This window comes from Hahella ganghwensis DSM 17046 (genome assembly GCF_000376785.1).
In the GTDB taxonomy this organism is placed as follows: domain Bacteria; phylum Pseudomonadota; class Gammaproteobacteria; order Pseudomonadales; family Oleiphilaceae; genus Hahella; species Hahella ganghwensis.
This window is the reverse complement of the sequence record NZ_AQXX01000127.1, coordinates 57,672-111,592: the sequence shown is the minus strand read 5'-3', so window position 1 is coordinate 111,592 and position 53,921 is coordinate 57,672. Positions and strand designations below refer to the sequence as shown.

At 50.1% G+C, this 53,921-nt stretch carries 44 protein-coding genes (1 of these 44 only partly in view); 29 read left to right on the top strand and 15 right to left on the bottom strand.

All coding sequences use genetic code 11. The features are described 5' to 3' along the window. From F566_RS0119515 to F566_RS0119500, 3 genes are all read right to left on the bottom strand, one after another. On the bottom strand, positions 1-214 hold a 214-nt coding region (locus F566_RS0119515; protein WP_020405098.1), incomplete at its 3' end, for an IS5/IS1182 family transposase. A 56-nt stretch (positions 215-270) separates the two neighbouring features. Beyond that, positions 271-1,146: a hypothetical protein gene (locus tag F566_RS0119510; RefSeq protein WP_020408713.1), complete on the bottom strand. Its 876-nt coding sequence runs from the start codon at positions 1,144-1,146 to the stop codon at positions 271-273. A gap of 578 nt (positions 1,147-1,724) precedes the next feature. Continuing rightward, entirely contained in the window at positions 1,725-3,110 is a 1,386-nt protein-coding gene (locus tag F566_RS0119500) for a glutamine synthetase family protein (protein ID WP_020408711.1), read from the bottom strand. 287 nt (positions 3,111-3,397) lie between these two features. On the opposite strand from F566_RS0119500, the gene F566_RS0119495 reads away from it, so the two are divergent. Together F566_RS0119495 and F566_RS0119490 are read left to right on the top strand one after the other, a co-directional pair. Continuing rightward, positions 3,398-3,880: a 3'-5' exonuclease gene (locus F566_RS0119495; protein WP_020408710.1), complete on the top strand. Its 483-nt coding sequence runs from the start codon at positions 3,398-3,400 to the stop codon at positions 3,878-3,880. A gap of 135 nt (positions 3,881-4,015) precedes the next feature. Then, positions 4,016-4,888, top strand: coding sequence for an oxygenase MpaB family protein (locus F566_RS0119490; RefSeq protein ID WP_020408709.1), 873 nt, complete (start codon positions 4,016-4,018; stop codon positions 4,886-4,888). 131 nt (positions 4,889-5,019) lie between these two features. Here the strand turns inward: F566_RS0119490 and F566_RS0119485 are convergent, their stop codons facing one another. The 5 genes from F566_RS0119485 to F566_RS0119465 form a co-directional block, all read right to left on the bottom strand. Next, a complete protein-coding gene (locus tag F566_RS0119485; RefSeq protein WP_020408708.1) occupies positions 5,020-5,388 on the bottom strand; it encodes a VOC family protein in 369 nt (122 codons plus the stop codon). A gap of 100 nt (positions 5,389-5,488) precedes the next feature. Then, on the bottom strand, positions 5,489-6,130 hold the full coding sequence (locus F566_RS0119480; protein WP_020408707.1) for a histidine phosphatase family protein: 642 nt from the start codon (positions 6,128-6,130) through the stop codon (positions 5,489-5,491). A 30-nt stretch (positions 6,131-6,160) separates the two neighbouring features. After that, on the bottom strand, positions 6,161-6,580 hold the full coding sequence (locus tag F566_RS0119475) for a hypothetical protein (protein ID WP_020408706.1): 420 nt from the start codon (positions 6,578-6,580) through the stop codon (positions 6,161-6,163). Positions 6,581-6,764: 184 nt separating this feature from the next. Next, a complete protein-coding gene (locus F566_RS0119470; protein ID WP_157496917.1) occupies positions 6,765-8,510 on the bottom strand; it encodes a choice-of-anchor D domain-containing protein in 1,746 nt (581 codons plus the stop codon). A 985-nt stretch (positions 8,511-9,495) separates the two neighbouring features. Next, positions 9,496-11,151, bottom strand: a complete 1,656-nt coding sequence (locus tag F566_RS0119465; protein ID WP_020408704.1) for a hypothetical protein — start codon at positions 11,149-11,151, stop codon at positions 9,496-9,498. A gap of 461 nt (positions 11,152-11,612) precedes the next feature. Between F566_RS0119465 and zigA the strand changes: the two genes are divergently transcribed. Further along, complete coding sequence (gene zigA / locus F566_RS0119460) at positions 11,613-12,842, top strand: zinc metallochaperone GTPase ZigA (RefSeq protein WP_020408703.1); 1,230 nt, start codon at positions 11,613-11,615, stop codon at positions 12,840-12,842. Positions 12,843-13,039: 197 nt separating this feature from the next. Beyond that, on the top strand, positions 13,040-14,575 hold the full coding sequence (locus tag F566_RS0119455; protein ID WP_020408702.1) for a glutamate synthase-related protein: 1,536 nt from the start codon (positions 13,040-13,042) through the stop codon (positions 14,573-14,575). Positions 14,576-14,633: 58 nt separating this feature from the next. Here the strand turns inward: F566_RS0119455 and F566_RS0119450 are convergent, their stop codons facing one another. The 4 genes from F566_RS0119450 to F566_RS0119435 all read right to left on the bottom strand — a co-directional run bounded on the left by F566_RS0119450 (position 14,634) and on the right by F566_RS0119435 (position 17,167). After that, positions 14,634-15,254 (bottom strand): DNA-3-methyladenine glycosylase I, encoded by a 621-nt coding sequence (locus tag F566_RS0119450; protein WP_020408701.1) that lies wholly within the window; start codon positions 15,252-15,254, stop codon positions 14,634-14,636. A gap of 49 nt (positions 15,255-15,303) precedes the next feature. After that, a complete protein-coding gene (locus F566_RS34945; protein ID WP_020408700.1) occupies positions 15,304-15,492 on the bottom strand; it encodes a YciI family protein in 189 nt (62 codons plus the stop codon). A gap of 167 nt (positions 15,493-15,659) precedes the next feature. Then, entirely contained in the window at positions 15,660-16,250 is a 591-nt protein-coding gene (locus F566_RS0119440) for a TetR/AcrR family transcriptional regulator (RefSeq protein WP_020408698.1), read from the bottom strand. 176 nt (positions 16,251-16,426) lie between these two features. Then, positions 16,427-17,167 carry a tetratricopeptide repeat protein gene (locus F566_RS0119435; RefSeq protein ID WP_020408697.1) on the bottom strand — a complete coding sequence of 247 codons (741 nt, stop codon included), beginning with the start codon at positions 17,165-17,167 and terminating at the stop codon, positions 16,427-16,429. A gap of 389 nt (positions 17,168-17,556) precedes the next feature. Here F566_RS0119435 and F566_RS0119430 point away from each other — a divergent pair, with 389 nt between their 5' ends. The 8 genes from F566_RS0119430 to F566_RS33485 all read left to right on the top strand — a co-directional run bounded on the left by F566_RS0119430 (position 17,557) and on the right by F566_RS33485 (position 25,612). Next, entirely contained in the window at positions 17,557-18,204 is a 648-nt protein-coding gene (locus F566_RS0119430; protein WP_020408696.1) for a hypothetical protein, read from the top strand. After that, positions 18,198-18,932 carry an oxygen-binding di-iron domain-containing protein gene (locus F566_RS0119425; RefSeq protein WP_020408695.1) on the top strand — a complete coding sequence of 245 codons (735 nt, stop codon included), beginning with the start codon at positions 18,198-18,200 and terminating at the stop codon, positions 18,930-18,932. Before F566_RS0119430 ends, F566_RS0119425 begins: the two co-directional genes overlap by 7 nt. 145 nt (positions 18,933-19,077) lie before the next feature. Further along, a complete protein-coding gene (locus tag F566_RS0119415; RefSeq protein WP_157496915.1) occupies positions 19,078-19,740 on the top strand; it encodes a CPBP family intramembrane glutamic endopeptidase in 663 nt (220 codons plus the stop codon). 116 nt (positions 19,741-19,856) lie between these two features. Beyond that, entirely contained in the window at positions 19,857-21,098 is a 1,242-nt protein-coding gene (locus F566_RS0119410) for a GAF domain-containing sensor histidine kinase (protein ID WP_020408692.1), read from the top strand. Positions 21,099-21,200: 102 nt separating this feature from the next. After that, positions 21,201-22,922 (top strand): CotH kinase family protein, encoded by a 1,722-nt coding sequence (locus F566_RS34940; protein ID WP_020408691.1) that lies wholly within the window; start codon positions 21,201-21,203, stop codon positions 22,920-22,922. Positions 22,923-22,998: 76 nt separating this feature from the next. Further along, complete coding sequence (locus F566_RS33490; protein WP_020408690.1) at positions 22,999-23,892, top strand: polyphosphate polymerase domain-containing protein; 894 nt, start codon at positions 22,999-23,001, stop codon at positions 23,890-23,892. Next, a complete protein-coding gene (locus F566_RS0119395) occupies positions 23,853-24,431 on the top strand; it encodes a DUF4956 domain-containing protein (protein WP_020408689.1) in 579 nt (192 codons plus the stop codon). Before F566_RS33490 ends, F566_RS0119395 begins: the two co-directional genes overlap by 40 nt. After that, positions 24,428-25,612, top strand: a complete 1,185-nt coding sequence (locus F566_RS33485; RefSeq protein WP_020408688.1) for an OprO/OprP family phosphate-selective porin — start codon at positions 24,428-24,430, stop codon at positions 25,610-25,612. The genes F566_RS0119395 and F566_RS33485 overlap by 4 nt, the downstream gene beginning before the upstream one ends. Positions 25,613-25,625: 13 nt before the next feature. Here F566_RS33485 and F566_RS0119385 read toward each other — a convergent pair whose 3' ends face one another. Genes F566_RS0119385 through F566_RS0119375 form a run of 3 tightly spaced genes read right to left on the bottom strand, consistent with a single transcriptional unit; the run spans position 25,626 to position 29,156 of the window. Further along, the gene (locus F566_RS0119385; RefSeq protein ID WP_020408687.1) at positions 25,626-26,990 is read right to left on the bottom strand and encodes a sensor histidine kinase; all 1,365 of its coding nucleotides are present in this window, start codon (positions 26,988-26,990) and stop codon (positions 25,626-25,628) included. Next, entirely contained in the window at positions 26,987-27,637 is a 651-nt protein-coding gene (locus F566_RS0119380; RefSeq protein ID WP_020408686.1) for a response regulator transcription factor, read from the bottom strand. The genes F566_RS0119385 and F566_RS0119380 overlap by 4 nt, the downstream gene beginning before the upstream one ends. After that, entirely contained in the window at positions 27,627-29,156 is a 1,530-nt protein-coding gene (locus F566_RS0119375) for a response regulator (RefSeq protein WP_020408685.1), read from the bottom strand. The genes F566_RS0119380 and F566_RS0119375 overlap by 11 nt, the downstream gene beginning before the upstream one ends. Before the next feature lie 714 nt (positions 29,157-29,870). Here F566_RS0119375 and F566_RS0119370 point away from each other — a divergent pair. The 17 genes from F566_RS0119370 to F566_RS0119290 form a co-directional block, all read left to right on the top strand. Beyond that, on the top strand, positions 29,871-30,980 hold the full coding sequence (locus F566_RS0119370) for a hypothetical protein (RefSeq protein WP_020408684.1): 1,110 nt from the start codon (positions 29,871-29,873) through the stop codon (positions 30,978-30,980). A 27-nt stretch (positions 30,981-31,007) separates the two neighbouring features. After that, positions 31,008-32,090, top strand: a complete 1,083-nt coding sequence (locus F566_RS0119365) for a phage tail sheath C-terminal domain-containing protein (protein ID WP_020408683.1) — start codon at positions 31,008-31,010, stop codon at positions 32,088-32,090. A 147-nt stretch (positions 32,091-32,237) separates the two neighbouring features. Continuing rightward, a complete protein-coding gene (locus F566_RS0119360; RefSeq protein WP_020408682.1) occupies positions 32,238-32,732 on the top strand; it encodes a hypothetical protein in 495 nt (164 codons plus the stop codon). Position 32,733: 1 nt separating this feature from the next. Further along, a complete protein-coding gene (locus tag F566_RS0119355) occupies positions 32,734-33,204 on the top strand; it encodes a hypothetical protein (protein WP_020408681.1) in 471 nt (156 codons plus the stop codon). A gap of 154 nt (positions 33,205-33,358) precedes the next feature. After that, positions 33,359-34,603: a hypothetical protein gene (locus F566_RS0119350; protein WP_020408680.1), complete on the top strand. Its 1,245-nt coding sequence runs from the start codon at positions 33,359-33,361 to the stop codon at positions 34,601-34,603. After that, the gene (locus tag F566_RS0119345; protein ID WP_020408679.1) at positions 34,600-35,196 is read left to right on the top strand and encodes a hypothetical protein; all 597 of its coding nucleotides are present in this window, start codon (positions 34,600-34,602) and stop codon (positions 35,194-35,196) included. Before F566_RS0119350 ends, F566_RS0119345 begins: the two co-directional genes overlap by 4 nt. An 18-nt stretch (positions 35,197-35,214) precedes the next feature. After that, complete coding sequence (locus F566_RS0119340; protein WP_020408678.1) at positions 35,215-38,688, top strand: hypothetical protein; 3,474 nt, start codon at positions 35,215-35,217, stop codon at positions 38,686-38,688. Positions 38,689-38,698: 10 nt separating this feature from the next. Then, positions 38,699-41,470, top strand: coding sequence for a M23 family metallopeptidase (locus tag F566_RS0119335; RefSeq protein WP_020408677.1), 2,772 nt, complete (start codon positions 38,699-38,701; stop codon positions 41,468-41,470). Continuing rightward, entirely contained in the window at positions 41,470-42,591 is a 1,122-nt protein-coding gene (locus tag F566_RS0119330) for a hypothetical protein (RefSeq protein WP_020408676.1), read from the top strand. The genes F566_RS0119335 and F566_RS0119330 overlap by 1 nt, the downstream gene beginning before the upstream one ends. Continuing rightward, on the top strand, positions 42,588-43,205 hold the full coding sequence (locus F566_RS0119325) for a phage baseplate assembly protein V (RefSeq protein ID WP_020408675.1): 618 nt from the start codon (positions 42,588-42,590) through the stop codon (positions 43,203-43,205). The genes F566_RS0119330 and F566_RS0119325 overlap by 4 nt, the downstream gene beginning before the upstream one ends. A gap of 96 nt (positions 43,206-43,301) precedes the next feature. Continuing rightward, entirely contained in the window at positions 43,302-43,697 is a 396-nt protein-coding gene (locus tag F566_RS0119320; RefSeq protein WP_020408674.1) for a PAAR domain-containing protein, read from the top strand. Between the two features lie 21 nt (positions 43,698-43,718). Beyond that, the gene (locus F566_RS0119315) at positions 43,719-44,183 is read left to right on the top strand and encodes a GPW/gp25 family protein (RefSeq protein ID WP_020408673.1); all 465 of its coding nucleotides are present in this window, start codon (positions 43,719-43,721) and stop codon (positions 44,181-44,183) included. Between the two features lie 76 nt (positions 44,184-44,259). Next, positions 44,260-46,050: a baseplate J/gp47 family protein gene (locus tag F566_RS33480; protein WP_020408672.1), complete on the top strand. Its 1,791-nt coding sequence runs from the start codon at positions 44,260-44,262 to the stop codon at positions 46,048-46,050. Beyond that, positions 46,043-48,496, top strand: a complete 2,454-nt coding sequence (locus F566_RS35660) for a ligand-binding sensor domain-containing protein (RefSeq protein ID WP_020408671.1) — start codon at positions 46,043-46,045, stop codon at positions 48,494-48,496. The genes F566_RS33480 and F566_RS35660 overlap by 8 nt, the downstream gene beginning before the upstream one ends. A gap of 115 nt (positions 48,497-48,611) precedes the next feature. Further along, a complete protein-coding gene (locus tag F566_RS0119300) occupies positions 48,612-50,117 on the top strand; it encodes a hypothetical protein (protein WP_020408670.1) in 1,506 nt (501 codons plus the stop codon). A gap of 8 nt (positions 50,118-50,125) precedes the next feature. Next, entirely contained in the window at positions 50,126-52,186 is a 2,061-nt protein-coding gene (locus tag F566_RS0119295) for a methyl-accepting chemotaxis protein (protein ID WP_020408669.1), read from the top strand. Between the two features lie 2 nt (positions 52,187-52,188). Continuing rightward, a protein-coding gene (locus tag F566_RS0119290; protein WP_020408668.1) for a hypothetical protein crosses the window boundary here: on the top strand, positions 52,189-53,921 show its 5' portion. Its footprint extends 40 nt past the window's final position; the window shows 1,733 of its 1,773 coding nt (coding positions 1-1,733); it begins with the start codon at positions 52,189-52,191; the stop codon falls past the right edge of the window.

Here is a 53,921-nt window from a genome sequence, read left to right as displayed (position 1 = left end):
TGAGGTTATAAAATAGCTGCATGCAGTGGACACGAAGCATGGTGGATAACGGATACGGAGGGCGGCCGTTCTCGCCCTTGGGGTAATAGCGGGCGATCTTCTTTTCCATGCGTTTCCATGGGATCAGCTTATCCATTCGCTCCAGAAAGATTTCCCGGCGGGTCTTACGCTTCTTATTCTGGTATTCAGCTTCGGAGAAAGTCATCTGATCCATGGATAGTATTCCTGATGAGTGAAGTTGGCCGTATTATGACTGATTTGGGGAGTTATTCAGAGCCTCCCTTTGTTAACCTCAAATATAGAATGCTTATATATATACTTCTTGAGAGCGGCTAAATTCGTCTCATATGAAAGCACAGCTTCAGCAATTGAGTGGTCGTAACTAGCTTGTGACCAAATGTCCAGATAAGGTCCAATTATATCTGCTTTGTATAGACTGTATTGTTGTACGCCCCCCGCATACTCTACTTTAAATTCGTCGACTATTTCTAGTTCATCTACTGCTTTCTGATACCAGCACTGAGCTTCTACTTCCTCTTTTACATCATCCCACCTGAAATACATATCTCTATTTCGAAGGTCAAAGCAGCATAGTAACAAAGGAGGCTGTTCGCCTCTCAGTTTTGCCGCTTCATAGACAATTAGCCCCTCAACATCATAATCATAAAATGTGGCAGTCTTTAAATACCTAAGGGGGTCCGAATCTGGCTGATTCCAGTCAATTCTTTCTGCAGATATGGACTTAAGTATCGGACAACCCACGACACTTGCAGATGAAGTTACGAGATTACAAATATTACTTTGGAAAGTCGTGAAATAAGAAAAAATCGCCCAATCGAATTCGCTTAAAAGGCCCTTGACCTGATCATGGTATCCGCTACCACTGCAGTCTTCTATGTATGGACCAGCATAAGATATTTCCTCAGGGCTTACCTCTATAGAACCAGCTATAATCCAGGGCCTGGAAGTCCAATCTGGCCATGAATTGGCTATTTTACGAATTTCATCACTTCTGTTTAGACGCTGAGCTCCTGAAGGTTGCAGAAAAAACGAAGCTCTAGATATCGACAGTAGTTCGTCAACTATTCTTAACAAAGATTTTTTCGATATTGAATTAAGGTCCAGTTGAATAGCAGTACCCGGCACAATTCACTCCCAAATACTAAATTTATAGACTACCACCCCCATACTCTGAGCAGCATCTAACTGTATGAACTAAGCCGTAATCTGCCAAATATATACACCATACCCATTATCTGCCTCAAAAAAGACTTCTTTTAGAAGAGGCTCGTCATACACCTGCCATGACCGGATTACACCCCCAACTCCACTCAAGAGTTTTGGTAACCTATCATCTAGAGTTTTATTCAATATTGAATAGAGCTTTTCGCTACTGCATTCAACCAAATGTATCTCCGACTTCACTACAGCCACAAGTTCTTGTTTTGTAGCGCCTTCAATGCGCTTAAAGTGTCTTATGGCTGCGTCGACAAACACGGTTACTGGATTAAGTTTCTCTCCTTTCTTACTTTCGTAATAATAGAATTCAATGGTCTCCTCACAGCAAGGTTCCTCATACAATAAGATCTTACTTACCGGTATTCGGCGCTTATAAGGCTCATTTCTAATGGAGGAACAAATATCCTCGGTAGTCAACTTCGTATATTAGCCTGATATACCAGAAGACGATCAAATAAAGCCTGTGATACTGAAGTCACGCTCCATTACACACTCAACAACAAATGCTCACGCTCCCAGGGCGAAATTTCCCGATGGAACTGGCGTAGCTCTTCCTTCTTCACTTCCGCATATAGCTGGCAGAAATCCTCACCAAGGGCCTGATGAATTTCCTCAGCCTGATCAAAGATACGCAGAGCTTCATTGAAGGTTGTTGGAATATAGGAATGGGCGCCATGCTCATCTTCCAGTTCACCTTCGACGGGATGACCGGGCTCGATCTTGTTGACCATCCCCAAGTATCCACACACCAGGCTGGCTGCAATCGACAGATAAGGATTGGTATCGACCCCAATCACCCGGTTTTCCAATCGACGGTCCTGAGCGCCGGAATTAGGTACCCGCAGGCCGGTCGCGCGGTTGTCGTAACCCCAGGCAATATTGGTCGGGGCACTGGAATTGGTATCCGATTCAAAACGTCTGTAGGAATTTACATTCGGGGCAATAAATGGCATCACCTCAATCAAGTGCTTCTGGGTTCCACCGATAAAGTAACGGAACATTTCAGTGGCATTACCCTGATCGTCTGAGAAAATATTTTTACCAGTACTCAGATCCACCACACTCTGGTGAACATGCATCGCGCTGCCCGGCTGGTCGCGCATTGGCTTCGCCATAAAGGTGGCGAACATACCGTTGTTAAGCGCCGCTTCCTTGATGATACGTTTGAAGTAAAAGACCTGGTCTGCCAGCAACAAAGGATCTCCATGAGTCAGGTTGAACTCCACCTGACCGGCACCGTCTTCCTGGATCACCGAGTCGATGTGCAGACCTGCCGCCTCGGCGTAATCATAAATGGTGTCAATCACTGGTCCGTATTCGTCGATTGCCGACATGGAGTATGACTGTAACGCCGTACCTGAACGCCCAGTGCGCCCAACAGGAGGCTCTATTGGTTCATTAGGGTCAATATTCGGCTGAGTCAGATAGAACTCCAACTCTGGCGCAACAACGGGTTTCCAGCCTTTTTCCTGATACAGACTGATCACTCGCTTGAGTACGTTGCGCGGCGCACAGGAAATCGGCTTTCCTTCCCGGTCATTCAGGTCATGAATAATCTGCAGTGTTGCCTGCTTCGCCCAGGGAACGGCCATCGCCGTCGACATATCCGGCACCAATACCATGTCACTCTCGGCCCACTGGTTTTTAATATCCATCTCCACATCTTCACCAGTTATGGTTTGATAAAAGATAGAAATTGGCAGAAAGACCGGATTGTCGGGGGAGAATTTATTGACCGGCATCGCCTTACCGCGGGACATACCGTTCAGATCCGGAACAATACACTCCACTTCATCCAGCTTACGGCCTTTTCGGTAGGCTTCAAAGGCAGGGGGCAGTTCATTCAACCAGGAACGATCAGGCTGACTCATACAATCTCCGATAGTGACTAAAGATCTTTGCAGTGTAATCGAAATATTGGTGAGGGAGTGACTAATTATTGCAATGGCATCATACCGTCCTTGCAACCCCCCTTCTTAGTCCGAATAACCGATTGAAAGGGAGGCATTCATGGGGGTACATTTTGTATCCATGGTAAATTTTGAAAGGTGTGTTCTGAATAGATTCAGAGGCTCCCTGGGTTCATAGCGATGACTTTCTCGCAATGACTATGCTTCAATTGACTACCAGATATTCTATATAAATTAGTAACTTTCCTATGAACATCAACATTATCGACATTGAAGCCAGCGGTTTACACTTTGATTCCTATCCTATCGAAGTAGCTGTCCTTGTGAATGGTAAAACCAAATCATGGCTGATTAAGCCGGAGCCTGGCTGGGTCTATTGGTGTGATATCGCAGAGAGTATCCACGGAATCACGCGGGAAATGCTGCATAAAGAGGGTTTACCTGCCATCCAGGTCGCACGGGAATTATCAGCATTTATGAATGAGACGAAGGAACCTCTCTACAGCGACGCCGTCAGGTGGGATTCCGATTGGGTCGACACGCTTTATTTGGCAGCCAATGACGTCAGACGCTTTCATATGGCATCCATTTATAAGCTATTGCGAGGATCGCAAAAGTTTGCGTTTGATGAGCAAATAGCCATATTGGCAGAGTCTGGAAAATATCGCCGCCATCGGGCAGAAGAAGATGTGCGCATGATTCATGAAGCGTTTAACAGCCTGATACACTAGCCAGAGATTTGGCCAACTAGCGGAGAATGTCCGCTAAAAACCTCTGTGTTGAATCCCATTCTTAACTTGATTCAAAGCTTGGATGACGGAAAATAAACTCCCCCCGCTTTTTAAATGTGATTACCTGGAAGATATATGAAGTTCCTCCGCCAGCATATCGAGCAACAACTTATCGGCCTGACAGGGCTCGCCATCGGTGGCATCGACTATGAGTCACCCGCCGGTGATCCTGGCCTGTTTGGTCCCGACAGTGTGTGCTGGCGGGTACATGGGGATTTTCCGGCCATGCTGTGTGGAGGCATCAGTGCCTTGATGCTGCAGATGCTTCACCCTCTGGCATTGTCCGGTGTTCTGGATCATTCCAATTTTCGGGAAGACATGATTGGTCGACTACGACGAACCGGGCAGTTTATCGCCGGGACGACCTTTGCCGCGGAAAGTGACGCGCGGTGTCTGATTGACCGGGTTCGTAATATCCATGATCAAGTGAACGGCATCGCGCCGGACGGCCGACCTTATGCCGCGAGCGACCCGGTTCTGCTGACCTGGGTACATGTGGCAGAAGTCCGCAGTTTCCTTGCCGGATACTTACGCTACTGCAACCCAACCCTCAGCGAAGCGGAGCAGGATTGCTACTACGATGAGGTCGCCCGGGTTGCCGAAGCTCTCGGCGCAACCGAAGTTCCACGATCGCGCAGGGAAGTAGAGGATTATCTGGAGGGGAAACGCCCTGAACTGGTATTCGATGACAGAGCTGCCGAAGTTCTATCGCTGCTGATGAATGCCCAAGCTCCCAGTCGCCTGACCCAACCTCTGGGCCGTGTTATGACTCAGGCCGGGCTACAACTGCTGCCGGACTGGGCCCGTACCATGATCGGCTTAAGTAATACTCACTGGCAACGTAAAGCAGTTGAGCGCAGTGTGAATACTATCGCACCCGTTATGCGCTGGTCATTCCGTAACGGAGCATCTCACCGGGCCAAGCGGCGGATGGGGGTTGGCAGTTAGAGTGCCAGCCCGATCGCAGCCATTAAGGTTTTAGTTACGAGTCATACTCTTAAAACCCTGGTTTTCTACTTCTATACCAATGCTTTAGGTCATATCTGGGCGCAGGTAACAACCAACCAAGCTATAGAGCTCTATCTATACACACTGATTTCAATCAGATTCCGATCAGGGTCCAGAAAATACACTGACTCTATGGCTCCCATGGCACCGGATTTTTCAACAGGCCCTTCGACAATTTCAACCTGTTCTTTTTCCAAATGTAATAGAACTTCTTTAAGAGGCCACGAGGTTATCAGACATACATCTCCAGAGCCTATCTGAGCGTTATTTCTTGGTTCCTGACCCAGGAGTTGAAGATTGATTTTCTGATTGCCGAACTTCAGTGCTTTCCGACCATTGGCAAAGGTCGTTTCTTCCATCATCAATACCCGGCGATAGAAATTCACCGAATATTCGATATCCGATACGGTGAGAACAATATGATCAATATGACTTATCATGTTACTCCAATAGCATTAACTCAGTTTTTACAGGGTTTGCAGTGAAACCTGGCTGATACAGGAACAGGGAGCAAACAGCGACCAAGCATTTTCAACCCCATCACTTTATTGTGCTGATAACTGACAATGGCCGGTCTTTTGTCGGAGGTTGTATCACCACGACCTCACCAGAAGCAGGGTAATAGTTTGTCAGTGCGGTGATATTAACCTGATGAGTCACCAGTATCGTAGGTGAAGATCCGCGATAATCGATAAGCCAGCGCTGCATGGCTTCAATACGATCTTGCCTGACATCCGGTTGCTGGAAGAAAGAGTTCAATGCCGGCAGTTCCTCTACTTCACCCACATCCAGCAAGCGAGCAGTTTCCAGACATCGACACCACTGACTGGAAAGTACTGTGGCACTTTTGATGCCATGCTGCTTGAGGAAGCGTCCAATTGCGGCGGCCTGGTCACGGCCTTCCTGAGAAAGATTTCGTTGGGTGCGGCAATCATTGATCTGGAAATCTGCCGGGTCACCAAACCCAGGGGCAATGGCGTGACGCATCAACAAAATATAACGTCCTTCAACAACCCCGTTTAATGCCTCAGAATGATCACGGCTTTCACCCATGACAGGGTCAGCCAAGACAGTATCAGGCACGGCGGTCAATGCTACCAATATCGGAGCTACAAAGATCGACACTACAAGCCGCAACGCTCTGGTAACGATCTTTACAAGCCTCTCACGAAGGAATGGCATCGTTCCTCCTCAAAGGTTGTGGCTGGTCCCCTAGATCAGTTGAACTGCAGACATTAGCACGAGCACAACGTGTGGAAAGGCAATCGTCGGTCTGACAGATTGACTTAAATACTCCTTCACCAGTCCGAGGGTTCCAGGCCGATTTTTCAGATACTCGCGGTTAAACTGATACGCCTTTTCGTCACTCTCGGTTTTTAATCCGGCTTCCAGTTGTAAGAGTCGATTTTCAATACGGGCCTGAAAGGTCTTCCAAATCGCATCCTGCAACCAGATCACCAATAGCAGTATGGTCATCAACACGCTGGTCTTGCCTGCAAAATATGCTCCCGCAAACACCGCCACACCGGCCAGTTTGATGATGAGTGAATACTTCTCATAACTATCAAACTGATTTTGAAGCAGCATCCATTCATTGGCCATACTCTGATTTACCAGATCCTGAGATTTCATATCACTCACTTACATTTCCCACTCGAATTTTTCTGTCTGTCATCAGGCCGCTACCATAACCCAGACCAGTGCCTGCGTCATACAAAAAAAAGGCCACCCAGATGCAGAATCCTTTCTGCGGGCGGCCCAGTCGTTACCCGAAAGCAACGACACTACACGGAGTTAAGGGATGATTTTTTCAGGCCTACATCTGCGGCTTCAGGTCCAGAGAAATCCTATTGTCGGAACCAGCCATCAACTGATTCAAAACACTTGTGAGTGGCCCACAGTTCTCCAGCACAGGCAGATCGTACGAACCTTCCAGAGATCCACCATTCATGGCTTCAAAAGTTTCCCCTTCCGGCGTACTGATACTGATATTCACCGGGTCTATTGTGCGACAGCTTTCCCCGCCTCCTATCGGCAGATCCAATCCAAAGACGTTTACTGTAACGCTTGGAACTTTCACATAAACCTGAGAATTAGCTGTCAGCAAACCGTTGATCAGCGTACCCGTCGTCTTCTCGACAGGCTCAAACTCCACAGCGGTAGTCGCAACCAGTTGACGGAATATTTTTGATACCTGGAAAGTGCCGGTGGTCGGTTCCAGCGTCACATCCGCAGACAGCATGCCCGTTGCCAGATCCAGCTCGCCTTCGATGGCCCCGGCCAATGGCAAGGTCCCGCCGGAAGCTGCGACATAAGTACTGCCGTCTGCATCCATACCGATATGTTGGGTCGGATCTCCTGAATCCTTGCCGCTACCGGTAAGTGCAACCGTTAACATCGCTTCATCCGGGTCGTCAGATTCAATGGTCAGCGTGTCACTGCTGGGCATTTCAGAGTTAGCCGTAAAGGACAGATTTACTGCGCAACTGGCTTTTGGCTCCAGAATGCTGCAATCCGTTCCGACAACAAAGAAGTCTGCATTATTGGCCAGCGCAATATTACTGATATTCAGAGCCGCTCCACCGACATTTGAGATGGTTAGCGTCCGCTCCGACGTGCTACCAACATCAATTCCGCCAAAGTCGATTTCTGTCTCACTCAGTTCGATATCTGCAGCGGGTTCCATTTGGCCATTGCCACTCATAGGAACGGTCACACTGGGAGAATCCGGATCATCAGATGTAATGATCAGTTCCGCGGTCTGCATTCCCTCGGTTGAGGCAGCATAGGTCACGTTGATATTACAGCTTTCACCAGATCCGAGGGTTGTACAGGTATTCATCTGTACAAACTCCTGGGCATTGGCGCCAGCAATCTCAACACCATTAATGCCCAGCATGGCGCCACCGGCATTTACGACCTTCACGTCCATCTGGCTGGAAGTACCAAGCTGAACATCACCAAACTCAATCGCTTTTGGATCAACCTGAATATCCTGGGGAAGCCCCGGGCCACCATCAACAACGTTGAAAGAATGCAGCACATTTTTCTGACCCTCGACAATGGTACAGTCAGAAGTAAACTGTCCGACGGGTCCCTCAACCGGACTACCGTCTTCCTTGAGACTGGTCAGATCCAGTATCAGATCATTGATGGTAATCTGCGCAGGGCCTACATCGTCTGCGGTAAAGGTTTCGACAGGCGCTTCGCCTGTCGCAGGGACATCAAAGTCACCTTTTTCTTCAGGTATTGGCGTTGAATCAATATTCAGAGCGACTTCTTTTTCTTCATTCCGGCTTGCAGTCGTAAGTGTCGCTATGCTGGTAGCCTTACCTGACAGGGTCTTGGCCTCCATCATCGCCAGTCCCTGCCTTGAAGCATCATTCACTCGGGTCAGGGTGTTTATCATCACTGGCCCCAAAGGCTCTCCCACGCTGACTTCAGCGGGATAGTCAGCCGTAATTGTCGCCATTACCGGCTGATCGCCGATGAGAGGAAATGGGCACATCATCTCCAGTTCCAGAATCACTGGATCTGCATGTGCCATACTATGTGTTGTCATCAGTATTACGCCGGCTATCGCTGTACTTAACCGGCCTTTTTTAAAAAGAAACGTTGTCGGATTCATCTTTAATCCTTGCATATCAAATTTCAATGAAATATCAGACAGCAGACACTCTGCTATCGGTCGCGTGCTTTGTATTGGTGATGCAAATGCATTTGAGGTCGAACAATATCCGCCTCGAACCAGAATCCCGCAGGACTCAATGCACCTGTTTGAATCGTTTTCTGAAAACTTTATGTCAGAAAATACATAGACATCTGAATAAAGATATATTGGACAACATTGTTCTTATAAATGTATCAAGAGAGGCTTCTCTTCATTGCTGCAGCAGCGGGAAAGATTCTATTTGCGGCGAATTTAATCAGGCAAGGATAATTTAAAAAATTATTATAATTTAATAAGTTATACATTATTCTATAAAAAGGACTATACCTTTTAAAACAACTTGAATTCACCACAACAAAAGGATCTTGGGAATTTAATCGTTATATCTGATATATCCGGTTTATGCAGTATTTCTAAATACGGCTAAGCCAAACAGTGACAATACCAGAACAATGACTATGCCAAAGGTTTACGGGATAGAACCCAGACTTAATGATTAAGGAAACTCTAAAAAGCATCGCTGAGGCCGTCAGTGCAAGGGTAAAGTTGGCCAAACACAGACAAGCTGGATGAAAGCACCATTTGTCGTGAATAAATTAGCATTTTGAGCCGACATCTAACGCCGTAATGGCAATGCAGGTAGTTTTTCAAAGGTTCCCTAGTTCCAAAAGTAACCGTTCACGCCCTAAAATTGCCCGCTCACGACACTCCGTCAACTTTGCAACAAAAATGTCATATGCTCTAGGTATCAAGATAGCAATTCCCGTTTGATAGTTCTTGTCATGAGAACTGTCAGCAAGACGAAGGCCAGTCCCCTTCGCACTCTACTTGGCGGCTCAATGAGCCGCTTTTTTTATTTCCCAGCCACATACAGCGATCAATCAATACCCTGAAGGAGATTGATGAGGTCTTTAATCTGAATCAAAAACGTATTTTGCGGTTTTTTATCCAGTGCGGTATTCGTTAGATCAAGGATCTCTTCCAGCAACGACTCTGGAGGCTTGGTAAACCAGTTTTGCTTGCTGTTTGCTTTCCACCACTCCGCAATGTCACATGTATCCATGCTATATCTCTCAGGAATTTCCAGAATAAGTGATTGCAGCAGCGCGATTAAATAAACCCAACGATCCTGCTCCCGAATAATATTTCTTACCGCACGAAGCCTAAAAAGATCATGAAGCTCCTGATGCAAAGACAAAAGTTCATCCAGTAATGAAACGGACTTCCCCAGCAAGGCAATTTTTGCCTCTCTAACTTCAGCAGGACAACCATTTCGGACCTTTTCCATAAACCATTGCTGAGATTTAGCACCAAGATTTCTAGCCGCAATGACGACAGCTCCCCTGAATTTTGGGTCGTCTCTCGCTGGAAGTTTCTCGATTTCACGCCAGTCTACACCTTGTCCGGATTCTGATAATCCAAGAACAGCCCCAACTGACATACAACGCTCATCGCTCTCCAGTCGTTCACGATAATATCCCGGCAAATCAAATGCCGCCTGGCGCCGGATATAGAACCTTGCCACCTCGCGGACGGATCTATTTATATGGGTCAGGTTATTCATCATTACAGCCATAGACTCTTCTGGAAACTGCTCCGCGATGGCATACATTGCCCGTTTCCTGATCGGGGCATAAGTATCGCCACTAAATAATTTCAGCCATGCCAGTTGCTCCGATCTGTCCTGGAGGCTCATCGCCAGCTTTAACGCCCCTGTGCGAATAACAATATCTTTATGGTAACAAGACCTTTTTATGACCCTGAGTTTTACACCATCAATTCTCTTTAAAACACCGAAAGCCGATCGAGCTAGATGTAGCTCTGCGCTATCAAGAGTCTCCAATAAAGTACTTATCCCTTCTTCAGATTTCAGCCCTAGCTCAATCCCGTCCAGGATAGGTTGGAGATTTCGGCGCTTTTTATGTTGAAGCTGTTGCACCAGATGAAGAAACTGAGTGGATTGACTTGGGGAAAGATTATCCAAGAGCTTGCCTATAAGGCCAAAAGCAAGACTACTGATGTCATAAACCCAATCATTCGCTCGAATAAATGCCATTTTGAGGGCCAAAATCTCATTGACCTCTGACAACCGTTGAAGCGAGGCAGATCTCACATAACCATTATTGTGACTAACTAAGAGAACAAGAACTGTTTCAAGTTGCTCCTGCGGTAAATCAAGACTACGAACAAAGGACTCATCTGCCTGATACCACTGTTTAGCCCAGGCCCGTCCACTGCAGCAGTAGTATTGTGATCGAATACTTTCATCCAGCCAACTGAGTTGATGCTGAGGAACCTGACCCAGTAATTCACTGATCCGCTCTATCGCTTTACTGGCAATTTCTCTATCCGGATGAAAGACCATTGGCGCAATGTACCGAACTGCACCATAGCTCGATAACTTATCGAGCACTCCGGGATCAATCTGCGATTTTGGCGACTTCCAGAATACCAGCGGGTTTTTATGGTCGTCTCGGTGAGAATAGATGCCTTTAACGACTTCAAGCTCAGAAGGAAGAGGTTCTCGTCTCATAGTAGGTCCTTATTACTGAGCGGACCCCAGCCCGGGAAACCACGATAAAATGACTACTACGAGTATCAAGTGGAAACCAATCCGCAATTAACAAAATTCAGGCCAGTCGACCAGATTAATGGCTAGAAACCCTGCGGTCAATGATGACATGTCATGTAATGTGCTCACCTTATTCTTAAATCCAGTCATTATCGGATTCGCCATAAAAACCAGGAAATAGCAGCCAGAAAATGGCGCCTCTATGTTTCGTAGGTTAATTAAATGATTTCAGGCTCTTCTTTTACCAGAGCCCCTCCCCTAGATAAAACCCTACCATTTAGATCCCTAGCAAATTCTTGTATGCGCCCCAACCAGAATGTTATGTTATAACATTATCAAAAAACTCATGACACAAACATTGAAAGTCAACGAAGAAACCTATCTGTCTCCTGGCTTAGCCAGATAAAAGGAAGAAACCATCAATGCAACGTGAATACACAAATGATACTCGCCCTGTCGATCATCGCCTTCCGGTTACCGTGCTCTCAGGCTTTCTCGGTGCTGGAAAAACGACCGTTTTGAATCATATCCTGAACAATCGCGAAGGGCGCCGTGTGGCCGTTATCGTCAACGATATGAGTGAAGTCAATATCGATGCGAATACTATCAAGAACGATGTTGAACTCAATCGCAGTGAAGAGAAGCTGGTAGAGATGAGTAACGGCTGTATTTGTTGCACATTGCGGGAGGATCTGCTGGTTGAAGTCCGCAGACTCTCTGAGGAAAATCGGTTTGACTACCTGGTTGTTGAATCTACTGGCATTTCAGAACCCTTACCCGTTGCTGAAACTTTTACCTTTGCAGACGAACAGGGCGTCAGCCTGTCGGATATTGCCCGACTGGATACTATGGTCACCATTGTCGATGCGGTCAACTTTCTTCAGGATTATGACGAAGCTAGGTCTCTCCAGGAGACGGGAGAGAGTCTTGGAGACGAAGATGAACGTAGCGTTGCAGACCTGCTGGTCGATCAAGTGGAGTTCAGCGATGTGATTCTGGTCAGCAAAACGGATCTTGTAGAAGCTACGGAGCTTGAACGTTTACAGGCCATTCTTCGCAGCTTGAATACTGAAGCAGACATTATACCTATTACTCGAGGCCAGATTGATCTGCAAAAGGTACTGGGTACCCAACGTTTTAGTTTTGAACGCGCACAACAGGCACCGGGATGGCTCAAGGAAATTCGAGGTGAACATGTCCCGGAAACCGAGGAGTACGGCATCAGTAGCTTTGTCTATCAATCCCGGCGTCCATTCCACCCGCAAAAATTCTTCGACTTTCTGCATGAGCAATTACCCCAGGGCCGCCTGATCCGCTCCAAGGGTTACTTCTGGCTGGCCAGCCGCCCGGAGTTCGCCGGACTTTGGAATCAGGCAGGAGGCGTGGCACGTTATGATGTCGCAGGCCTGTTCTGGAAAGCCATTCCAGAACAACACTGGCCAGATGATGAGGAGTACCGCGAGTCTATTCTCGCTAAGTGGGAAGAGCCATTTGGGGACATGCGCCAGGAACTGGTCTTTATCGGTCAGAACATTGACCAACAGGATATTTACCAGCAATTAGATAACTGTCTTTTGAATGATGACGAGATGACGGCTGGAAGGCCCTATTGGGAGTCTCTGCCTGACCCTTTTCCGAGTTGGGAAAGTTGATTGAACCACAATTTGCCGGGGGCATGGTTCAGGCCCCCTATTTCCCCCTCCACGTAAGTGTCTGAGCTGCCAAGCCATCGCCTCTAAACACGCGCCTATCTCCCCTAAACATCCATTTTGACAGATAGACCCGTCCCACCTAGTTCTCGTTGCGTATACAGGTTTGTCCGACACACAAAAATCACAATGAGGGCAGCATGAATACTCCGATCATTTCTGACAACAAGCCGAAAAGAGTCTCTCTGAACAAAGGGGAAACCTATTACTTTTGCGTTTGTGGACGTTCCGGCAATCAACCTTTCTGCGATGGTTCACACAAAGGCACCGAATTTACGCCAAAAGGCTTTACCCCGGAAGAAGATGGAGAGGCCTATCTTTGTGCCTGCAAACATACCGGCAATGCGCCTTACTGTGACGGCACCCATAAACAGTTTTCAGCAGAGGAAGTCGGCAAACCCGGACCAGGAAAAGTTGCCACTTCTGACGGACCACCAGAAGCCTCCCCCACTCCGGAAGAACCCACCGTGGCCCTGATTCACGAAATGGCTCGGGATGGACTGTCAAAGATGGGACATCACGGCCCGATGACCTCCATGGGAGTGCCTCGCCATGCGCTTCCTCACTGGGACGAGATCCAGATTATGGCCGCACAAATGGCCACCCAGCCCTTAATGGAAGATATAGAGGTTGGAACGGAGCTGGTGATTGGCCCCAACGCAAGAAAACCTCTGATCTTGCGTATTCCATTGTTTGTGTCCGATATGAGCTTCGGCGCACTATCGGAAGAAGCAAAGACAGCACTGGCCAAGGGCGCAGAATTGGCAGGGACAGGCATTTGTTCCGGAGAAGGAGGTATGTTACCGGAAGAGCAGGCAGCCAACTCTCGCTATTTCTATGAACTCGCAAGCGCCGGATTTGGCTATCGTGAAGAACTACTAAAGAAAGTTCAGGCGTTCCACTTTAAAGGAGGACAGGGAGCGAAAACCGGCACTGGCGGTCATCTTCCCGCCAATAAAAATCGCGGAAAGATTGCAACGGTCAGAGGAATTGATGAGGGAAGCGAAGCTGTCTCCCCACCAACCTTTCGTGACCTGCACGGCGTCAAGGATTTCAGAAACTTTGCAGACCGCGTCAGAGAAATTACAGGAGGCATCCCTGTCGGGTTCAAACTCAGTGCCAACCATATTGAAGCGGACATTCAGTTCGCCTTGGACGCAGGTGCGGATTACATTATCCTGGATGGTCGTGGCGGTGGAACAGGTGCTGCACCGGTTATTTTCAGAGACCACATCAGCGTTCCAACCATTCCCGCCCTTGCCCGTGCGCGCCGGTATCTGGACCAACAAAACGCCAGCGGCCGGGTAACCCTGATCATCACCGGCGGATTACGTCTGCCAATGGACTTCGTTAAAGCAATGGCTCTGGGAGCCGATGGAATTGCCCTGGCCAACAGTGCCATGCAGTCTATAGGCTGTGTTGCGGCTCGTATGTGCAACACCAACAATTGCCCGGCCGGTGTTGCCACACAGAAAGAGGATCTTCGGAAACGGCTGAACGTCGACAAATCTGCCAATCAACTTCGGAACTTTCTGGAAGCCTCAACAGAGCTAATGGCCGTCATGGCCCGGGCTTGCGGTCACGACCATTTGAATCAGTTCAATATGAACGATATCGCCACCTGGCATAAAACCATGTCTGAGCTGTCAGGGATTCGATACAGTGGTGTGGGTTGATTATCATAGGCGGGCGCTCTCGGAACAGCTGCCCCCCATTTGGAAATAATGACTCCAATCAATCAGGAGACTCGCTGGAAGGTCGCTTGAATTTCTCCCGAAGTCTTTCAGCTTTATCTCTGATAAAGCAAATCTCCGCGTGATCGTTGACCAGTCCCATCGCTTGCATGAAAGCATACACAGTGGTGGGGCCGACGAATTTCCAGCCGCGTTTTTTCAGGTCTTTTGACAAGGCAATCGACTCGGCGGAGGTCGATACCGTTTGAGGTGGCGCAAGATTTGCGGGATCTGGTTCATATTGCCAGAAGTACGCAGCCAGAGAACCTTCCTTTTCCACCATTTCCTGAGCCCGTCTGGCATTGTTGATCACAGCCTCAATTTTTCCCCGGTGCCTGACAATGCCCTCATCCTGCATCAAACGTTCAATGTCATCGGCAGTAAACCTGGCAATACGGTTAAAATCAAAATGACAGAATGCTTTACGAAAATTCTCACGTTTGGTCAGGATCGTCCGCCAGCTCAATCCCGATTGAAAACCTTCCAGGCATATTTTTTCGAAAAGCCGATGGTCATCAGTGACAGGGAATACCCACTCAGTATCATGGTAAGGTAAAAACTCCGAGGTAATCGAGCACCACCCACAACGCACTTTTCCGTCAAGCCCTTCCAACACGCTCATTCTATGTTTTCCTTTTTATAATGGTTCAGTCAGATTTTCCCAAGGGAACTCAGGCTGCCAGAAAGCTTAAACGATCATCCAACATGGACGGTGTGATATTCAGAACTTCGGCAGTCACAACCTTTTCAACAACAAACGGGTCTTGATTGATTCTGGCTTCCAGTTCTTCCTGTGTCGTGTTGTGCGCAACAATGCCCCCTCCCTGATTCGGTTGCAGACTGCCTACTACGAGAAACACACCTTATTCCATCCCCTGTTTTATCCAGTCGTTATGCCTGACCATATATTCAGGTGCCAGGGACTTATTTTCAGCAAATCTGAGCAATACGATAAACATCGGGCAAATCTCCTTATAGCAATCACGGGATCTAGTGAAACGAACAGATCCGCTTATTAATGGGGGTGTTATCTTCGTGGGGTTTTGGCAGCCTGATCGATACAGGCCTGTAGCCATTCATTCATCAGTTTTACTTCTTCTTTCACAAATCCTTCATCCTGAAAGGCATTGGCAAGGGTTGCTACTCCCTGACTTCGGGCGAGCAGATGCATGGCGAATCTGTCTGCGTCCTGAGCACATCCCAGGCTGAGAAACTGTTGACTTAACCAATCATGAAATAGCGTAAAAAGCTTATTGGCTTCCGGCTGCGACGGATGATTCAGCTTGGCTAGCTCTGAGCAAAGTGAGCCTACCGGGCAACCGTACTGCATGATCGGCTCCTGGTTCACAATCAGAATATGAATAAAGCACCGTATGCGGGCTTCCGCTGTGTCACCCTGCAACTCCCACTGCTCTATAATCTTACGGGTCTTGGCAAGCCGGAACTCAATCACTGCATCGAGAATTTCATCTTTGGATTTGAAGTGGTAATAGAAGTTTCCGCGAGAGATATTGACCGCATCAGCGATATTCTTAAAAGAGGTATGCTCGTACCCCTGCTGATAGATCAGCCGGTCTGCGGCTTCAACAATACCTGCTCTTGTTGGGTTCTCTTTCACTCTCTACTCTCCCCTGGCACCTGTTGAATACCTGTCATCAATACCTCTGCCGAGACTAACTCCCAAACCCTAGGACACTTGTCCTAATCAATAAAACAAAAAAATAGGACAGCCGTCCTATTTTGTCAATCATTGATTTCTTGGGCCGAATTACAAAAAGAACTTAACAGCTCAAGCTAGAACCCTTTCGATTCACTCCGAGCCAGCTTGATCCAGGTTTTATAGAGGTCATTGTAATGACGGCTGGCTCTGTTGGCCTGAGTGATGATTTTGACAAGCAGTTCCTGTGCTTTTGCTGTTTCGCCGCTCTTTCTCAGCAATAAAGCATAGCGATAGCTTGCTTCAGGGCCAGGAAAATAGGTATCAAGTACCGAGAATTCGTGTAAAGCAGCTTCTATATCACCCGTCTGCTCCAACGTTCTGGCGTAAAGCAGGTGGGCATCAGCATTTTTGTAGTCAGGATTATGTTCTATCAGGCGATCCAGGATAGCTTTGGTTTCAGCATGGTTTTGCAAACCGAATTCAGCCCTGGCCAACCCGAACATAAAGGTAGGATCGTGTTCGTATAATCCTTTGAGGCACTTCTTAAACAGCGCCTGAGCTTCAGCAAACATCCCTTTCTTGAGCATTTCTTCAGCCAGGGCAGCTGAGTTTTCCCGGGTATCAGCAATCGAGTAATCCATCGCCGCCTGCTTGATTTCCCTATTTGGATTGACGGCGCCACTTACCGCCCTTCGAGCTTTCTTGCCGCTTCGGCTGTTCCCCAGATCGGGCAGAACTTCAACAATAAAATAAGCAATCGATCCTACCATCGGCAACATCACAACCACCCAGATCCAAGTTGTGTTGCGGCCTGTTTTAAAGATATGCACGACAAGCGCAACCTGAATCAGGATAGACAGAATTAAAAACGGCACCCTCGATTCTCCTTTTTCATGTCTATGTTGAGATGGCTAGAAAAACATCAGGGACATCGCCCCAAGTCAAACCTGGCAATTTATACTTCCCATGACAAAAGTTCATCATCTCTCCAAGTAATTTTACCTCTTTTAACGTCGGTCACCGCTTCTTCCCCCTTGCATTGCATGCTTTCAAGCGAAGCAGAAATGTGTAGAAAAGATCGTGAAAGATAGGAAAACCGTGAAAATCGATATAGTCGAAGGGCAAAATGCTTCTGGAATTCTTTGCTATATTTAAGTCAGCGCCACGAATTACTCTGACCAACGCCTAGCTGGAAAGAGTGAGAAACATCATATTGCAGACCGGAAGTATAAAAGGTTAAGCAGCCAGGGACCCAGGGTGAAATATGCTGAACCAAATATCTTTATTAGATCTGGTCGATAGCTTTAACGGCAGACCTATCCCTCCCTATGTCCTTGCTGCCACCCTGGCAACAGAACTCACCTCCACCAAACAAACCGCCAAGCAATTATCGCTTTGCTCGAAGAACGCACAGGCCATTACAGCCAGAGCCGATGAATGGGGCAAGGGATTCTCAGGAATAACAGATTACATCAACGACACCGCCAACATCATGATTGAGCTGGCAGATAAGGTCGGCAAGCTTGCACAGGGCCTGACCAAGGCATCAGTAAAGAGCGTCTTCGAACAGAAAATGGCGGCCAATCTGGAAAAGCTGAGCGCACAAGCCTTTCAGGCACATCCGGAACTACATGGCCTGACACAGGAAATTCTGAAAAGCGCCGACAGTTTTAACAACAAGAATGTAGAGGCGGTCATTGAGCTGAAAAAAAACCTGAGAGAGATCAAGGACTGTAATCGGACGTTAAACTCAATTGTCGCCATCTGCCGAATCGAAGCCTCACGTGCAGGCCCCTTTCAGGACTCGCTCTGGGCAATTGCAGACACGATAGAAGGGGCGGTACTCACACTCAAGGACCGTATGTTGATGGGTGACAGACTGATGAACCTGATGGAAATGCAAACATGCTGACAAAGACTCTGTGGGAAGCCAATAGCCATAAATGGATTATCTGCGGTCGGGATCCCGAGAAACCAAACGGTATCATTGATACCAATCAATACATGGTAAGAACCCATAACCGGTTGCTGATTATGGACCCCGGCGGTATCGAACTGTTTTCCGCCATGCTGAACAGCGCACTGGAATATGCTTCCATCAATGAAATCACTGATCTGTTTGCCTCCCACCAGGACCCGGATATCATCTCCTCCCTGGGCCTTTGGGACAGGGCTCTGCCCAAAGCACGCTTACATGCTCCCTGGCTCTGGGAAGGGTTTATCCGACATTTCGGCATGGAACACACCGAGTATGTGCGCATTCCGGATGAAGGAGGCGAAATTGACCTTGGCGCTGTCAGGCTCACTCTCGTTCCCGCGCACTATCTTCACTCTTCCGGAAATTTCAATGTCTATGACCCACAACTGAAAGTACTGATGTCAGGAGACATAGGCGCTGCGCTTGAACCCGGGCAGCCGCCACTATTCGTTGAAGACTTTACGTCTCACACAAAGCATATGGAAGCCTTTCACAGACGTTGGATGCCTTCCAACGAGGCCAAGCAACACTGGATCGACCGCATCCGAAAATTGCCGATTGAGTATATGGCCCCTCAGCACGGTCGTATATTCAAGGGCGATGATGTCAAACGATTCCTCGACTGGTTTGAGAATCTCGAAGTGGGGTCAGCCATACGCTGACAGCCCTTTGGAGCCCCTGACATCTGACATGCCAGAAACGCTTGGAGATTCATCCATCGCACCGTCATAAGTCGGTCTATATCTGGTTTCCGCCTTCCTTTGCACGCACAGCAATCGCATTCTGCGTACCTTCGCCTGGTTTTTGGTGATTATCATATCCTTGTTGCTGGCCATGCACATTGCACCAGGATTTCATAATGAAGTGATCTTCTATTCTCCCGGTCTGGGGACTTCTACCATGCCCTTCACTTTGAAGGCCGGACTGGATAAAGCCATAGCAGCAGCGATTGTGCTGAGCCTGATGATCAGTCGACTACAGTTTCAGGGGGTAGGGATATTTATCCAGAAAGATTTGCCAGTCATGCTTACCGGTATAGCGGGCATACTATTGACGGGTTACATTCTAGGCATAGATCTCGATATCAAGTTCGGCCAACTGACTCTCGCATTTGCGTTCTTTCATTTCTTTGTCACCTGCATGGCGGAGGAGGCATTTTTCCGCCTTCTGGTGCAGGAGACCCTGTGGCAAAAACTTCAAAAGTCACCTTTGAGATTTCTTGGCCCCTTGGCTGGACAAGTTAATCAATACGCAGGATTCATTGCATTTACCCTATCTGCGTCATTGTTCACCCTGGCCCACTTTCATACTGGTCCGGGTGCAATGGAGCGCATGTTCTTAATCTTCCTGGCAGCGTTGCTCTATGCGGGTATTTATTGGAGAACCAGAAGCTATATCACCTCCGTGACAGCCCATTTTTTGCTTAACTTTCTGCATCTTTCTCTATTTACCTATCCCGCCACCTTTTAAAACCAGGCCGTTTGCCATGTACAGCCACTTTCGATAAATGACCTCCGTACTCTGGCGATTGTCCTATACTTTCTGAGTATCTTCAGAAATCGGCCGACCAAGAACCGGAGGCATTGATGGAATACCCAAGCTTTGTTGAAGACAGCGATTACATTGCTATGGATTCAGATATTCCAGAAATTGATCAACTTCGGGCCATGTTGAGTAATCTGACCAGAGTACAACTGCTCTGTGCCAATAAGTTTGAAGACTTTGATCAATTGATCAGAGAATACTTGATCGCGGGTATCGAGATCTTTGGTCTGGAGACAGGCATCGTCAGTGAAGTGACTTCTGACGGCGTCTACAAAGTCAGGGATGTTGTCAGCCCTCTGGATGTACTTCATAAAGGACAGGAGTTTCCACTGGAGGATACCTATTGTCGTGAGGTCGTACAAAGCCAGCATGTTCTGGGATTTCCACAAGTTGGAGAGCTGGACTACATGAACTGCCACCCCGTGTACCAGAACCTGAGGCTTGAAGCCTATTTATCTGCGCCGATATTTGTTGGGGACAAGCTGTTCGGGACCTTCAACTTCACCTCAACCACCCCAAGATATCGGGGCTTTTCCGTCAACGAGCGAAACCTGATTGTCATTTTGGCCAATTCCATCGGTGCATTTATTCTTCTTAGAAACAAGGAAGAACGCCTTATTTCCCTCAACGAAAAAATGAAGCGTTTTGTAGGATATGTGGCTCACGATCTTCGTAACCCCATGGCGGCCATTATTGGCTACGCCAAACTCTCAACACGCGAAGGGTTGACCGTCGAACAGATGAGAGACTTAACCGAGCGAATTATTGAGCCTGCAGAAAGAGCATTGGAGTTAATCTCCACGATACTTGAGCGGGCGGCGTTGAGCGCAGGCAAAATCACCTTGGATATTACCCAGGTAACATTATTCGAATTACTGGATACCGCTATTGAAAGCGTTTCTGCATTTGCAGAAGATGCGAGCATTACAATAAAAAACAATGTGTTAAAGGACACCATCCTTGAATGCGATGAAAACAGAATGCACCAAAGCCTGATCAATCTATTGATTAATGCCATCAAGTATTCCCCTATGCATGGAGAGGTCGATATCACCTCAGAGATCAAGAAGGACAATTGCATTATCAGTATTACCAACAAAATCGATCAGGAGGGTCCCCCCAAAACCTTCTCGAACACTCCGGTGTACAAGTCAGTGGGGTTTGGCCTCGAAATCGTTAATGAAGTCTTTAAATCACATGGTGGCACATTGCAGACGACAGAGCAGAATGACACCTATAAGGTTGTATTATCCATTCCCCTAATGGCTCAGCAGGCAGTCTGAACGACCTGTAAGATCATCTTACATACACATTGGCAACACGCCCGGATACTGATACTGGACTTTGGTCCATCGTCTCCCTTTTACTTTAATGGAGCAGTATCCGTGATAAAAATAACGAAAACGCCAGGCCATACTCATAATCCCCCTATCTGCCTGACCATGATTCTGTTGGGTGTATTAAGCTGGCAAATGGTCGGCTGTAGCGGCGGCACCTCCACCGCCACCAAACCCTCAGATTTTGATACGCCGCTTGAGCCCGTGAATGTTGGTGGTGACGGAGACTTGTATGATGCCAATCGATTACTGAATGTCAGTATCAGCCTGCCCGAGGCAGACTACGCCGCAATGAAAGCCGAGGGGCGCACGCTGGCCAGCACAGCCAGAGAATGTGTTCCCGAATATGAGTATACAGAATTCAAGGCCACGGTCACCATTGATGGTGACACCATGGAAAACGTCGTCATCCGCAAAAAAGGATTTCTGGGCTCACTCAGCCCCAGTCGCCCATCGATCAAACTTGATTTTAATGATCTTCATGACGGTCGCACTTATCAGAATATGACCCGAATGACGTTGAATAATAACCGTCAGGATCCCTCCAACGCCCGTCAGTGCATGGCCTACGACAAGTTCAGGGCTATCGGCATTGCCGCGCCACGCTGTAACTTCGCCAGAGTCTCGGTCAATGGTGAAGACCTGGGAATATTCTCCAATGTAGAGCCGGTAAAGAAACCCTTTTTGAAACGAACCTTCGGAGACGATGACGGCAATCTTTATGAAGCCCAACTTGCTGATTTCGGAACCTATCTCAGTGACAACTTTGAGAAAAAAACCAATAAAAAGGAAAATGATCGTACCGATCTGATGTCCGTCACAGACGCTCTGCAACTACCAGACACTCAATTGGCAGCAGTTCTCCCGCAACTGATAGACGTGGACGAGTTTATTGATTTCTGGGCCATGGAAACCCTGCTGGGATTCTGGGATTCCGCCACCGGCAACGCGAACAATTACTATATCTACCGGTCTCCTGACGATGGCCTATTTCATTTCATTCCCTGGGGAGCGGATACCGCGTTTGTCGGTACCCATCTTTTCAAGCCTGATTCCGGTCCCATGTACCGAAATCTGAGTATTGCCAAAAGACTTTATGATATCGATATCTACCGTGATCAATATCACTCAACCCTTGAATCCCTGCTGGAAAATCACTGGAACGAAGAAGAACTTCAGAGTGAATTGAACAGAATCCGGCAATTGACCGGCACCTCCGAATCCTCTTTCGAAACAATCAACCAGTTTATCTTTGGCCGTGGGGTGGAAGGAGAGGACAACCACATCGCCTCTCAACGACAACGTCTGGCAGCCGCCCTTTCAGGCGATGAAACTCCTGGAAACTCCCATGTTCTGCAGGATGTTGCAGCCAATTGCTCCGACAACCCTATAACGACAGAACTGACAGCGGATATTACATCAACCGACGGAACAGATAAGGGGGTTTTCAGGTTTACTCTGCCTAATGGAAATAATGTCGCTGCCAGTCTGACCTATGCAGCGTTCAAGGTAGACAGTCTGGTCTATTCGCTGGCTGACTTTACCTCTCCCTCTGTCGTCAGCCTTTTGTTGATCGGAGCCGATATCAATGACAACTTTACTCCCTACGTCATTCAACTCTATATCGAAGTATCCGACTACAAACCCGGTACTCATGCCCTACACGGACTCGCAACCAACCTACTGCTATTTGAAGTGGATGAATCGGCTCCCCTGGGTATCAACACGATAGCCATGGGGCGACAGGCAGCATCACCATCGACAGCGTAGGAACTGGGGATCATGCAGGAGATGTCGAACTCAGCCTGGATGTCACGCTGGAATACCTGCCAGAAGTCGATTGATCATGAAACCAGATTTTCCGTTCCCCATGGGTCACTTCCGTGGACATTCATTGCAGGAACAATCCCGGTTCGCGCTCATGAACCGGGTTGATTCCAAATTTATGATGTCACTGGACACTTTAAAGAAAGTGCTGAACCCACTGGCTGACCGCTACAGTATGCTTGAGATCAACGGCCTTCGCTGGTTCACCTATGACACCCTTTACTTTGATACCAAAGCACTTGATCTCTACCACGCTCATCATAACGGCAAGCTGAACCGTTTTAAGATCCGGACACGCCATTACCTTGATACCGGAAGCGCTTTTCTTGAAATCAAGTTCAAGAATAATCTGCAACGTACAATCAAGCGCCGAGTTGAGATAGGTCACCCCACGCCCGATACAGAACAGATTCGGGAGTTTATCCATGATTTTTTCGGCCTGTCGGCGGCAGGGATGTTGCCGGCTCTTTTCGTCCGCTATAAACGGGCAACCCTGATCGGAGGGAACCAGCGGGAAAGAATCACCGTGGATGTGAATCTGGAGTTTAGCAACGGAAGGCAGCGCGTTTTACTCCCAGAGATCGCATTAATCGAGGTCAAGAGCCAACAGAAACCCAGTCAATCCCCCATCGCCACATTATTGAGGCAGGAAGGAATCAGATCTCTGGGATTCAGCAAATACTGTATTGGGACCAGCCTGGTACGCGAAGGTGAAGTGAAAACCAACCGCTTCAAACCTGTTCTGGGCCGACTGGAAAAACTGCAATCACGACAAGCCTCACTGCAAGAAAGGCAATCCGGCAGCAAGCCAACCCCAAACTTACCTGCCACTCCTTCTGTTATACCCATTCATGACTATTCAAAGGAAACACTATGGAATCAACCGTTGATCTCCATTTTCTCATCCGCCTGATCATCAACACTTTTTCTGTTCTGATACTCGTTCGCTGCTACTACAACTTTTCCCGGCATCGGGAAAACGCGGCCTCATTTGTATTGTTTGGAACCGGTGTTTTTCTGGTCACCGCACTTCTGCATTCCGCAGAGGTCACGATGGGCTTTGCATTCGGGTTATTCGCCGTATTTTCCATGCTCAGATATCGCACCGAAGCTCTCGGTATCAAGGAAATGACTTACCTGTTTCTGGTCATTGCCATGGCTTTGCTCGGGGCAGTGGGAACCATGCAACATATTGCGTTGATTATTCTGAATATGCTGCTGATTGCTCTGGCATTACTCCTGGAAACGCGACTACTGCTTCCGCTGATCGAAGAACAGGAAGTGGAATACGAAAAAATTGAGAACATCCGCCCGGAGAACAGAGAGGTTTTGATTGAGGATCTTGCCACCCGCACAGGTCTTGACGTTCAGCAGGTGGAAGTCGTTTCGATCAGTTTTCTCAAGGACACCGCCCTGCTCCGGTTACACTATAAAAAGAGAGTGACACAATGAAACCAGACTGTCAGCGGAGATCCATGCAGCTCTCCCGATTACTGCTTGTGTCATTTCTGGCAACAGCAAGTCTCCACAGCCAGGCTCAGAGTGTACCTGTGGACGGCCCTTCAACGGAAGATTCCGAACCAACCAGAGACAATCGCCTGGATATCAACGCCTATCTGGTGATCGGTCTGGACGATTATGGTGCTTTTCACGATAAAGAGGGCACTGAGTCCAACACACATTTTATTCTACGCAAGGCAAAACTTGGTTTTGACTATGAGTTCAACAATGCCTGGCGGGCAGAACTGGGCCTGGATTATTCCATTGAGAGAGATAACCAGAGCCTGGATGTCGGTGACGCCAATATTGATTATCGTGGGTTCGACTTTGGCAATATCCAGATCGGACGAATGCTGGAACCCTTCGGATTTGAAAGACTGGACGGTTTTTCCAGTCTGATGACAAACGAACGCTCACTTGCCACATCCGTATTTGCCCCCGGGCGCTCCTCCTATGGCCTACGCTTAAACAACAAAAAGAAATCATACACATGGGCAATTGGTATATTCCAGGAAGCTTCTGACCCGGCTTCTCCAAGATCCATTACCGGACGCGTGACAGCAGCTCCTGTTCGTGAACCCCAGGGGGCACTCCACCTTGGGCTGGCTGCCTCTTACAGAGACTTTCAGGATCAGGAGTTCCAGATCAAAGATGAGGCGGAAGTATTCAGCGCAGATAACGTGATTCGCAGCGCCCGCTTTGATGCTAAAGATGTGCAATTAATCGGGGCTGAGTTAGCCGGAGTCTACCATTCACTCACATTCAGCTCTGAGGCCATGACTCAGCAAATCACCCAAACCAATGACCGCCGTTGGCATTATTCAGGTTTTTATACCCAACTAGCCTACTTCCTCACGGGCGAGCAACGAGAATACAGCAAAGGTGAGTTCAAACGGGTAAAACCACTGCGGGATATCGGCGCGGTAGAACTGGTTTCCAGGTTCAGCGCAGTCGATCTGCAAGACAACGGCATTGGCGCCAAGGCACAGATCCTGATGCTCGGCGTCAACTACTATTGGAAAAAACGGTTTCTGATACGGCTCAATTATCTGATTCCGGATCTTAGCGGTAATGCACTCCATGATGATCCGAAGGGCGAAGCCATCACTCTGCGAGCGCAGTACCGTTTTTAAAAGGAGTGGCCTGTCAGAAACATAAAGAAGATGGCAACTGGAGCCGTACTTCTGTCCAGGCCCCCTGCTCACTTTCAACCTTCATGACACCATGATGATGACGCATGATGGTTTGGCAAATGCTCAATCCCAACCCCAGACTGTCAGGCGTTTCCTTCGTGGAGTAGAAAGGTTCAGTCAGTCGCTTGATATCATCTGGTGCGATTCCCTTACCATTGTCCCTGATTTTGATTTCCAGCCACTGCTCGGTTTGTTCTGCTGATATACCAATCACCGCTTCCTCTCTCTGATTCCCCGCCTTCAGAGCAGCAGCCCCGTTTAGCAGGACATTGACCAACACCTGAGTTAAGGCCGAGGGATAACAGCTGATAACCGTGGTGGTCTTTAAAGCAACATGGACCTTAATATTTCTGAGTTCATTTCGGCAGATTCGGATGGAAGTGTCGATCATGTCTCCCAGGTCCGCCCTTTCCATTTCATGGTCGGGCCTGGGCTGAGAAAACTCAATCAGGTCGGATACAATATCGGCAATACGGGATTGATGCATGATAGCGTCATCCAGGGCTTCACCGATTTCCTCGTCCTGATTCACCACCCGCGCGTACTGTAGCGCCTGAGTAGAGCAGTTCACCGGATTCATGATTTCGTGCAACAGGCCTTTCGCCATATGACTTAATGCCTGCTGCTTCTGTTGCTGAATCAGCTTGTCTTCGGTTTCATGAAGGCTTTGAAAGGTCTCCGTAAGGAGTTTATTTCGATCCCGCAGCAAAAACTGCAAAGCTAGAATATTGCGGAAAAACCAGCGATTAAACAGTGCCGACAAAGGGGCGATCAACAGACACATCAGAATAAACCAATTGCTCAGTACCGTCGCCAGCGCTGGCCCGACTTCCTCTGCTGGAACAGCCAGATGAGTCGCCACCACCAACAACACCAGATTGATCAGAATAATCAGCAACGTGTGAAATATTGATAATGTGATAAACCCCAGAGAGCTGAGAAAGAAGTGTAAGCCGAAGATCGGTACAATCCCCCCGGCAGCCTGGATAAATGCCAGATAACTGAACAGCGCCATATGGCCAAACACCAGATACACTAGGAGGGGAGACGAGAATCTCAGTCGGCTAAAACGGTGCACAACTGCCAGAGCAATCAATATGCCCGTGTATACGTACGTCAGAAAATGGATTCCCTCAGATTGATGACGGGCAATACTGAAGATATACAGAAAAGTGCCGATGATGGTCACCAGCAGAGAAAGATCGGCAAACAGTGGAAGCAAACGGAACTTAGTCTGGGTTCGGTAATATCGCTCAAATCGCTGCTGTTTCTCTTGTGAAAGCTGGCGGATCTGAAGCAGACCGTTGAATATTTTCATAAACTGAGCTGGTTCTGAAATCGCTTCATAAACAGTACGAGTTCCGGCAATCTTTCAAAACCCAGTTTCACAAATATCCGATCCTTGTATGAATGAACGGTTTTATAGGAAACCCCCAACTGTTCGGCGATGCTTTTGACTGAGATCCGCCTGGCCATTAGCTGCGCCACCTCCCTCTCTCTGTCAGACAACGACTGAAATATCTCCAGATTTCTGGATACCGCCCCTGAAGGCAGACGATAATGATCTGCGTCCACATATACCTGTCCATGCTTGATGTAATGTAGTGCCTTGATCATTTCCTGTACCGGCTGGTGTTTGGTAATCACAGATTTAATGCCGGACTCCAGATAGATAGCCAGCCGCTTAGTGGAGATGGCTGAATCCACCAGCAGCATAATGGATAAAGACGGATTCTGTGACAGCGCTATTTCGGAAATGGTCAGTCCATCATTGTCTTTAAGATCCTCTTCAATGATCAGCACGTTGGCACCACTGCCAGACAGCTTCGACAGGGTGTCCACACCGGAGGAAGACTCCCCCACCAGATCCACCTCTTCCTGAAGGATCAACTGGTACAGCAGGCACTCACGGAACAGCAGTTTGTCCACGGTCATAAACAGGCGGATAGCACTCTCACTGGCCATTGACTGATTCGCCTCCATACTGCAACGGGCAAGTCAGTGTCAGGGAGAAACATTGATGACCTCCTTGCAGGGTTATCTTACCCCCCAGGCGATAACAGATAGCATAGAGCACGAGTAAAGCGGATTGCTGAAGTATGAGGGGACGGGAAATGCGGGTTAGCGGTGCCATGAGGTGGGCAAACATCTTCAAAGGTCTGTCGCCGCAACTCAGAATCCAGCTCCCTTCAACGGTCTGGCAATACTCCAGAGCTTTTTGTGAAAGTCCCGAAGAAGACAAGAGTGTCTCCAGGGCACTCATCACTTCTTCAATGAGATCATTGGCCACTTCAGACTCAGAACGGACCGAGTCCGTTGATCCGGACTCAATAAAGATAGGCAAAGCCTCTGACAGTAGACCAGCGGCCAGCCTCCAGGTATCAGTATCGGCTTTCTCCAGCCGCCCCAGGCGTCGGCTGATTTCTTCCTGCATTTCGGTCCAGAGTTGTCGCTCTATATTCGTGTCGTGACTCGCTCTTACATGGGCAATATTCGGGGGCAGAACACTCACTGATTCCATGTCATCCAGAAATCTTTGGAGTACCCCTTCATTTCCCTCTCCAACCACGTCCTCAATAATACTTCCAAGCATTTCAGAAAAAACAGCCCTGCGTAAACAGCAGATACGTTCAAATTCCTGCTCAATGCTGTTTCGGTTTTGCCGGTGAATCTGGACCTGTGCCTGGTGCTCCTCCAGGGCAGCTTCCAGGCAAAGCAATACTTCCTTCGCATCCCAGGGCTTCTTCTGGTACCGGAATATCTTGCCTTCATTGACCGCATCCAGAGCCACATTCACTTCGCCATAAGCAGACGTCAGAACTCTGACAATGTGAGGACGGCTTCGGCGCAGTTCATTAAGTAGCTGATCCCCTTTCATACCAGGCATGCGCTGATCTGTCATAATCACCGCTACCGGGTGATCCCGAACCACCTCCAGCGCAGCCTCCGCATCAGCGGCACAAAGTATGGAAAACTGATCCTGCATACGCTCAAGCTGCTTGCGCAGGTATTTGGTCGCAGACTGTTCGTCATCCACGATTAATACAATTGGGAGACTTTCATCAGATCCCGACAGCGTTGATGAAACTGTAGAGTCGTGAAGATCCATCCCCGCGGTATACACCAGGGAACGAATCAGATCTTTGTCGTAGGGATGGGAAAAGCACTTATCAACGGCCTGACGGCCAACCAGTTCAATAACATCATCAAGCACCATGTTGTTACTCAACCACACCCTGAGGCAACTCGGGTAGCGTTGCCTCAATCCCTGCAAAAAGGCCGAATCAAAAGCCTGTCTCACGTCATGCAAACAAAAAAAAGCGGCAACAATATTACGGCCATATTCACCGAGCAACTCCATTGCACGTGAATCCGATGTGCTGTGCAGAATGTTAAAATCCTGACCGAACAGCTCAATAAACTCCCGGGGCTCGTTCGCATCGTCGTACCGGAGCAATACATTGAAACGCTGGTCTGCAGACATAGTGGCTTCCACCCGCCGGGAGATTTCAAAAGTGACAACTGAATACTATCAATGAACGTTCACATTTGTGTAGGAATATCCTACATGACTGTATTCACCTATTCGGGTTTGCGACTTGTCTCTCATATTGCAAGCACCATCAGCCTGCAATCACAAGCGGTTTAAGGGTACCTGTCATAACACTCTTTCAGCAGGGCAAGAAAAGTATAGAAAATATCCTCAATGGATTATTTACACCCAAAGTTCACAGTACTAGACTGAGGAATATCAGAGGTGGAATATGCCGTGCGACCGGCTGCCGTATCGTGTTGCCACACCCTCTCTCCTGGTCGCATTCCTGTCGTCTTCTTGGATAAGAAGTACCCGTTGTAGATGTTCAGACTGTAATACATTCACTGTTTTTTCAGGAACATCGCCGTTCTTATTTCTCAGATGTGCCGCTGCCGAACAGTGTAAAAACTTTATCATGCTTGTTGCATTGGTATTGCCAAGTCTGGGAACACTGCCGTCTCCTGTATTTGCCAGATGAAAAGTGCGAGCCGTCACGATGGGCGTTAGTAAATGATACCGACCCCCATGAAGGCGGCACCGGCACCATAGAAAGCTATACCAGCGTTTGCGAGAACGATACCGACGTTAGCAAGACGATGCCGAAGTTAGTAAGAGCAGTGTCGTCGCAAATAATAGGATAACTTCCTGATCGGGAGATAAGCTTTGGATCTGATCGCCCAGGCTGCCATTAATCATCTGCAGACCGTGCTTGCGGGATATCTGCCTGCGGTCAGTGCGGCTTCCATCACCCGTGATCTGCTGGTTATCCCCAAGAGGATCAAGCCATTGGGAATCGGTGGCTATGTGGGCATGCACGACGACCCCGAAGCAGAAATCTACGGACGTTTTCTTGAAGCTGAGGCGGAGATCAGAGTCTCCGAAAACAGCAGCAACCTTTCTACTATTAATAATGAAATCAGCGGATTAACCACGGCGATCTTGTCCACTGACCGGGAAACACTGCGCAGTGACGGGATTTACAAACTTGATCTTGATTATCTCAGCCCGCCGGATTCAGACAACAAAAACGCACGGGTCGCCACCTTCAATATCCAGTGTGAATATCAGCAGATACCGGTAGACCCGGGCGGTATGATTGATGACATCGTCATCAGAAACTTACTGAATCCCGCTAACGGTAGAGCCAGCTTTATCGCGAATATTGACGCCACGCAGTTATCCGATCTGGCAGATCCTCTTATTGATTTTCATCCGCTTACCGATACCGATATCAATGCTTCCTCCCCGAATGCCAACTGGAACGTTAATGGTGCTGAAGAACGGATAGAACAGCTCAATAACGTTCGAGGGGGAGGACTGACACTGGCACAGCCACGTAAAGCCGGCGCCCAACTTCTGATTCGTCCGGCAGGCCTTGAGACACCTGTTCAACACCTGGCACTGAGCATAAGACTCAGCACTGACAGCCAGGAGGGTATCGGCTGTGTTATGCGCTGGCAGGACAGCGAAAACTATTACTACTTCCTGATTTCTCAGGCCAACAACTATCAGGTGTTTGGAAAAAAAATCGCCGGAGTCTGGTCTTTTTTGGAATCAGGGGGCCAATCAGCCCATGACAATATCGACCTTTCTGAGCGGCAGCATCTTCAGGTAGTGGTGCTGGAAAACCAATTTAAGGCCTATCTGAATGAACAGCTGATTTGTGAAGGTGAAGACAATTCAATCGATAACGCAGGCGAAGCGGGTCTGCTCACACATGGCAACAATGCCGCGTATTTTCACGAGATTGATCTGGTGAAACTGTTTAACTGACGAGAAAACAAAACCAAGGAGGCTCCAATGGAAAATGCCTTTGCCGAACAGGTGATACCTGGCACCTTTATACGCGTTCAGGCTGAAAATCTCATAAGTGCAGGTGGCATATCCTGGGGAAATGTCGGCATTGTGGGGACCGCAGCCAACGCGGACGGAGGTGATAACGTACTGGGCACCACGCAGATTCTGTCGAGTCTCGATGACGCCCGGAATATATACGCCCCTTCTGATGCCATCAGTGCCGCAACCACCAACCTGATGCGCAGCCTGGAAATATTATTCCGCAACGGCGCCACGACAGTCTTCGCTCATGCCCTGGCAGCAGGTTCTTCGGCGGGGGATTTCACCACAGCGATCGAAAGCAGCTTGATCAAGGAAAACATCAATATTCTGATCGTGCCTGAACTCAGCACCGCAGACGCGCTGACAGTACTTGGCATTGTGAACACGGCGGAAACAGATGGGAAAGACATTATTGCCGTGTATGGCAGCGACAAGGAAACCTTCGCGGATATCTCCGGAGATGTCACTGCCAACAAGCGCTTTATCATGGTTACCCCTGGAATCCAGGCCTATGAAAGCGCCTCAGACTCGATGGTCACATTGCCCGGTAATTACACCGCAGCCGCCATGGCAGGGTTACTCAGCAGCCTTCCTCCCCATATCAGCGCCACCAATAAAGTCCTCTCCAATGTGACCGAGTTGGAACAGAAATTCAGCTATGGACAACTGAAAACGCTGCTTCAGGCCAATGTGTGCCCCTTGGAGGACAGGCAGGGTATTCGGGTCGTACGCGGGTTGACCACTGAGGGTGCGGCATTTTCACAGATCACCACTCGTCGCATTGTGGATTTTGCCAAGGCAGGTGTTCGCCAGGTGAGCAATCCGTTTATCGGACGACTGAACAATATACGGGTCCGCAAGGCACTGCAGGGAGCGATAGACGGATTCCTGACCACCATGGTGGTGGATGAAATGCTGACGGAGTATTCCCTGGAAGTGAAAGCAACCCGCCAGGACGAAATTGCCGGACGCTGTGTGGTGAATGTGGCGATGAAGCCCACCTTCAGCATCGATTTCATCCGGGTGACGCTGGCACTGTCCTGATATTCAGGAACACCGCTGTCATACCAGAGTTTTCGCTGCATGTCGCACCACAACCAATATCGTCTCTACGAGTCATGATACACACAGGAATGATGGCTGATTCGAGAAAGATCAGCCCGATAGAAATCGAAACAGGAGCTGAACACCATGGCAAATTCAGTTTATACCGGGGCTGATGGATCCATCACCCTTTCCACTCCGGAAGGTACAGAGGGAGGGGCAGCCCAGACCGTCATAGATGAACACGAGATGGTGTCTGTTGGACGGGCTACCGGTGTCACCATCGAAGTGCAGTCCGATGTAAAGGCATTCCATGAAATCGGACAACGCTATGCCTCAGAACTGCGGCCGGGAAATATCCACATTCAGGGCACCATTGAACGCGCCTATATCAACGGTGCTCTGGTCAAACTGATGTTGGGTGAAGCCGCCACCAGCCGTCCTGCCGCCAGTTGGGCACAGCCTGCATTCAACATCACGGTACTGGCTGATAACCCTGCTCTGCCGGGAACCCGCTCTTCCATCACATTGCATGAAGTCAAACTGGACCAGTGGAGCTATACCATGCCGGAAGACGATTTCATCATGGAAGGCGCCAGCTTCCAGGCCTTGTATATGACAGTCGAAGATGAGGCGGCCTGATATGAAAACCCTCAGTGCCAGCGATCTTCTGGCCGGTGGTGAACTCATCCATGAGATCGAGATTCCAGACCGCTTGCTGGCATCAGACGGTGAACAAAGCCCGGGCTCCATTCGTTTACGCCCGCTCACCGTGAAGGATTTGCAGTTGATCTCTCGGGCAGCCAAAGAAAATGACGGCCTGACCTCCGCGTTGATGATTCAGACCTCCCTGGTGGAGCCCCGTATGGAACTGACAGACGTCTATCGCCTGCCTATCGGTCTGATGAATTTTTTGCTGGACGAGGTTAACCGGATCAGCGGCATTGGGGCCAGCGAAGCCGAGTTACACAGTGCCGCGGAAGACCCCCTGGTTAAAGCCGCCTTTATTCTGGCAAGAGAGTTTGGCTGGACACCTGAACAGGTCAGCGACCTGACTCTGGGCCAGCTGATGCTCAATCTGCAACTGCTGAAGGAAAAAGCAGCGACCGGCTAGTGATCTTTTACTGGCTAGCTATTACAGGTGCTGGTTGTTACAAGAGCTAGCTGCTACCGGAAAAAGACTCCGGGTTTGTGGGTGCCGGACAACGTCACAGTATTTCCGGACAACATAACCACGATCCCGACAACATAACAATAAGGATGGATTCATGACCAACGTCTCTAAAGAGCAGGTCATCCAGCGACAGGTCAAAGCGATCAGTCAGATCAGACGCAAACTGATGTCGCCCTTACCTATGCACCTGCTGGGCATGGCAGATGCAAAAGCGATACAGGACATGTACAGCAAACTTGTCCTGCAACCTGAGTTTGTCGATTTTCATCCACTGGAATCCACACAATGGAATTCACTTCCTGCTGATAATTCCCATGGCCAGGGAGATGAACAGGACGATACAAAGGAAGACATCAGAAAGCGGGTTGTCAAAGCCGAGCTGAATAAAACTGCTGGGCACCGACCAACCCGCCCAGCACTGACGTTGCATAAAACAGATCACCATATAAATAAAAAGGCAGATAAAGAACCGCCATCAAGAGTTCACTCCCAGCTCAATGGCGAAAAATTAAAACCTGTTGATAAACTTAGGGCCAGCAAAGGAAACAAAGCAGACCATCAAGGACACCCGCTTAGAGGTAACCAGCCACCTGTTCACCAAGGCGCGAAGACTTCGGATCGTTTCAAACAAAATCAATCTTCCGGGGATCAAGCCCTGACAATTCCCACTGTTTCCAATCCTCCCACAGGGAACAGCACTCAGGGAACCTTTCAGGTTTTACGAGCGTTACTGACATCTATCGATACAGCCAACCGGACACTGGAAGCGCCTGTAAGCAACGCAGAGAAGGAGAAAGAAAAACAATGGAACAAGGCCTCTCGCGCAGTCGCAGGGCCTGAGACCCACAAGTTGAAAGCAGCAAATCAGAATAATCATTCCCTACATCAAAGGAGACATCAACAGGGCTACCCATTCGGAAAAACAACCGAATCCTCCTTTGCCAGCAACCAGCAGCCACCTGAATACGCAGAATCAGGTTCAGAACAACACTTTCGGTTCTCGGATTTACTGCAAGGATTGGTGGAAACACTCTGGCAACAACCGCTTGCGTCAGAATCAAACAGCTCCGGATCGTCGGCTGGTGACAATCTTCAGGCTATCTCTCGCCAGCAATCCGTCACTCAGCAAAACAACAACACCTCTTCTGCCGCTAGTAAAGTATCAGCAACAACGGGCCGCAGTTCTGGTATTCATATACCTGAGTTGGACATGGAAGCCTCTCCTGCAATGACACCATCGGACTCTCCCACTCCACTGAATCAGGCAGAGGATCTGGCTGAGCAGATCAATCGGGTACTAAGGGAACAGGCTTGGTTGAGGGGGGTTAATTTGCCATGAGCATCAAACCCATGCTGGGGGATTGGGAAATTCCCCGGGTCGTCAATCTTCAAACACTGGAGAAACGCTCATTAGCGGCACTGCGTATTCCCGGACTACCTTCGGGCAGTTACCAGAAGCTTCCCGCCATGCCGACCCGCGTTTTCATTGCCGGATCAGTATTTGGCACAGAACCCCAGACTGAGTTTCTGGAGACGGTCAGAGAGAAATATACGGCCGGAGAACCACTGACTTTTGTCGCGGACATCCTGACAGGAACGGATGTGCAATATGTTCTGATCGAGCAATTAAAAATCGATGTCGATGCCCAGCACCCAGACCAAACCAGTTATCAGATGGTATTGACGGAAAGCCCTCCACCACCTCCGCCCGGAGGGCTCTTGGATGGCATTGATACCGGTCTGCTGGATCAGGCGGGCAATTTCCTCGATTCAGTGACCGGCGCACTGGACGCACTTGATGCATTGGGCAGCATTCCGGATCTGGGAGACCCAACAGAACCGCTCACCGGCATGCTGGATGAAGTGGAAGACACCATGAGCCAACTCAGTGAGGCGACTTCTGTCATCACTGATTTGTTCGGTGTGAGTTGATTCGGGAGGATTGGAAAGATGCCGACGCTGACCGAACAGTTCGATACCGCTCTTGGCGATGTGAATATCACCGTCAGTATTGACGGGGAAGTCCAGAAACTGATCACGATTGCAGAAACTCTGGCGAAGTTGATTGACAATCCTCCTGACGAGTTCGGTGACTTCCTGACTCTGTTGTCTGAAGTAGAGTTGCCGGATTTCGGATTTTCTGGCGATCTGACCGGAGGTTTCAATCGTCTTCAGGAGCTGATTCCAGCCGATATTTCTGAACTGAATGCTGGCGTGATTGGCAGATTGGATGAGCTGGAGCTGACAGCCCTGTCCGGCGTAACCGATATTATCCAGCCCACAATTAATGTTATTAACGCCTTTATGGTGTTGTTCAAAGGCGACCTGAGCTGCGGACTGATTGAAGGCTTCAGCGGTGCACCTTCAGGTGATTCTGAATCAGAGGAAGAAGAACCTCCGGCAGAACCACCTGCACCACCCGCTCCCGGAGCACCAAACCCCGGTCCACAAAATCCCGTCGTGAGCCAGCAACAGGTTGATAATGCCAAAGCAGTGGTTGATCTGCTCCCTACACCGCTAACCATTGAGAATCTGATGCCCTGGCTGTCAGGCTTCTGGGGAAATCATCCGGTTCCGTATAACGTATTACGCGCCATTCCGTTTATTGATGATCTGCGTGGTCCCCTGGCTACCATGACCACCTGGCAAAGCATGACCGGCGCAGACATGATCAATGACTTTGCTGCCACGCTGACCCGAACCGTCACAGCGGTTGAAAGAAACAGCACCCAATATGTCAATCAAACCGCGCAAGAACTCAATGATCTGCTCACTCCCCTGGATACGAACCTGCTGGCAACAGCATTTGATGACCTGATTGCCGCTTTCAACACTATCCACGATGCTGTAGAAACGGGGGACATCAGTGGCATTGATCCCAATATCGCCAGCATTAACGCAGCCATCGCCAATCTGCAGGCACAGCATCTGACCTGGTCCGGCACTGTTAATATCCCACTGGGTAAGGCTCTATCCCGGCTTCGGGATTTCCCGGATATGCTCGAGGACCAGATCGTCGAATTGATCTCACTGCTGCAACCACGCCCTGCGCTTCGGGATATTTTTAATGGAGAGCCACCAGCAACACTGGATGACAGCAATGCAGACATGGCTGCAGTAGAAGCATTGTTTGAAGAAATTCAGGACTTTCTGGATCGGGTTCTGGACGCGATAGATCTTGCCGCCGTTTTTGAACCGATCGCCGCACCTTTTGAGCAAGCTGGCGATGTAGTTGATGAAATCAATCAGCAGTTGGTTAATCTGACTCTTGAAGTTCAGAACCGATTATCAAGTCTGAACGATGCCATTGATGAAATAGATCTGGGTGTTGTCCAGAGCGAGGCAGAACAGGCCATTGATGATTTCTCTTCTCAGCTTCAGTCTGAGCTCAGCTCCCAGTTTGATCCGGTCAAAACCGCCTTTGAATCTGTCATGAGCGAGCTCGTGTCAGCTGTGGACGGATTCGATCCCTCCAGTCTCCAGGGAGAGATTGAGAATGTCATCGACACAATTACCGGTGTCTTCGACTCTCCTCAGGTGCAACAGGCCCTGACACAGTTACAACAGCTGACCGACATCGGCGACAGCATTGAAAGCGTCAGCTTTACGCCGCTGACAGATACCGTGATCAAGGGAATTGATGAAGTAAAAGGGGCTTTGGATTCCATTGACGAGTCCACCCTGGATCCCCCTTTACCTCAAATGCTGGGCACCGCCATGTCCGTATTGCCGGATGACGTGCGCCCTCTGACCAACCCGCTGATCGAAAGGTTAGGTGATCTGGTCGAAGCGGGCCCGATTCATCTGATCAATCAGATTAAACACATTCCGCAGCAACTGTTTGATCAGATTCGCCAATACGATCCAGAATCGCTTCTCGGCGGTACGCTTTCAGAACCCTACCAGGAGCTACTGGACACTGCGAAAGACTTTTCTCCACAAAAGATTCTGGATGATCTTGAGCAGGAATTTGAAACACTGAAGGATCGTATTAAAGAGACTGCCAGCCCCGGACAGCTGCTACAGCCGCTGGTAAACCTGCACCAACAATTGATGGTGGAACTCGGGCAGTTGAATCCCGGAGACCTGATAGAGCCCCTGGACCAGAAAATCCAGACTGTCATGCAGGCGCTGGGTGATTCCATCGACCTGGACGCGGTTCTACAGCCATTATCCCAGGTCGTGGAATCGATTAATCAACAGACCGATCAGATCAAAAAGGGATTGGAGCTGGTCCAGCATGTACTGGATAAACTGGACGACCTGGCAGGCGCACCAGCACAGATCGATGCCTGGATCGACGGTATTTTCGACAAGATTCCTGACGGTATTGATACCAGCGCCCTCACCACACCATTGAATAATCTTGCCACCGCAATCGGCAACACTCAGGCCGTTAACCTACAGGCTCATATCAGTACCCAGTTCTCTCCACTCGAAACCCTGTTGAGCGAGTTAAACGCCAGCCAGCGGCTGACGAATCTCGTGCAATCCGTCACGGGCATCGTTCGCTCTGAAGTAGAGGCATTACCTGAGTCGTCACAGAAAACCGACCTGCTGGCTCTTTTGGATTCCTTTAACGTGACCGATCAGGAAATCAGTGGCGTAATGCAGCAACTGGCCTCCCTGACCACGGTCAAAGCCGAACTGGATGCCAGCCTTGCCCTCAGTTTTGAGGGCTGGGATGACCGTTACCACCGCCCCGGCGGAACCCTGGATTGCTTCAATCAACCCGGAGCCGATCTCACACAAATAAAAACCTGGCTACGGGAGGCGATAGATCGACAGATTGCCTGGCCTCTGAACGCGGTACTTGGCAAGGTCAGCGTGCTGAAAGGCATCCTGGGCCAGTTCTCCACGCTGCTATCCAATCTGATGACCGAAATCGATCAAAAGATTGCTGTTTTGTTGGCTGCCCCACAGGCGGTGCTTGATCTGGGCGAAAGTGTGCAGACGCTCATCGACAACGTGTCCGGCATCAATCTGGACTTCCTGCAGAACAGTATTAATGAGATTTTCGATACGGTGAGGGACAAATTCAATGCTCTTAGCCCTGCCCCCATTCAGCAGGCACTTGACGAAAACTTTGAGGAAATTATCGACAGTATCGGTTTCAACCTGATTGTTCCGCCGGAGAGTTTTGATGATCTGGCCGAAGCCTTTGACAACCTATTACTGGATCTGCAAAGCCTGGACCCGGATACCCTGCTGGTCGAACCGTTGCAGCAGGCATTTGAAGAGAATATTCAGCCATTTATTGACAGCCTGGATGTCACCCCATTACTGGAAGCGGTGATCGCCAGACTTGAGCCTCTGGAAGAAGAACTGCGCAGCGAAATGGATCGGGTTAACACAGCCTATCAGGCCATGCTGGCAGCCGCTCCGGATACCAGTATCAGCATTGACGTGAACATCGGATTTTAGAGGAAAGGCAATGACCATCGGCGCCCTGTTACTGCAACCGCAACCCATCGATCGCTTCAGGCAGTTCAATTACGATCAGGCCTTTGGCGACGATGCTGTGGCGCTGATGCAAAAAATTGCCATGAATCCGGAGTGGCTGGAGCCGCTGGTCAATCAGGTCAGTGATCATCTGGAAGATTTCATTGCGGATATGCAGGCGCATGTTGAGTCCAGAATGAGTGCTGCACAATCCGCCATGCAGGGCATGATCACACCGTTTCTCAACAGCCTTAATGATCTTATCGGCGATGACCTGGCGATTGAAACGGTGGGTGACGCATTGAAACTGGTGCTGGATCTCGCCGATAAAGCCACCGTGTTTATCGAATCCGTCAGCCTGGACAAACTTCGCTCCTGGGTCGAGGATTTGCTGAACATCCTGTTTGAGACCATAGGCTTCAATCAGACTTATCTGCAGGATCTGCTGTCCCGCTTCATTGATATCGTCATCAACGCGATGGAGACCATCCCTGCCGGTGCCAGCAATGCCTACATTGAACTGCAATGGCAAGTGGCCTCACTGGCAAAAAGATTAAAGCGTGACATTCTGAGCAGCCTACCGGAGCTCAACTTTAACGCCGAAACCATCGCGCGTCTTCTAATGAATAAGCTCCGGGAGATGGGGTTGGAAACCATTCAGGAGAAAGCCCAATGTCTCGCTGGTAAAGTCCGCGCTCTGGTCGATGCCGGAACCAGTATCTATGACCTGGCCAAAGCTGTGGAAGGTGGTGGCAGTGTCGGTGCTCTGCAAAAAATCTCCCCCATCAGGACCGGCCAAAAATACTGCTGGTATGCCTCCTGGCTCTATCAGAACCGCCGCCGCAAACTGGTGTGGCAGTATTTCGGCACTTACCTGCTACCGTTGGTGCCGAAAGATGAAGTCTGGATCAGCGAAGACGGCACCAAACTGATCTTGCGCCATGCCACTACGGCGGCAAACTCCGACGGCAACTCGGATCATGAGGATGAAATCCTTTACCAGAGCCCCAACGGCCAGCAAATTCACTGGTATGACGCGCCACAGTTCAAAAACACCAGTGGAGAGGACGAGCATTTCACCTTCACCGGCGCCCTGTCTGCCGATTTCATGGAAAACTGGACCATCTGCACCAATATGCTGGTGATCCTGTTCCGGTTGGGTGGACATGCCGTGCACGCTTTCGAACCTGGTAATCACGTCACTCACAGCATTCTCTGGGCCTGGCACACCTGTCGTTTATTTGCCGAGCCGATGACTACAACACCGTTTACTTCATTCATCCGCGATAAATGGAAACTGGGAACCGCCAACAAGAGCTGGATAGACCTGATGTTTTACTGGCTCCCAATATTCGGAGGCTCATTTGAAGGTTTCAACACTGGCTCCAACGGCGGTTTTCAGCATTGGATGACGTTAATCGGCGATGACGCCCACGACACTTTTCTGATTTACCTCTGGCCCACTCTGGCATTCGAGGGGTTTCTGTCCATTTTCACACTGATCAACCAGAAAGGGCCCGGTTACACCGACTTTAACGACACCGGAAAACCCAAGAACTACGAGTACAGTTACCCGTTGACCAATATCTGGCTGATTTTCTATTCCTGGCTGCAGAGCCGTGTCGCGTTACCGAGACAACATTATTCCCATCCCTTTGAGGAAACCCATATGGGGCCTTTCCTGAAGAACCAACTGGCTTACTCCTGGATGTTCGGCGCCCTTGCCGGTATTACCGGCGAGTTATTCGGGTGGGCGTTTTCAAGAACGGTCAGCCCCAGGCGATTGTTAATTCAACTGGGATGGGGCGCCTATAAAGGCTTCGGTACCTATATTGTCTGCAGTTACTTCTGGAATGAAGGTGACACTGATGGCGGTCGTTATAACCCGAACCGACGAACCGATTCCGACGGTGACCTGGAATATTTTGAGGATACTGAGTTTGAAGGCTATGGTGATCACACCACCTCCCCCTACAGATTGCCAATTGCAGATGGGCGTCCCATTTTCGTTGGGCAGGCCAATCAGGGCATGTTCAGTCACTTTATCGATGATGACGGCACCATACAGATCTATGCCGCAGATTTTGCCCACGCCTTCAAAGAAATGGTGGTCGCGATCAGGGATGGCACGGTGGTGGATTACTTTGACTGGATTGACGATGACATCGACCCGGAAACCGCCGATCAGAATAACGCCCGTGATGAGGCCCGCGCCTCAGGTGACCTGGTCAGCAACGGAACTGACAGCCAGACCGCCTATACAGACCCCGCTCCCGGCGGAACCAATCCGGGCGGGCCTGGCATTGGCAGCTGGAATTTCATCATTATTCAGCATAATGACCCCTTCGGTGAAGAATCTAACGATGAAAAGGGGCACGACCTGGATGAAGGAGGCGCAGCCGTCACCACCTACGCCTTTTACGGGCACGGAGCCAAAGGGGGGGTCAGAGCCGCTTTTGATGAACGGGGAATTGCGCCAGCCGATATTATCGGGCAACAGGTCAGGCGCGGTGAGAACATAATGTGGGCCGGTGATACCGGCGTCAGCTTCCACAACCACCTTCACTTACATGTCCGTCCGGGCCCTGCCCCAGCCAATCCGGCAACCGACCCGATGCCTCAAATCGTAAACTCCGGAGACATGACAGGCAGAAGAACACTTCCGATTGTTTTCCGCGATGCCAAAGCGCCATTCAAATCCAGTGGACGCCTTCACCATTTAACCTGGTATCGCTCGGGTAACACGCCGCCGGAGGATCCATAATGGTTTCTCTTCCGTTCACTGACCCGGTGGCTGCGCCCGCCGTCAGGACACCCAAGCTGAAGATCAGCCAGAAACAGAGCGCCAGCGACGGACTCGGAGGTTTGGCAGATGCAGCCGGCGCACTTCTCGGTGGCAACCCAGGCCCTGATCCCTGGTCAACACATCTCATTGGCCTGCGCATGTCATTAAGCCTGGGCGACCACGTCGGCAGTGTGATTCTGCATATTCTCGAGAGCGAGTCCGCCCCTGAAGCCAGTTTGGGTGATGAACTGGAATTAGCCTTGGGCTTTGACGACGAAACAGAAACGCCCATTTTTACCGGCAAAATACAACGTTTGGAAAACCATTTGGCTGGCTATAGACGTCTGACCATCACCAGCCCTTTTCTTGAGCTATCGCAAAAACGCATCAACGCCAGTTTCGAGGAGCAGTCAGCCAGCGATATTGTGCAATCCCTGTTGGGTGAAACCAATGTCGGTGCAGGTAGCATTGACAGTGGTGAGCAGTATTCATTTTACGTCGTCAGTGATCGTCTGAGCCTGCTTCAACATATACAGGCGATCTCAGCACAGCAGAACTGGATCTGCTACTGCGGCGCAAACGGCCAATTGAATGCCCATGCTCTGGATACAGGAGAAGAAGCGAAGGTCTTTGCCTACGGCAGTGACATTATTGAACTGGAACATTGGGTTCAAGAAGCCGCATTAACCGGTGTCAAAGTTGTTGGTGGCGGGGCTGCCACCAGTCAGGGGTCTGATGCCTGGAACTGGTTGACGAAAGACCCTAAAGCACTCGCTGAAGCCGGAGAATCTGGCCGGGTTGTCCCTATGCGGGTACTGAGAGATGCACCTAGTGCGCAGAATTTTAGTGCCGCTTTGATGAGCAAGGATGCACAGGCAACCAACCGGGTTCGCTTAACGTCTTCTGCGGCACCAGAGGTATTGCCCGGAACGTACTTTGAAATCACCGGCGCTCCTTTTTCAGCCGCCAACGCTATCTTTGTCGCCGAAAAAGTCGTGATGACATTTGATCGCAGTAAAGGATTCCTGTCTTTTATTGAAGGCTTTAGCCGGGATTCAGCAGGCACCAGTGCACTGGGATCTCTCGGGGGGCTACTGTGAGCGACTTATACGACAGTATCCGCCAGATCGTGCGGGAAGAACTCCGTCAGAGTCGCATTGCCGAGCTGGCAGTGGTGCAGGAGCAGCACCCCCATGCAGATGACGAGGACACCGATAACTACAGCTGCACTGTCGTCCTGCGTGACAACGGCATTGTCCTGAAAAAAGTGCCCGTCATGGTGATGCGCAAAGGGGCAGCCGCCATCCCTGATATCGGAGACCTGGTGCTGGTGCAGTTTCTCAATGGCGACATCAATGCCCCCATTATTGTCGGCAGCCTCTATAACGACGAAGACCGTCCACCGGCAAACAGCAGCGGTCAGGCGGTGTTGCAACTGCCGTTGGGGGGCGGAGGTATCGAACTCTTGGTAGATACAGAAAATAGTACCTCCGTGGAGCTGAAGGTTGGCAACGGTGTAACGCTCACGCTCATCGATGACGACCCGGTGGTCACTATCGATGTCGACAGTGGCAAAGCCAAGTTGGAGATATCTCGGGATGGCAGTGTGAGCCTTAACAGCGGTAATGGCGTGGAAATCAAGTCAGGGGCAGACATGACGATTGAAGCTGGCGGGCAACTGAACCTCAAAGGCTCCATGGTAAATATCAACTAGGTTTCAGTTGCAGGCTTGACAATACAGTCAGACTGAGCTGGCAGATTTAGACAAGATCTTGGCGAATAAAAACAGTCGATGGGAAAGGATATTGAGATGGGAAAACCAGCAGCAAAACAAGGCGACAAGGTTCTTGCCACGGACACACATATTGTCATGATCCCCAGTCCGGGAGGACCAGTACCAACCCCTCTGCCCCATCCTTTTAACGGTATGCTGGACGGCAACCTGAGTTCTGACGTCAATATTATGGGCATGCCTGCTGCCGTGGTGGGCAGCACCGCAACCAATATACCGGCCCACATTCCCCAGGGAGGACCGTTTCAGACACCACCAGCCAACAAAGGCTCCGTGGAACTGGGCAGTAATACCGTCTTTATTAACGGAAAAGCGGCCGCACGAATGGGCGATAAAGCCAAAACCTGCAACGATCCGGCAGATATGCTGGTAGGGACGGTAATGGCTTCAGGCACCGTCATGATTGGCGATTGAGGGGATGGAGTGAACAGGAATATGGCGACCGTGCAGGATCAACACTTACTCAGCGATCTGGACCTGGAACTACTGCATCAGGAGTTACGACCGGTTTATCAGGTAGGTGACAGCCATACGCGATTACCTGATCGCAAAGGCTGGCGTAAGGATTTTGATCTGATCAGTGGCCGCCGGAATCTGCAGCAGGCTGTCGTGATGCGGTTACTGACGCCTCGTGGAGAGCTTCGTCATCTGGGACACCCAGACTACGGTGCCCGGGTGCACGAACTCATTGGCAGCGGTAATACCGAAACCAACCGGAATCTTCTCAAGCTGTTTATTCTGGAAGCATTGAAACGTGAACCCCGAATTGAAAAGGTCACAGAACTGTCGATCATCCCTTCGCCGGGGACTCGCTCCACGGTCGATGTGACATTAACCGTACTACCCGTTGGGTTCAGCCAGGTAGTGGAAATCGGTCCTTTCAGAATTGAACTGGGGTAAGCCTGATGAACAGATTCCGAAATGACGCCACACCGAACAACAGATCACAACTAATGAGCAAAGGGTGGAACAGATTATGAGTTTCAGAAGGCGCACCTACCCTGAACTGATGGACAACATCCTTACCCGACTGATCGGGGGGATCGCTGCTGAAAGTTATCCATTTCCCCCAGCCAACAGCAGCGAGCCCCCTTATCAGCACCCACTGGAACGTCCACCAGTCAAAAAGATCACCTCCGTCTACGGCCTGCGAAACGGCAGTAACTATGCCTTCAAACAGGAAGTGGACTTCATGCTGGTGGACGAACAGGTGCTGGAATGGATCGATGGTGGTGCACTTCCGGATAAAGGCTCCACCTTCCAAGTCAATTATTTCAGCGGGGCAACATCGAGCCCGGTCACCGATATACATGTCGGCAGTGTTGCGCGCACGCTCATGGAAGCGGCAGCCCTGGAAATGGCCGGACTCTATGCACAAATGCAGGTGGTTTACGATGCAGGCTTTATCGACACGGCCACCGGAAAATCTCTCGACCATGTGGTGGCATTGCTGGGAGTGGAGCGCGCACTTGCCGGATATAATACCGTCACCCTTGAATTCAAACGCAGCCCGGGTAGCAAAGGTGAAATTTTTATCCCGGCCGGAACCCGCGTACTAAGCGAAGACGCCACCTTTGAATATGAGACGACTGCCGAGGTGAAGCTTGTCGACGGCCAGACGTCGGTGAAAGTGACCGGCCGGGATCTGCTGCCGGCGAATGATCCGATCATCGGCGGACAGCTCAGTTTACTTGCCAAACCGATCAGTGGCATTGAAGGAGTCAGCAATCCGGATGCCTCCACGCTTTCCGAGCAGGACGAAAGCGATGAATCCCTGCGTACCCGGGCACGCAACTTTCTGCATAACTCTGAAAAGGCCACGCTTGCGGCCATTAAAAATGTCATCACACGCCAGAAATTATTGGCTGATGTCGTGGAACACGCCCCTGGTGAAGTCGAAATCACATTCCACAGCGGTGACCTGACCCCGGAACGTAAAAAAGAAATTGAGAAAGCCATTGATGATGTTCGCCCGGCCGGCATTCTGATGTCTTATCAATACGCCAGTGCCCCGCAATCGGTGAATATTGAAATGCGCCTGACCACGGACAATAGTCTGTTGACCCAGGAGCTCAGGGCGATTCAGGATCAGGTAAGAACCAAAATCACGGACTACTTCAGCAAACTGGAAGTCAAAGCCGATGGCAGTATGAACAAGCTGATCGGCATGGTGCTCTCAGATGCACGCATACAGGACGTCCGCATTCTCAGTGTCACCGTTGATGGCTCAGACGTACTGAACCGGGAGAGCGGCATTATCAGCCTGGCCAACAATCCGACCGAATTGGGAGACCTGACGATTACCGATCCGAACCTGCCGACGGTGCTGCAGGTCAGTGTCAGCTTCCCGAAAAACTTTGACAGCGTTGACCAGACTCAGATTGAAACCGCCCTGACCGAGGATATTGCCTATCTGAATGAACTCAATGCGGTGGAAATCAATGCCGGCACACCGCCGGAAGAACTCGCCAGACGCGACCTGAATTTTGGCAGACTGGCGCTGGCCATTCCCCTGCCCAGCACATCGCGCTTGTCACTTCAGGACTTCGATAGTGTCATCGGAACACCGGAATCGCCGGACCTTCCGACCGAAGAGGATCTCGGTAATTACGAGGTTCAATGGTCATTTGTGACAGAAACGGGAATGACTTACCTGATTACAGACGAAGCCAGCACCCCCTATCAACTCTCGCCGTTTGAACGTTTGACTCTGGGCGGAGTGGAGATACATGTCACAGCCCCTGTGGAGGAGCCCGTTGATGGCTAGAAGCGAAAAGCTGCGACAGCATTTACCTTCTTTATACCGGCCAGAGCCTGGAACGGATTCTCTGCTGAATCACCTGCTGGATGCGTTTGGATTCAGTATGGACCAGGCCCAGGAGCTGATGACCCAGATCATGCAGTCACACTGGTTTGCCTATGCGGATAAAGCCAGCTTCGATGAACATGCCCAGCGTGATCGTGAACGCCGGGGACTACCGCCCTATAATGTTCGAGATGTCGATGACCAGCTGGAAATCGCTCTATATCCCTATATCGAAGACCTCGCCCGCCACGGCAAACTGGTTTCTATTCCACCATGGAAAGAACCGCCGAATCAGAAAGACCTGGTCGAAAACTATCGCCGACGCCTCCGGAAGATCATTCGAATCTATAAAAATGGCCTGGGCACAATGGATGCACTCCGCGCCATGGTAGAAGCCGAGTTGCCCTGGACACTGGAGAATCCTCTACCGGAACGGATTCGATCATTTGCCATCGAAGAAGGTCAGAGCATTGACACCATTACTCTACCGGTAGAGATGAACGGCATTCCCACAGAAACCGTCGGAGCGCTGATGCGTTGGCATGTGTCACGCGGCGATGCACTGCCAACACGACCGACACTTCTGATTCACGGTGTGGCCCCCGTTCCCAATCAGGTTGAGGCGACAGAGTCTCCCATGATTGAGCGTTATGCCCCTTCGGACACCGGGCTTATCGGTATCGGCATTGCGTACAATAACAGTTTGCCCGCCGGGCAGAGTCTGCGCTTAACCCCATGTCGCCGAAGCTGGATTTGCACCGTGGACGGACTGCATCAGTCACCGTATGTCAGCGCACAAATCAAATCCAAAGACCCATCCGCCAATGGCCCATGGGAGCTGTCTACCGACACGCCGGTCATTGCCTTTGACAGCCTGATCCGTACCCTTTGCGGCAGTCTCTGGATGGCTGGCGCACAACAATTGTGGCGTTACGATGGTTCAGCATTCAGCCGGATCATGGAGACGGAATCTTTTACCGATATCCATTGTCTTTTTGAGTTCAACAAGCGTCTTTACATCGGTTGTGAAGATGGACTGTTTACGACTGATCTGTATCCAAATGATGGCACTTATACGCGCAATGCTATCGCGGAACTGGTTAACACTCCCGTCTATCAGATCACCCAGTCCGGAGAGGAATTCTGGCTTGCCACGGAAATCGGCCCCTGCCGGATGATGATTGCTTCGGATCAAACAATCTCCGTTGAAACCGCGCTGGTCGAGGTCCCCACCTACAGTCTGCTGTTCAGAGAGCAGGAACACTACTTCGGATGCGAACTGGGCCTGCTGAGGTTTGATGTGGCTTCCAACCGTTGGCACGCCTACCGGGGAGAAACTGAAGATGATCCCCAGATGCAATGGCAACAGATCGATATCACTGACCTTCCGGATGCCGAAACTCTCGGGTTGCCTCCGATACGCAGCATGGCTATCACCACAGATCAGTCACTCTGGCTGGGTTCAGACGAAGGCCTGGCACGCTACTACGCCCGGCATGAAAGGGACTTGCTTTACCGCGCTTTACTGGAGGGTTACACCGATATTATTTCCGGCGTTGTGCATCAGTTGATCACCGACGACAGGGGAATGCTCTGGATAGCTTCAGACCAGGGCCTGTTCAGGTTCGACGGTCGCGACATATCCCGGTTTATCATGGCAGAAGGCCACTGGCTGCAAATGGGACGCGCAGATTCCATCTACCCCAACGATCTTGCCCCGGAACCACGAGGGCAATGGCGCTACAACCGTGTGGATGAGCAATGGGAGGAGTTCGATTTCAGCGCAGGTCGCTGGAACAACAGCGCACTGGCATTACGCTCATCCGTGGAAAACCCGGTGAGCCAGATCTTAATCACCGAGAGTGTCATGGGTGAATTGGGAAGCTGGGACGGAAACGCATTCAGTGTTCAGTCCGAGGTACCTCCCGAGCAACTGATCATGCGCTGTAAACCTGATCCGCAGACCATCGTCAATGGTGGTCCGCCTTTTATCCCTGCCTTGCCTTCCGGAGCGTCTATCTGGCGGTATCTGCAACTGGAAGCAGAGCCTGTCACCCCACCGGACGATCTGCCATGGTGGTCCCGAGAGGGCAGATTGTTCCCGCCTCCGGATATCAATGACATCTACCCGGGCCGCTATCGAACTGACAACCTCTCGGTGGATGGCCGCTTTGACGAAAGTGTCTTTGCCTACCTGCCGTCTGCCATGATTACCATGGTTTACAGCGATCCATTGGCAATGGCGATTCTGATCCGACTATTCAAACGCACTTCGGAAGATGCCATTGACCCGGCGATATTAACGCGGGTTATACGAGGCATTAACCATGTCAGACCAGCGGGCGTTCCCGTGAGCCTTGCGGTGGAAGGCAAGCTGATCACCGACAGCAGCGGGGCTCCACTATGAAACTGTGTCGAATTCACTTCCCCATGACAAACCACCCAAATAGAGTGGCAGGCCAATTCCCTGATGAAACGATTGGAGTTGCCGGCCAACTCACTGCAACCAGAGGAGCAACGCGATGACCCTACAGCAAGCGATTAACCAGGTGAATGCACTGGCTCCCAAATCCGCCGGGCAACTCATCAAGCACACAGACTGGAATGCACTGATTACATCAATCGCCACCATCGGCACGGCTGTCAGCGATAACCAGACCCGATTGGATCTGGTGGAAGCTGATGCACAGGCTCTCAGAAATGACCTCACTGCCGCGATTGCACGACTGGATACTGTTGAAGAGGATCTGGACGAGCTGCGTGGCCAGATCGCACCACTCCTCGACCAGTATCTGGTACGCACCAGTTGTGAACGTATCCGATATGCCATGGGGGAAGTCTGCGTGATTACCGCCGAGGTCACGACGCTGACTGGCGAGCCCATTGAGGAACGTCCCTGGGTGGATTTCGTCAGCAGTTGGGGTCGACTGAGACAGGTACCAGGGTTCACCAGCCGGGCGGGGGTTGGGGACAATAGCGTGTCAGTCAGGGTCAACAACGAAGGAATTGCCCAGGTTCAACTTCGTGCGGACCACACCGAAGGATTCACAGACACAGAAGAACAGGAAGTCCAGGGTAGTCTGCAAACGCTGGTGGAGGTGAGCAATACCACCATCGCGCAGACACTGCTGGCCGCCAACAGCCCGACAGAGTTCACTGCCCAGGCAGCATTCAAGGCCCTCTCCAAGGAGTATGAACGGGCCGACACCAATGCCATGCGCAGTTACGTGGACACGTATTTTGTCCGGATGCCGGAATACCAGATTCGCCCGATTCGCCCCAACCCTTTCCCCAGTTGGCGGGACTATCGGGCAACCGTGATGGCCATGGCCAAGCCTGACGGCGACCCAACCACCGCGGACTATAGTCGGGGCGCCAGCTCGATCCAGATTACTTTCCGCGACTGGATCAACTATTGGATCAATGACTATGTCCTGGATATCAATCCCGGCGTTATCGATGTCATACCGGATCTGGAACCCATATTCACCAAGCCAATCGGCGAAGCCACTCTGGATTTTGAAGGCTTGATGGCTGAAAAGCTGATAGACAAAGGCGTCATCGGGCGCATGAAGACATTCGATACGATCAGAGAAGCCATCGGTCAGTTGGGAGGGGTCACGGATCCTGTTATGACCCAGTTCAAAGACCAGGTAACCAACGCGGTTGCCGTCCAAGGTGCCAATGATATTAATCAATGGGTGTATTCGGTTAATACGACCGCCGCGCAAGGCATTCCCACAGCAACCGCTTTCCTTTCCATGCAGAAACAGTCTGCCGGGCTGGGTGATGAAATTCATAATCTCACCGGCAAGGTACAGGAAACAGAAAACGTCACCCAGTCTATCGCTGTTCTTGAAGGGCGTATGCAGGCAGCGGAAAACGTCGGGGTCAATATTGACCAACGACTGAACCTGATCAACGACAGTGTGAAAGCCATCAATGTGTTTGACGACAGCAGCATTCAATTTGGCGTCAACAAAATCACGGCAGATATTGAATTGATCCGGAATCAATTGGGCAGCTGAGCACCGACATGGCGATCGTCTATCTGACTCCCGAGGATCTCACGCCAGGACAGACCAATGAAGTCCTGGCTTTCCTCAATAGTGTACAAACCGCTGAAGAAATTGCGGAACGCATCGAAATCCCTGATGAATTGGATGTTGGCGTGAGAGTGGGTCAGCACATTCTGGATTATCGCAGTCAACTGCCGGAAGGTTTTACCGACCTGGAGCAACTGATGGATGTCTATCAAGTAGGTCCAGAACGCTTCACCGAAATTGTTTCTGTCGTACTGGGTATTCCTTTGCCCCAATTCACTCCTCTGACCTTAGAAACTCTGATTCAAAGAGAAGTGGCAGCACAAGTGAAATCAGCCCCGAGACAACCGACAGTCTCCACTGCTGACCAGTTTCGAATCGCCATACAACCTCCCTCCGACCTTCCCTGGGTCGGTCAGGAAATGCCTCTGGGAATCAAAGTTCTGTCGGCCGCAACAGGTCGCCCGGTTGCCAATCTTCCTGTCACGGTGGAAAGCCATGACATGTGGATCAGTACCCAGTTCGGCTATGAGATCCGTGAGGGTCAGGTCATCAGCTCACGAACCGCCTCAGATGGCTCCCTGCGCCTGCGTCTGCGCAATATCTTTGACGAACGACTGACGGTTGACCAGTTCAGTGCCCTGCAAGAAGCCTTGCGTCATCTCGACACCGATGCAACGGCCCCCAGAGATATTCGTGGGGAGTTCCTGCAGTTAGTGGCACTTTATGAGGATGTTCGCAATAAGCGCCTGCGTGCGGCCATGGATATTATTTACCGGAGTACCGGCAAACTGCTGAGTGAAAACCTGAATCACCATGATTACCTGTATCAGTGGAAGCATCACACCGGACTGTTAAGAGTATACTTGGATGCAGATACCCAGACGCTGGTTCAGCCGACCCCAATCGCCGATGCCACGGCGGCACAGGTAGGCATCTACAACGTACAATGGCGTCAGTGGCTGATGCCCTGGTATCAGGTCTACCTTGAACAACTATCCGGCAATAACCTGCAGCAGACTTTCGTTGACGCCAAAGAACACAACGAATCGGAAGCCGGTGTCACCGCTGCCATTCTAGGCCAGGCCTATCGGTTTGTGGCAGGAAAAAACGGTTTGATTGGAGAAGCGCTCGGCAAGAGAGTCATCGGCAAGGAGATCCAGCGGTTTCTGGCAAAGGAAATCACCAGCTATCCGGCTCACACCCAAAAAACCATGTACCCCAGTTTGTTGCTAGCCGGTAACGCCATATCCAGTGCGGATACAGGAACCCTGGCCCTGGTTAACCAGACCCGGGTGGAAATGGAATCCACCTTCGATAAGAGATTGAGTGACAAACTCCTCAATAATGATGAAATTCTGGGGTCCATTGGTCAGCTCAACACCCGGATCGATAAACTTAACGGTCAATTGGATACTCAGAACGGACGTTATTCTGAACTCCAACTTGAGGTCAATGACCTTAAAGGGGAAGTGGAAACCATGGATGCCAGCCTGGTCAACGTGCAGGGCAACATTGTTCAGATCAATACAGAACTGGAACGTATCGACAGCAACGTGCTGCAACTGGACACCAACTTCCAGCAGATCAATACGGACTTTGAACAATTGGAACTGGACCTGCGCAACATAGACACCCGGGTCACCGATATCAATACCAGCGTCAATCAACTCGATACCCGGTTTGACGGCCTGAATGTTCAGGTTACCGGACTGAACAATCAAGTCTCAGGGCTCAACACGCAAATCACCGGGCTTGACTCCCAGCTCTCCGGTCTGGATACACAGATCTCAGGCCTGGATACCAAAGTGTCAGGGATAGATACCAAAGTATCAGGGATAGATACCAAAGTGTCAGGGATAGATACGCGCGTTTCGGGCTTGGATACACAAGTCGCAGGCATGGATACGCGGGTTGCAGGTCTTGACACCCAGGTGTCAGGCCTCGATTCAAAAATGACCACCCTGAACAAAGATGCTGTATTGAAAACAGATATCACCCGTGATGCCCAGGGCAACTTTATCGATATCCGCAATAGACCTATCCGAGGCTGAAGATGACCCTTTCAGCAATCAAACTATATCGATCCAAAACTCTTTCCGCCGCACAGGAAGTCTCTGCTGGTGAAACAGTGGTAGTGAACTCCAAGGTCACTCTGGATACCGGCATCGCTTACCGGCAGATACTCTATCTGGCCGTGCCAAGGCATCCACAGGCCAACGGTATTGTTCTGCATGAACCAAAGTTCTCTGCTCAATTCTCCTCCAACCGGATCAACACAGGTTTTAGCTCCAGTTATTTACAGGCACCCTGGACCTACCAGGACAATAAAGTCATTGTTCAGTTCAATCGCCCCTGGCACATCCGTGAGGTCACCACATCACAATCGGCTATAGTCGGTTTCTATCGAATCGACGGAGAGGCAATAGCAGAAGAAGCCACTGTCAGTGGGTTTGCAGGCGACCCGATCGGCCCGGAATTTCAAAGTCATCATTTCGCCATGAGCTTTTCGCCTGCCAGCAAAGCCGCGATTCCCAAAAAAGCGAAAGGGCGGGCACATGCGAAAACAGAATCCGGGAGAAAAGCCGCAGCACACCGGGGGGCAAATGCTCCCACAACCATCCACCTGGAAAACGGCGATGTTTTGGAAATCACCGTCGATGAACATGGACATGAAGCTATCAGTATCCAGGAGGCTACTGCCGCACAAATGAGCTTTCATGGTTTTGAAACCGTGACCATTAACAGCTATCCCACCACCCCGAGAGTTCTCGTTCCAGCCAGTCTGTTGGCCGATCTCAGCCCGCCAGAGGACGAACCTCCTCCTGTCTTCGACACCGTATGGCAACAAGCCGGAGAGCTCAGAGGAAACACTGACTGCGGCCTTGGTAAGATTCTGAGTCAGCAGGTAGTACCGAAAATATCCCAGGCGTTTTCTGAGCTATCCGTTGATGAAGAGATTCTGTGGGTACCGATCATTCTGGAATCAGACAGCCCCTGCATCTGGAGACTGACAAACTTGGCGCTGCCATTCCATTATGTTGTAGACCGCTTTGAACAAGACACTGATAAAGTCGTCCTGGACTTCGTTTCCGGAACCGCCGCCCCTCAGCGTTTACCCATCAGGCTACCTGAAGGGGACATTACTCATGCCAGCTTCAGAATTGATGTCAGTAATCAGGGAAATCTGAATGATCCCCAATCCCTTGACCAGCAAAGCAATAATACCGGCCTGATACTCAATCAGAATAACTGGTTTGCTGCCAAGCTCATACCCGGAGAGGCGGGATTCTTCGGCGCCATCGCCATTCTGGTCAGCCTCCACACATCAGAGATCGAATTGGTCGCCAGTCTGGTTGATGGGAATAACACTCCCACAGGAAAACCACTTATCGATACAAAAGCCAGCGTCACAAAAAATGGCAGGCAACAATGGGTCACCCTGAAGTTCGAATCCAAGCGGCTGGATAGTATTCCGTACTGGCTCAAACTGTCAGCTCCCAAAGGAGAAGGCGTCTGGCTCTGCCAGCCTGGTAATGCAACAGAGATCAGGAAAGGCAGTCTACTGTCACCGGCGAAGGCAATTATCACCATGCCGTCCCTGTTCCCGATCACCCAATGGCTGACCAGCAACTTCCATCCTGAACCCAACACACCTCTGTTCGTCATGCTCGCCAATAACACACCGCTGACACTACAGCCCGACGAGCAGCAATCGTTTCAGGTCGAAACCCCGAACCTTGTAACAGGCGCAGAGAGTCTTCAGATCAGACAACTGGCCAGGGGAAA

What these genes read in the sequence shown, in the direction of transcription:
- F566_RS0119450 (WP_020408701.1), bottom strand. Translation starts at nt 15,254, where the DNA reads ATGAGCGTGTTGGAAGGGCTTGACGGAAAAGTGCGTTGTGGGTGGTGC.
- F566_RS0119500 (WP_020408711.1), bottom strand. Translation starts at nt 3,110, where the DNA reads ATGAGTCAGCCTGATCGTTCCTGGTTGAATGAACTGCCCCCTGCCTTT.
- F566_RS0119385 (WP_020408687.1), bottom strand. Translation starts at nt 26,990, where the DNA reads ATGAAAATATTCAACGGTCTGCTTCAGATCCGCCAGCTTTCACAAGAG.
- F566_RS35660 (WP_020408671.1), top strand. Translation starts at nt 46,043, where the DNA reads ATGGCTAGAAGCGAAAAGCTGCGACAGCATTTACCTTCTTTATACCGG.
- F566_RS0119360 (WP_020408682.1), top strand. Translation starts at nt 32,238, where the DNA reads ATGGCAAATTCAGTTTATACCGGGGCTGATGGATCCATCACCCTTTCC.
- F566_RS0119475 (WP_020408706.1), bottom strand. Translation starts at nt 6,580, where the DNA reads ATGAAATCTCAGGATCTGGTAAATCAGAGTATGGCCAATGAATGGATG.
- F566_RS33490 (WP_020408690.1), top strand. Translation starts at nt 22,999, where the DNA reads ATGAAACCAGATTTTCCGTTCCCCATGGGTCACTTCCGTGGACATTCA.
- F566_RS0119380 (WP_020408686.1), bottom strand. Translation starts at nt 27,637, where the DNA reads ATGGCCAGTGAGAGTGCTATCCGCCTGTTTATGACCGTGGACAAACTG.
- F566_RS33480 (WP_020408672.1), top strand. Translation starts at nt 44,260, where the DNA reads ATGAGTTTCAGAAGGCGCACCTACCCTGAACTGATGGACAACATCCTT.
- F566_RS0119300 (WP_020408670.1), top strand. Translation starts at nt 48,612, where the DNA reads ATGACCCTACAGCAAGCGATTAACCAGGTGAATGCACTGGCTCCCAAA.
- F566_RS0119335 (WP_020408677.1), top strand. Translation starts at nt 38,699, where the DNA reads ATGACCATCGGCGCCCTGTTACTGCAACCGCAACCCATCGATCGCTTC.
- F566_RS0119480 (WP_020408707.1), bottom strand. Translation starts at nt 6,130, where the DNA reads ATGCCATTCCTTCGTGAGAGGCTTGTAAAGATCGTTACCAGAGCGTTG.
- F566_RS0119470 (WP_157496917.1), bottom strand. Translation starts at nt 8,510, where the DNA reads ATGACAACACATAGTATGGCACATGCAGATCCAGTGATTCTGGAACTG.
- F566_RS0119425 (WP_020408695.1), top strand. Translation starts at nt 18,198, where the DNA reads ATGCTGACAAAGACTCTGTGGGAAGCCAATAGCCATAAATGGATTATC.
- F566_RS0119365 (WP_020408683.1), top strand. Translation starts at nt 31,008, where the DNA reads ATGGAAAATGCCTTTGCCGAACAGGTGATACCTGGCACCTTTATACGC.
- F566_RS0119495 (WP_020408710.1), top strand. Translation starts at nt 3,398, where the DNA reads ATGAACATCAACATTATCGACATTGAAGCCAGCGGTTTACACTTTGAT.
- F566_RS0119465 (WP_020408704.1), bottom strand. Translation starts at nt 11,151, where the DNA reads ATGAGACGAGAACCTCTTCCTTCTGAGCTTGAAGTCGTTAAAGGCATC.
- F566_RS0119395 (WP_020408689.1), top strand. Translation starts at nt 23,853, where the DNA reads ATGGAATCAACCGTTGATCTCCATTTTCTCATCCGCCTGATCATCAAC.
- F566_RS0119350 (WP_020408680.1), top strand. Translation starts at nt 33,359, where the DNA reads ATGACCAACGTCTCTAAAGAGCAGGTCATCCAGCGACAGGTCAAAGCG.
- F566_RS0119320 (WP_020408674.1), top strand. Translation starts at nt 43,302, where the DNA reads ATGGGAAAACCAGCAGCAAAACAAGGCGACAAGGTTCTTGCCACGGAC.
- F566_RS0119490 (WP_020408709.1), top strand. Translation starts at nt 4,016, where the DNA reads ATGAAGTTCCTCCGCCAGCATATCGAGCAACAACTTATCGGCCTGACA.
- F566_RS0119355 (WP_020408681.1), top strand. Translation starts at nt 32,734, where the DNA reads ATGAAAACCCTCAGTGCCAGCGATCTTCTGGCCGGTGGTGAACTCATC.
- F566_RS0119410 (WP_020408692.1), top strand. Translation starts at nt 19,857, where the DNA reads ATGGAATACCCAAGCTTTGTTGAAGACAGCGATTACATTGCTATGGAT.
- F566_RS0119330 (WP_020408676.1), top strand. Translation starts at nt 41,470, where the DNA reads ATGGTTTCTCTTCCGTTCACTGACCCGGTGGCTGCGCCCGCCGTCAGG.
- F566_RS0119295 (WP_020408669.1), top strand. Translation starts at nt 50,126, where the DNA reads ATGGCGATCGTCTATCTGACTCCCGAGGATCTCACGCCAGGACAGACC.
- F566_RS0119430 (WP_020408696.1), top strand. Translation starts at nt 17,557, where the DNA reads ATGCTGAACCAAATATCTTTATTAGATCTGGTCGATAGCTTTAACGGC.
- F566_RS0119375 (WP_020408685.1), bottom strand. Translation starts at nt 29,156, where the DNA reads ATGTCTGCAGACCAGCGTTTCAATGTATTGCTCCGGTACGACGATGCG.
- F566_RS0119315 (WP_020408673.1), top strand. Translation starts at nt 43,719, where the DNA reads ATGGCGACCGTGCAGGATCAACACTTACTCAGCGATCTGGACCTGGAA.
- F566_RS0119345 (WP_020408679.1), top strand. Translation starts at nt 34,600, where the DNA reads ATGAGCATCAAACCCATGCTGGGGGATTGGGAAATTCCCCGGGTCGTC.
- zigA (WP_020408703.1), top strand. Translation starts at nt 11,613, where the DNA reads ATGCAACGTGAATACACAAATGATACTCGCCCTGTCGATCATCGCCTT.
- F566_RS0119340 (WP_020408678.1), top strand. Translation starts at nt 35,215, where the DNA reads ATGCCGACGCTGACCGAACAGTTCGATACCGCTCTTGGCGATGTGAAT.
- F566_RS0119455 (WP_020408702.1), top strand. Translation starts at nt 13,040, where the DNA reads ATGAATACTCCGATCATTTCTGACAACAAGCCGAAAAGAGTCTCTCTG.
- F566_RS33485 (WP_020408688.1), top strand. Translation starts at nt 24,428, where the DNA reads ATGAAACCAGACTGTCAGCGGAGATCCATGCAGCTCTCCCGATTACTG.
- F566_RS0119485 (WP_020408708.1), bottom strand. Translation starts at nt 5,388, where the DNA reads ATGATAAGTCATATTGATCATATTGTTCTCACCGTATCGGATATCGAA.